We start from the raw sequence: 45,776 nt of genomic DNA, 5'->3' as shown, positions 1-45,776 counted from the left end.
ACCGGTGGATCGGCTCCACCATCTTATAAACAGTTGCGTAACGATTTTCAGCCGTTCGTTACTCTCGGCACACATATGAGAAGTAGCTAATTTTACATGCGGATTTTTCAGTTTATAATTGATCCTTATTTATGTTTATACTTTCGTTTATCACAGAAACTACTATTTTTTATATAAGTTGTTAGCCCTTGTTATTTTTTATGTGTACGGTGTCCCGATGACGTGAAAAACTAAATCAAAAGTAGTATGGGCAATAATAGCAACTAACAATCCTCGTTTCCAAAATATCCACCCAAATGTTGCACCAGTAATTAGATTTCCGATCATTGTTACACCGATTGTGAAAGGCGTTAACTCTACAAAATTTTTCGATAAAGGAAGGTGAATAAGTCCAAAAAATAGGGCAGAAATTAATATGCCTGTCCAGACTATTTTATTCGAGGGATTTTCCATCTTTTTCAAAAGTTGAATGATTGTGATTATTAACGACATTAAGCCTAACCGAAACATAATTTCTTCGCTAATTCCGGCAGAGAATGACACAAGAGCATAAAACGATTTGGATGGACGTGAAAGTTTATTTAAAACTGGATAAAATTCTTTTTGTAATTCAAATAATCCTAACAAGAATAAAGCTACTATTGTTGCTAAAAGAATACTTGATAAGATGGCCTTCCAACTTATTAATTTATTAGTCAACTTCTTAGAAAAAAATCTGGCAAGAAGTGGTGCTCCCAAATTAGCTCTTGAGGAAACCCATAAACCAATAAAAACTAATATAATTCCCAATATTAGACTACTAATGGCAATTGTAGTTAAGTCATCAAAAATTGACGCACTCAGATTGATATCTGTCTGACCCGCTTCAATATTCAATCTTTTGACTTCTCTGCTAAAAGGGATGTTTATTAAAGAACCAAATATGAAAAGAACAAGCACAGTTATTGCGACTTGCCAACGATATTTTTCTTTTTCTTCTTTGTTCTGAATTATTGATGATGCAAATAAGTTTTTCATTTTAGAATATGTTTTTTACTAATGACTAACGTGATTGTATAAAAATAGTGCACTTTTGTGTCCAAGGGATTTTGCTTCGCCAGTTCCCTTTTCCTTATCCGCAGGAAAATAAGAAGCTAGCAATACGCATTAACCTTTGATTAAGCATTAGTTTTTTGCAGTGTTGTAACCAGTGTATTTTTTTGAATTTTTTTGATCATTTCCATTGCATTCAAATTCTTTGGATTCAATTCTAGCGATTTTTTATAGTTGACTAATGCCAGGTCATGGCTTCCATTAAGATAATAAGCTTCGCCCATACTATCGTATGCATTGGCTAAGTTTGGGAATTCTGAAATATTTAATTTAAAGATTTTGATGGCATCCTCGATTTGATTTTTCTCAATTAACTTATAACCAAGTTGATTTAATTGATTCTCATCCGAAAAATTATATGTATTGAGGTCGTTCTTTTTTAAACTTTTATAAAGTGCAATACCTTCATTTATATTGTCATAACATTTTTGTCTTATGGTAAGATAAATGGATTTTTGAGGAATTGAAAAAGAACTTCCGTTTGAGATATTTTCAATTGACTCAGCAATATCACGTAGTTTATGGTTTTTATTATTTGTCATTAAAATGATTGATAAATCTTCATTTGCATTATAATGTATAAAAGATTCATAATTAAAAGAGGACCCATGATGCTCATGAAGCAGTAATTCTTTATTTTTAAAGATACCTTTTCCTAAACCAGACTCGCTGTTTTTAGAGAAAGAATCAAATAACAGCATTAACGATTCATTCGAAATTATCTTTCCTGAATGCAAACTGCTTATCCAATGATACATATCATTTACAGTAGGATATACCCAGCCCGAGAATTCAATATCCATAGGTCTATCATTAACCATGTCATTGTTAAATGCGGCTACTAATCGAGGGTTTTTTGGAGTTGCATCTAAAACAGTGTTTAACATTTTACTTGGGATAAGAATATGTTTTTGTATAAAATCATTAAAACGCATTCCAGATACTTTTTCAACGATTCTTCTTTGAAGAAATATATTATTATTGCTATAAAGATAATTTGATCCCGGTTCGAAATTCAAATCCTCAATATGTTTTAGATCTGAATATATATCTTCATCATTTTTAACATAACTCCAATTTACTTTTGGCAATCCACTAGTATACTTTAATAAATGCCTAATAGTAACTTTATTGGACCATTCTGGCAACTCCAAATCAAATTTTGAAATGGTATCATCTAGAGCTAGTAACCCTTTCTCTTTTAAAATCATTAAAGCAACGGCATTGAATTCCTTTCCTATGGACCCAATATTAAATATCATATTTTGATTTAGTGCTTTTGATTTTGAAGCATCAGAATATCCAAATTCATTTTGATATATTATGTTATTATTTTTAGCAACTAGGATATTGCCATTAAAAACACCACGGTTATAGCATGTTCTCATCAAAGAATCTATCAAAGCCTCCTTGATTAAATGATTTTCATGGTTTTTTATTAAATCACTTGTTTTTGTATTATAATTGTTTTTACAACTATTTAATAAAGTTGTTACTATGACTAATAGTAAAAATTTTGATTTCATTTATTTTGTGTTTAAAACTAGATATTATAGTGTTAAAGACGACATGATTTTTTGAATGTTGCAGTTTGTTAAAATATGCTACAATAGCAAATTGTTTGAGTAGTGGCTGTCCATAAAGCATTTAGGAGAGTGACACTTCTATGTCAAACCTCGTAAAGTTTGAGTGGGTTACAAACCTTGATACTTTCAACTTTCCCTGCCATTGCTTATACAAAATGTTGTAGCTAGTTTTTTCTTAATATTTTCAATAAACGACCATATTTAATATCCACTAAATTCCAGTTGTATAATTTAGGGTCAGTTGTATGAGTAAATTGAATAACCAGCGCATCAGTGTCTTTGTGGTATTTTGCAAGGTTTTACCTTTTACTCTTTATCAATCTCATCAGTAATAGATTTTATAAAATTAGCTGCAGCAAAATGGCGCTTGTTGCTATCGGCTTCTGGCCATGCACTATTGATTGCAATCACAAGTTTCCTTGAAGGATCGATATAAATCTTCTGTCCATAGATTCCCAATGCTTCAAAACTATAGCTATTAAAGATCCACCAACCATATCCATAGCCTCCACCAGGCCATAGTGGTACTTGTATTTGGGTTGCTGTCTTGAACCAGTCATCAGGCACAATAGATTTTCCGTTAATGTATCCGTCTTCAAGCACGAATTGTCCAAACCTTCCAAAATCACGGAGCCGCATTTGAAGGCAACAACCTGCCATTTCCTGACCAGTGCGATCCAATCTCCAGGTAGCCGTTTGTTCCATGCCATAAGGCATCCATATTTTGGAGGACAAGTAGTGCGACAAACTTTGCTGGGTAGCTGAGCTAATAAGAGCACCTAAAAGATGCGTTTCACCCGTGCTATAATTAAACTTCTTGCCGGGCTCTGCTTCGGCTGGCAAACGCCGCATATAGCTCACAATGGCTTTCATACCATCTACGGTCGTATCTCTATCAAATCCAGCGATGTCAGAATCTGGATCTGTATAGTTCTCATTCCATTTTACACCACTGGTCATGGTAAGGAGATGGCGGATTTTAACACGGTCAAAGGCGCTTCCTTTTAATTCGGGCAAGTAATCTGTTACATAATCATCCACACTTTTGATATAGCCATCTTTTATTGCCACACCCACAAGCGTGCTCGTTACAGATTTTGCAACAGATAGTGAAGACCATAGGTTAGTGTCGTTATGTTCAAGCGCATAGCGTTCCAGCCTTATCTTTCCATCTTGTAAAATAAGGAGTCCGGCTACTTTCTGTTCTCTTATAAAATCTTCCAATATGTTTTCTTTTGTTCCACCAGCACTAAATGCAGCTATAGGCGATCCCTCTGGAAGCTCGTGAATTTTATTTCCCATAGCTACTTCATGCTCTTTCTGATTCCATTGGGATGGTTTTTGTGAAATTGAATCCGTGTTAGAGGTGCGCTGTGCAAAGGAGCAAGGCCCTATAGCCATTATGGTGGCCAACCCAATAACGGGTAGGAATTGTGAATTAAGGAGACTTTGCATAATTTTATGCTGTTTTTTGTTTTTCATAATTTCAAATTTTTCAAGACCAAGGTTGTTAAATTACTTATTATTTATTGGTATTCAAATTATTAACCATTTCAAGAAATTTTCTTTTCCCAATTTTCCCCACTGCGTAATCAATTACGTTTCCTTGAGAATCAACAATAACTATTGTTGGTGTTGTACCAATCTTATACTGTTTTACAAGCCCTTTGGAGTGTTGGTTATCAATGTCAATCATTACTGGTATAACTTTAGAATTGACCACCTTCATGACCTCATTGTCTGCAAAAACCTCACGCTTCATAATTCTGCAAGGCACACACCACTTTCCTGTGAAAAAAAGAAGCGTATTCTTGTTGGAATTGTTGGTAAGCATTTCAGTAGAGGTAATGTGATTAGCCCATGCAATATCATTAGACGGAACATAAAACGAATACCACGCGTAAGCAAGAGAACCAACAAGAAAAGTGAGCCAAAACCATCGCCAAAATGGATGAGATTTGGTTTGAGCTAATTTTAGGGATGAATTATTTACTTTCTTCATTTAATTATTACTTGAGTTTTATTTTTCGATTCAAAATTCAGTGATAAAATTCACTTAGTTTAATTTTATTTACTCAATTGTTGTCTTTCAGGGATGAATTGTACGAATTGATTTAAAAAAATTTAAATCGGCCAAACCTTAATTAAAACCAAAGAAAAACTAAGGGATTTGCTTCTTTAACTAACATAACCAATTGTTTTGGTCATAAACATAATGCTTACTATAAGTATAAAAACAGAGCTGATAAGTGGTCAAAACAAGAGCAACATATTATTGAAATAGTTAAGAAAAGACGAAAGTCCCTGCCTAGAGAAGGTCCGCGTAGACTTATAAAATCATTAGATGATGAGTTTACTAAAGCAAATCATAAAGTCGGTATAGACACTTTATTTAATGTCCTTAGAAATCATCAAATGCTTACACATAGAAAGAAATATAGCTCACGCGAAAAAAGCTACAAAAAATGTAATTAATTTATACAACGAAATAAGATTACACTTATCTTTAGATTTCAAAATACCTAATATGGTATATAAATTAACAGCGTAAATCAATCTTTAACCTGTAACCATATTTCAGGACGAGATATTTGACCTTAAAGAAAGTATAATAAAAAGAGATTTAATTATTAAAACAATCAAACACCTTATATTATTAGTATCGTTAGTTCTTTTGATGGGTTGTCAAAACCAAAACAAAAAAAATGTACAAGAAAAGCTATCTGAAAGTACAAAACCTGTTCAGGAAAAAACATTTGTAGAATTAGGTGGGGAAAAACAATACGTTGAAATGACGGGAAGCTCTGACCAATTGCCTGTACTGCTGTTCTTGCATGGTGGTCCAGGTTGGCCACAGACACCGCATTTGAGATATTTTAATGCTGATTTGACTAAAGAAATGATTTTAGTTTCTTGGGATCAAGCAGGTTGCGGTCAATCTTATCTGCATAATCCCAATCCGAAAAACTTAAGTCCTGAAAGTTTGGTCAATGATGCACATGAGTTAACGCAATATTTAAAGAAGAAATTCAATAAAGAAAAAATATTTCTTGTAGGATTTTCTTATGGTAGTGTTATTGGTTTGAAACTGGCCGAGAAATACCCTGATGATTATTACGCCTACATAGGTGTTTCACAGGTTATTAGTCTGTCAGAAAGCTGGGATGTTTCTATGCAATGGTTGAAAGAGCAAGCCCAACAAAAGAATGATACAACAGCATTACGACAGTTGGGTTTAATTGAAAAAAAGGACAGCACTGTTTGCGCTACAATTTTGGATTGCTTTATGAGCAAGTACGAACTTGTTTTAAAATATGGAGGAACAGTTTACGATGCAGGTATTGCGAAAGAAATTGAGAAAGCGGAAACGATGTATGAAGATTACAAAGACTATAACTGGTTTGAAGCATTTAACTACACCTCGGCCCGAATGAACGGTGTTGCTTTCACAACGGATATTTCATATATCACAGAATTAAAGATACCTGTTTATTTTATTGGTGGTCGTCATGACTGGAATTTACCCAGTGTAGTGGCAGAAAACCATTTAAACAAAATGACAGCTCCTGAAAAGAAATTCATTTGGTTTGAAAAATCAGGACATGAAGTGCCGGATGAAGAGGCTGAAAGATTTAATCAAACCATCATTAAAATCGTGAAAGAAAAAAGCCGCCAACACAGGTAGTCGTTGCACAACCCCATAAAAAACATAAAAACAATATCAAAAGCTCCTTTATAAGGGGCTTTTGGTTTTTAATAATGCTTTGATAATTCAAAATTTGAAGGATACTAATGGTTTTATTGCATGTCTAATCATGGCTTTTAAAGCAGAAAACAAATGAGATTTCTGGCATCACTTTCAACGGTTTTACGGATGAATTTTAACTATTTCTTGAGATTATAGGCTATTGCTGGCATGTGTATAACCTTGTTGACTTGTTTGAGCCCAAGGGTATTGATTTTTCGTAGCCCCATATATTGCGTCAATGTTCCAAATACAGGTTCAACCGTTTTAAAGAAATTTCGATAGATATCTCTTCGTGGTATAATAGTTCTTTTGGGTACTCAACTTTAACTTGTCCTGCATATCATCATTGTGGTATTTAATGATATCATTGACTGAATCGTTTTGCTCATCTTCTACTAGATATCTTGCCTTCACAGCTTGGGAGGTGATGAGCTTATACTCCAATTTCAGATCTTGGTAGCATTTAAAAAGGCTCCTGTTTACTTCCTCTAAATAGTTGTTAAGAGTTCTTGTGGTTTGGTTAGTGCCTCGAGACCTTCCCTTATGGGCGTCCCAATCGGATATGGGTACTTTTCGCTTTAAACTGATGGTAGCACGCTTGCCATTGACAGTGATTCTTGCGTAAATAGAGGCTTGGTTGTCTTTTGCTCTGGAAAGGTCTGCCCAGAACAGAATGCTGAAAGTTGCTGTTGTTTTCATGATTTCGTCTTTTTGTTAATACGTTTTCTACCAGACGAAAGTCAAATCACTTTAAAGATACATTTATTCCAACAACTAATTGCTCAATTTTAACAATTCGGTCAACACTTTTTAAAAAATTAATTTGTTATCCGATTTGTTGACTTTTTTAACAGTATTTTTTGATTTCTTATGAAACCATTAAAAATGCAAAAACCTGTAAATCATACGATTAACAGGTTTTTGATATAGATTGATATACTATTTTGTCGGGGTGGCAGGATTCGAACCTGCGACCTCCGCGTCCCAAACGCGGCGCGATAACCGGGCTACGCTACACCCCGAATTGGTTATCATGTAACGGGTGGCAAATATATAATTTTCTTTTCTAACAAATTAAAAAAAAAGTCATTTTTTCATTTTTAAAATTTCATTATCAAATACAATATAAATTATCATTATCCTTAAAATTATTCCAAATAAATAATATTAAATTTGTAAAACACATAAAACTAATTTTAATGCTAATTATAGGAATTGCTGGCGGAACAGGATGCGGTAAAACAACCGTGGTAAACAAAATTATAAAAAAACTTCCGGAAGGTGAAGTTGGTGTTATTTCTCAAGATTCTTATTATAAAGATACTACACATTTAAGTTATGATGAGCGTATAAAAATAAATTTTGATCATCCAAGATCTATAGATTTTGATTTATTAGAGCAACACCTAAAAGAATTAAAAAATGGGCATGCTGTGCACCAACCTGTATATTCTTTCGTTAAACATAATAGAACGGGTGATACTATATTAACACACCCAAGGAAAGTCATGATTGTTGAAGGTATCTTAATCCTAACAAACCCAGAATTGAGAGATATGTTTGATATAAAAATATTTGTGCATGCTGATACCGACGAACGCTTAATTAGAAGGTTAAAACGTGATATTACCGAACGAGGTAGAGATATTGATGAAGTATTAATGCGCTATCAAACAACGCTAAAACCAATGCATGACCAGTTTATTGAACCTATGAAGGAATATGCCGATATTATTATACCAAACAATAAACATAATACGGTAGCCATTGATATTGTTAGATCTATCATAACACAAAAACTTTAAATGTCAATATTCAATAAAAAATTTAAAATTTTAAAACCATTCAAAAATGTGTTTGTACTCGTACTAGTAGTATTTACCGTTTGGATGTTATTTTTTGATGCTAATTCATGGCTTATTCATCATGAATTAAACTCTGATATTGATGATTTAAATGCTGAAAAAGACTACTACCAAAAAGAAATTGAAAAAGATAATAAAACAATTAAAAAGTTAAGTACCAAAGAAGGCTTAGAGAAATTTGCTCGTGAAGAATATTATATGAAACGTGAGAACGAAGAAATATTTATTATTGAATACGAAGACAGTTTAAAAACAGCTAATAATGAGTGATTTTTTATTTGATGAATTTGATTCAATATCTTCGAAACAATGGAAACAACAAATACAGTTTGATCTTAGAGGAGCTGATTATAATAACACCCTTATTTGGAAAACTAACGAAGATATTGATGTAAAACCTTTCTATCATCCCGATGAATTTAAGAAGTTAAATAAAACTATACAGACAGAAACCTCTAAATGGCATATATGTCAAACCATATTTGTTGCCGATGTTAAAAAATCAAATAAAAAGGCTCTAAAAGCTATTGAAAGAGGGGCCGAAAGTATCAAATTCATCATCCCTTCAGACACGGTTTCTATCAAGGATTTAATACATGATTTAAACCCTGCTTCTACTCCACTGTTTTTTGAATTGCAATTTCTTTCAGAAACATACATCAATTCGTTTTCAACTATTTTAAACAAAGAAAACAGCTATATCCAAACCGATATTATTGGAAATCTTGCCAGAAACGGCAATTGGTTTAGCTCCTTACAAGAAGATCACGAGAAGCTAGATGCTATTTTAAAACAAACAAACACGATAAGCATTGACGTCTCATTATATCAAAACGCCGGCTCAACAATAGTTCAACAATTAGCTTATGCTGCAGCTCACGTTAATGAATATCTCAACCACCTAAATAATAATGATAGCAAAACAAGAGAATCTTTACAGATAATCTTTAATGTAGCGATAGGGTCTAATTATTTTTTTGAGATAGCCAAACTAAGAGCTCTGAGACTACTTTGGAAAACGATAAGTTCTGAATATCAAATTAATTCTGATTGTCAAATTTTTGCAACGCCATCTAAACGTAATAAAACGTTGTATGATTACAACACCAATATGTTGCGAACTACTACAGAATGCATGAGTGCTATATTAGGAGGCGCCAATATAGTATGCAATTTGCCTTATGATGCTATTTATCATAAAACCAACGCATTTAGTGAGCGCATAGCGCGTAATCAATTATTAATTTTAAAATACGAAAGCTATTTCAACAAAATTAATAATCCTTCAGACGGCTCCTACTATATTGAAACCTTAACAAATCAATTAGCTGAAAAATCATTGGAGTTATTCAAAAACATTGAGGCTAATGGCGGTTTTCTTAAGCAACTTAAAGAAGGAACTATTCAACGAAAAATAAAAGAAAGTGCTGCAAAAGAACAAGAATTGTTTGATTCTGGTAAAGAGATTATATTAGGAAGCAATAAACATACAAACCCTAATGACCGTATGAAACATGAATTAGAATTATACCCTTTTGTAAAAACAAACCAAAGAAAAACACTTATAGAACCGATTATAGAAAAACGATTAACAGAAAAATTAGAACAAGAACGCTTAAAAAAAGAAGGTTAAAGGTGGACGAAGTTTTTCAATTAAAAACAATAAATATAAACACATGAAAACAAAAATTTACATCGCTACATTTTTATTTGTATGTACTTTAATAAGTTGTAAAAAAGAAACCTTTACAGATTATAAATTTGCAGACAAACCAATAGCATTGCCGTGTAATAATTTAGATTCAAAACTATACAATGAGGCTCTTTTAAGTTTTGAAAAAGATATTCTCAATTTTTTTGGAAAAGACAACAAAACAAATTTACGTATTAGCTATTCAAGATTTTTGAGGCTAGCTAGTTATAATAGAGTAGATTATAAAAAAATTGTTTCTGAGCACTCACTAAAAGTATTTGAAGCTATTAAAAATGATACAGACTTATGGGAAACAAACAATACAGCCACTCATTTAAATTATCACGGTAAATTAATGGATTGTATTTCTAAAAACGTAAAAAGCGCCGATTTAAAAACCACTTTAAATGCACTGTTAACAACTAATAGCATGAGTGCCAAATTATTCAGTGCTCCTATAGCTTCAAATTACAATGCAGTAATTAATGACAAAGCTTTAGCTTGTTATGTAGCTTTTGACTTATATTATGCTAAACTTTTTGATGTTGATTTTTCCAAACCAGAATCTACTACTAAGTAACACTAATTTTTAAAAACTCAAAAATTCAATTAAGGTATCTATTTTATTTACTACAAAGATGGATTTTATGTGACTACTGTAAAATATAAATTCTTTAATTTTTTTATTTAACCTTTCTAAAACTATTATTTGTAACAAAAAATTTAGACAAGTGTTAACAAATAGGGTTTTTATTAGTCATAAATAATTGTATTTTTACCGTTCATAAAACCAAATCATTAATGGGTAAAATCATTGCAATTGCTAATCAAAAAGGCGGTGTAGGAAAAACAACAACGTCTATAAATTTAGCTGCTTCATTAGGAGTTCTTGAAAAAAAAGTGTTACTTATAGATGCTGACCCTCAAGCAAATGCAACATCTGGATTAGGAATTAATGTTGAAACTGTTGAATTAGGAACCTACCAACTTTTAGAGCATTCTCATACAGCAAGAGAAGCTATTATAAAAACTGATACTCCAAATTTAGATATTATTCCGTCTCATATTGACTTAGTTGCTATTGAAATAGAGCTAGTTGATAAAGACAAACGCGAATACATGTTAAAAAAAGCCTTACAAGATATTAAAAACGACTATGATTTTATTTTAATAGATTGTGCGCCTTCTCTTGGATTATTAACTCTTAATGCATTAACAGCTGCTGATGCGGTTATTATCCCAATTCAATGTGAGTACTTTGCTTTAGAAGGTCTTGGAAAACTTTTAAACACCATAAAAAGTGTTCAAAAAATTCATAACCCCGAGCTAGATATTGAAGGCTTATTACTTACTATGTATGATGCAAGATTACGATTATCAAACCAAGTTGTCGAAGAAGTACAACACCACTTTAACAATATGGTTTTTCAAACTATCATACAGCGTAATGTTCGCTTAAGTGAAGCGCCTAGCTACGGTGAAAACATAATTAAATATGACGCCAGTAGTAAAGGTGCGGCAAATTACTTAAGTTTGGCAAAAGAAATTATCAATAAAAACGTTTAAATTATGGCTAAAGCAACAAAGAAACAGGCTTTAGGTAGAGGCTTATCAGCACTTTTAAAAGATCCTAGTAACGATATTCAATCGGTGCAAGATAAAAATGCCGATAAAGTTATTGGTAATATTGTTGAATTGGATATTGATTCTATTGAAGTAAATCCTTTTCAACCCAGAACTAATTTTAACGAAGAAACACTGCGTGAATTAGCATCATCTATTAGAGAATTAGGTGTTATACAACCTATAACCGTTAGAAAGTTAGGATTTAACAGCTACCAATTAGTTTCAGGTGAACGCCGTTATAGAGCCTCTAAACTTATAGGCTTAGAAGTTATTCCTGCGTATATTCGAATAGCTAACGACCAAGAATCATTAGAAATGGCCTTGGTTGAAAATATTCAACGTCAAGATTTAGATCCTATAGAAATTGCGTTATCCTATCAGCGTTTAATTGATGAAATCAACCTTACTCAAGAACAAATGAGTGAACGTGTTGGTAAAAAACGTTCTACCATTGCAAACTATTTAAGGTTATTAAAACTAGATCCAATTATTCAAACAGGTATGCGTGACGGGTTTATTTCAATGGGACACGGGCGCGCCATTATAACTATTGAAGACCAATCGGCTCAACTTGATATTTACGAAAAAATACTTTCAAACAAGTTATCTGTAAGAGACACGGAAGAGCTTGTAAGAAACTACAATAGCGCAGAAAACGAATCAAAGGTTCCTGCAAAAAAAGAATCTACTACTGAAACTCCAGAATACATAAAAACTGGTGTAAAAGAATTTTCTGAATACTTTGGGCATAAAATCGACGTTAAAGTTTCTAAAAACGGAAAAGGAAAAATAACAATTCCTTTTCATTCAGAAGAAGATTTTAACCGTCTAAAAAAATTAGTAGAACGTGCCAAGTAAATTCTTAATAGTAAATGCAGTTCTCTTTTTGTTTTGTTTTTCTATGATGTCTCAAAATGACGACACAAAAAATAACATACAAAACCCCTTAAAAGCTGCTGATACTATTGAAGTTAGAGATCCCATTGACCCCTTATCTCCAGCAAAGGCAGCATTTTATTCTGCTGTTCTGCCTGGTCTTGGTCAGGCTTACAATAAAAAATATTGGAAAATCCCCTTAGTTTATGGTGCTTTAGGTACGGGAATTTACTTTTATGTTACCAACAAAAAAGATTACGACAGATATAGAGATGCTTACAAAAGAAGACTTGCTGGCTTTAGTGATGACGAGTTTAATGGCAGAGTAACGCTAGATGGATTGCAGCGTGCACAAAAATTTTATAGGAAAAACAAAGAAGTGGCTCTTTTGGTCACTATTGGTATTTATGCGCTTAATATTATTGACGCTAATGTAGATGCACATTTACTTCAATATAATGTAGATGAAAATTTAACATTATCGCCTCATTTTAAGTATAATGAAATTGATAGAAAAAGTAACCTTGGATTAACTTTAAACTTTAAGTTTTAATTACAACCAAGCTTTAAAAATTAATAAAAACAACACATGAATATTGCATTATTGGGTTATGGAAAAATGGGTAAAACTATAGAGAAAATAGCCATAAAACGTGGGCACAACATTGTTCTTACCGTTGATAAAGACGATAACAACTACGATATTACCAAGGTAGATATAGCAATAGATTTTAGTATTCCTGCTGTAGCTTTCAAAAATATTTCAAATTGCATCAATAATAATGTTCCAGTAGTTTCAGGAACAACTGGCTGGCTACAAGATTATGACAACGCAGTTGCTCTTTGCAATGAAAAACAGGGTGGTTTTATATATGCGTCAAACTTTAGTTTAGGAGTTAATATCTTTTTTGAATTAAATAAAACTCTAGCCAAAATGATGAGTAACCTTAAACAATACCAAGTAAGTTTAGAAGAAATTCATCACACACAGAAATTAGATGCTCCAAGTGGAACTGCCATTACCTTAGCAAATGATATTATTACTGAACATTCAAGCTATACCAGTTGGAAACTAGACGAAAACAAAGAGAATACCATTCCAATTACTGCAAAGCGTATAGAAGATGTTCCTGGTACACATACTATTTCTTATGAAAGTGATGTAGACACGATTACTATTGAACATAAAGCTCATAATAGACAAGGTTTTGCTCTTGGCGCTGTGATTGCAGCAGAATGGCTTGTTGGAAAAACAGGTGTTTTTTCAATGAACGATGTGTTAAATATTGGTTAATACTATTAAATAGAGTAACATTAAAAAAGAATTAACCACTAACAAACAATAAAAAATTATAATTATGACACTAATGCAATGGTTTATATTTTTCTTGATTGTTCAAGGAATTCATGGTTTAGGAACCTGGAAATTATATATAAAAGCTAGCAGACAAGCATGGGAAGCCTTTGTTCCTGTTTACAATGCGGTTATTTTAATGAAAATAATTAACAGACCTTGGTGGTGGACTATTTTATTATTTCTTCCTATTGTTAACCTTATTATGTTTGCTGTGGTTTGGGTTGAAACTGCCAGAAGTTTCGGCAAAAATTCAAATGCAGACACCATTTTAGAAGTTGTTACTCTCGGTTTTTACAATTACTATTTAAATTATGCTGCAGACATCAAATATATTGAAGACAGAAGCCTACAACCACGCACTGGTTTAGGGGATTGGGTAAGTTCTATTTTATTTGCTATTGTAGCCGCTACAATCGTTCACACTTATTTTATTCAACCCTTTACCATTCCAACATCCTCATTAGAAAAAACATTATTGGTTGGAGATTTTCTTTTTGTTAGCAAAGTCAATTATGGAGCTAGAATTCCAATGACAACTATTGCGGCACCAATGGTTCACGACACGATTCCTATTCTTAAAAAGAAATCCTATTTAGCAAAGTATGAACTGCCATATATGAGAATTCCTGGATTTCAAAAAATAAAACATAATGACATTGTGGTTTTCAACTGGCCAGTAGATACCATGTTAGACATGAGGCATACCGATAAATTTTATTACAAGCCAATTGATAAAAAAACTAATTATGTAAAACGTTGTGTTGGACTTCCTGGAGACTCACTTGAGGTAAGAAATGGGTTTGTTTTTATCAACGGAAAACAAAATGTATTACCTAAGAGAGCAAAACTACAGTTTTCTTATATGGTTGAGACCAATAATGGTCCTTTTAATACTTATCAACTGGCAAACCGATATGATATTACCGATTTTCCACAGTACAATCAAGATCGATCTGTGTGCTATTTTCCTGCTATTTCAGATGAAGCTTTAGCGTTGTTTAAAAATCACCCAAATGTAAAAAGCATTACGCCCTTAAAGGATGAAAAAGGAAAAAGAGATGCTGGTATTTTTCCTAACAATCCTGATTACAATTGGAATAATGATTTCTTTGGGCCGCTTTATATCCCGCAGGCCGGAAAAACTATTGACATTAATTTAAATGTATTACCGCTTTACAAGCGTGTTATCACAGCTTATGAAGGCAATACCTTAAAAGTTCAGGGCAACCAAATTTTAATAAATGGTAAAGTCGCCACTACCTATACTTTTAAACAAGATTATTATTGGATGATGGGTGATAACCGTCACAACTCACAAGATGCTAGAGTTTGGGGTTTTGTACCATTTGATCATGTTGTAGGTAAACCCGTTTTTATTTGGATGAGCTGGGATAGCAATGCAAAAGGTTTTGATAAAATAAGATGGGACAGACTATTTACAACCGTTGGTGGCAGTGGGCAACCAGTCTCTTATTTTATTCCATTTTTAGTTGTTTTGTTTGGTTGGACGGGCTATAACAAATGGAGAAAACGCAAGAAAAACAGTTGATTTGTTATTCGGTAATTTGATATGTACACTTATAGCTTTGAAAAGTTAGATGTTTGGATTGAAGCAAAATCACTTTCAAAAAATATTTATATCGAATGCGTTAAGAAATTATCAAATAAACGCATCAACAAATGAACATTATATTACACCCAACATACTTTCCGAATATTGCTCATTTTGTAGCTATAGTAAATGCTGAAAGAGTTACGTTTGAAATGGATGATAACTTTTTAAAGCAAACGTATAGGAACCGAACCTATATTTATGCAGCCAATGGAAAACTGTTGCTTAATATTCCTGTAATTCACACGCAAAAAAAACGTCAGAAATACCGTGATGTGAAAATATCGCAAGCCACACCTTGGCAGGATTTACATTGGAAATCATTAATATCAGCATATAACACATCACCTTTTTTTGAATTTTATAAAGATGAATTGGAGCCATTATTCACCTCAAAAACCGATTATATTTTAGACTTCAATTTGAAATGTTTTGAAGTGATTTGTGATTGTTTGCAACTTGATATAAATATTTCAATGACTAAGAGTTACCAAAAAATTATTGAAGATAAAACAGATTTTAGATTTTTGGTGAATGCTAAAACTAAAGACCCTCAATTTGAGCCATACACGCAAGTATTTTCAAATAAACATGGTTTTATAAACAACTTAAGTATTTTAGACTTACTTTTTAATGAAGGACCAAACGCATTGAGTTATTTAGAATCTCAAACCTTAAAAGCAATCGAATGATTCAAACTATTGCTCATTATGGTTGTCACCTACTATTACCTCTTATCGTTGCATTATTAGCGTATAGAAAAATATGGGTTAAAGCTTTCTTTATTATGCTAGCTGGTATTTTAATAGACGTTGATCATCTACTAGCAAACCCAATTTTTGATCCTAACAGATGTAGCATCAATTTTCATCCGCTACATTCTTATATTGCTATTGGTATCTATGTGTTATTATTATTTCCTAAGAAAACCCGTCTGATAGGTTTAGGGTTGGTTATTCACATTATTTCGGATATTGTAGATTGTTCATTTATGTAAACTTCTACTCTACCGCTTTTAAACTAAGTGTGGTCATAATGGGGTAATGATCTGAAAAATGTTCATCAAAGGTTTTAAATTTCTTAACTGTAAAAGCTTCATCTGCAAAAATAAAATCGATTCTCACAGGAAAAAATTTAAAAGCATACGTCCTTCCAAATCCATTTCCAGCTTCTTTAAAGGTGTCATTTAAGTCCCCTTTAATTTTTCTATACACATAAGAAAACGCCGTATTATTAAAGTCCCCGCAAATAATCATTTTGTAATGACATTGCCGCTGATGTAATAAAAATAATTCCGTTTGAAATTGCTGCATTTTAAATGTATTGCCAGCAAGCTTGAACAAACGCTCAGATCCTTCTTCTTTAAGTTTTTCTACATCGGTATCAATCCGCAAAGATTCAAGGTGTATATTATAAACTCTTATCGTGTCTTTACCTTTTACAATATCAGAAAAGATGGCATTATTAGACGTATCAGGAAATTCAACTGAACCAGAATTAATAATAGGATATTGCGATAAAATTACTTGTCCGTGTTTCGTTCTAAGACCAGAGAGTTTTTCATATCTATATTTAAAAAAAGAAAAATCTATATTAGATTGCGGATGATACTCTTGAATACTTAATATATCTGGTGCTTGAGATTTTACAAAATCTACAATTTTAAGATCAATATCTTTTTCGTCAATCCAATGATACAAGTTAAACAACCGCACGTTGTAGTTCATAACTTTCAATTCATTTGGACTTGTCTCAGTATCATCAGATGAAGAAAACTTATATAAAGAGCCATAAAATATATACCCAATAATTAATACAAAAAGTGACAGTATAAGCTGTCTCTTTATTTTAAGTAGCCAATATATAAAAAACAAGACATTAACAATAATAAGAAACGGCACACCTAAACTCAGAACAGAAAGGGATGAAAAAGTTTTTGGAGGCAAAAAAGGCAAAATAAAAGACACTAAAAGAACAGCCGCCAGAATTGTGTTAATAACAAACACAACTTTATCAATAAGACTTAGCTTCTTCATATAGTTTATTTACCTGACCTAAATAGAAATTCTTTTTCTTCAGCAGTTAAGCTATCATAACCACTTTTGCTTATTTTATCTAGAATAACATCAATTTTCTTTTGGTGATTAAACTGATCAAAATCACTTTTAGTATAGCCTCCTACTTTCGATTTATTTTTATGAACTGTTTTTAAAGGTCCTTTTTTAGATCCTTTAAACAAGCTTACTATCCAATCCATAAAACGCTCAAAACCCTTACCAATATCAGTTCCTTTTTTTAACTGAATGGCATAAAAATAGCCCAATGTAGCGCCACCAATATGAGCTAAATTACCACCTGAATTTGTACCAAAAAGACCTAAAACATCTATAGCTACGATGGCAACACCAACATACCAAAGTTTTAAATTAAACATAAAAAAGCGAATGTCTTTATTGGGTAAATAGGCACATAAAAAAATTAGCAACGCTCTAACAGCTGCTGAAGCACCAACCAAACGAGTGCCATAACTAAACACTTGAGGAAACAAACTATAGCAAGCAACAAATAATAACCCACCACAAATAGCTCCTAAAAAGTAAATATTTAAAGCCATTTTCGGGCTGAATAAATTCAAAAATAGTTGCCCAATAACGTACAACCACAGCATATTAAAGAGAATATGCAAAAAATCATAATGAACAAAGGCGTAGGATATAATAGTCCAAGGTTCAACAATAAACGCAAAAAAATCACTTGGTAATTCTAACCAACTTAAACTAGATTGCTGGAATGTACCTTGAACTAATTGAAGCAATAGTCCTAAAAGGAAAATCGCGACGTTCACCACAATTATTTTTTCTAAAACATTGAGTCGAGATAATTTATATTTTACATCTTGAGAGAGAGACATTAATTCCAACGATTTTTATTAAACTGAGTTTTTTTCCAATACCACATAATAATGAAGCCTGTTAAAGCACCGCCAACGTGAGCCATATACGCTGTATTACTTGGACTAAAAAATGACTGACCTGTTACACCCGAAATTAAATCTAAAATAATAATACCTGGAATAAAATATTTTGCTTTTATAGGAATTGGTAAAAAAATCATCATTAATCGAGCTTCAGGGTTCATCATTCCAAATGCAACCAAAATACCCATAATACAACCAGAGGCACCAACCATACTAGCATTAAAAACAGGAAATATATTTTTTAAATCTGCCAACTGAGCTTGTGTTACGTTTCTTGTAACCTCATTATTTGATAGTATATGAAGTATTTCGCTTGGACTAATTCCTGTTCCTACCAAACTTTCATAAGATGGTAAAAATTGAAAATAATAAAAACCAACTTGCAATGCCACGGCTCCTAAACCTGCTGAAATGTAGATAAATAAAAATCGTTTCCATCCTAAATAATGCTCCACAGGCGACCCAAACATCCATAACGCAAACATATTGAATAAAATATGCATTACGCCCCCATGCATAAACATATGCGTAATAATTTGCCATGGCTCAAACGCAGGGTTTTTAGGAAAATGCATAGCAAATAAATCATAAAATAAAGTGCCGTTTCCAATAGTCATTGTTCCGATAAACATAATCACATTAATGATTATTAAATGCTTTACGGTTTCTGATATTCTCATCATATGTTCTAAATAAATTTTTTATCCAATTCATCAACACTCATAGTCACAAATGTTGTTCTATTAGTAGGTGATGTATTGGGTTCTTTACAGGCAAATAAACTATTTACCAAATGTTCTTGTTCGCTTTTTTTCAGGGGCTGCCCTGTTTTTATAGCCAAACTTTTAGCCAAAGACTTTGCTAACAAATCTGTAATACTAAAATTACTATCGGGAACTTCATTTTCCACATCACTTATTAACTGTTCTAAAATAATGGAGACCTCACTTTCTGGAATACTTACTGGTACTCCCGTAATTTCAACAAATTCTTTAGTGACGTTTGAAAATATAAATCCTGTATGTTCTAGGTCTTCTTTTAATTCAGTCAGAATTTCTAGCTCCTGTGTTGAAAAATGAAGCTGTAATGGAAATAATAATTGCTGGCTAGAAGCTCCTTTTACTGTTAAATTCTCTAAAAAATCTTCATACAAAACACGTTGGTGTGCACGATGCTGATCAATAACTAACATTCCTGACTTTATAGCACTTACTATATATTTGTTATGAAGTTGATATGTCGTTGCATTAGTGTCTAATTTACTATCTTCAAATAAAGACTCTGTATTGTTCTCACTTTCAAAATGTACTTCACTAAAATCGTGTTGTGTTTTTGTTCCTTTTGATTCTAAACCAACATACAAACTGTCCCAACTAGCGGTAACCTCTTTTTTATAAGAGATTGGTTTTCTATTTGAGCTTTTATCTTCTTGAAACGGATTAAAGCTTCTATCTACCTCAATCTTGGGTTCATTATTTGTACTTCTATTGTAATTGTAAGGCGTATCAAGATTAGGATCGTGATCAAAATCTAATACTGGTGCAATATTGAATTGTCCTAAACTATGTTTAACTGCAGAACGCAATAAGGCATATAATGTATGCTCATCATCAAACTTTATTTCTGTTTTTGTAGGATGTATATTAATATCGATAGTCTGAGGGTTAACTGTTAAATATAAAAAATAACTAGCATGAGTTCCGTTTTTAAGTAGCCCATCAAAAGCAGAAGAAACTGCATGATTTAAATACGCACTTTTAATAAAACGATTATTAACAAAAAAATACTGCTCACCTCGCGTTTTCTTTGCAAATTCAGGCTTTCCTACAAAACCAGAAATTTCAAGAACTTCAGTTTCTTCATTAACAGGAACTAACTTTTCATTGGTTTTATTTCCAAAAATATTTACAATTCGTTGTCTGTAATTGCTAACAGGCAAATTAAATGTTTCGCTTCCGTTATTGTAAAGAGCGAATGAAATATTGGGGTGTGCTAAAGCTACTCTATGAAACTCATCAATAACATGACGTAATTCTACTGTATTCGACTTCAAAAAATTTCGTCTTGCTGGAATATTATAGAATAAATTTTTAACAGATAAAGAGGTTCCTTTTGGCGTTACTACAACCTCTTGAGAAACAATATTACTACCTTCAATAACAATACTACTTCCTATTTCCTCTTCTGCTTGCTTAGTTTTTAACTCAACATGTGCGATGGCTGCAATACTTGCCAAAGCTTCACCACGAAATCCTTTGGTATGTAAATCAAACAAGTCGTCAGCCGTTTTAATTTTAGAAGTAGCGTGACGTTCAAAACTTAAGCGAGCATCGGTAGCACTCATTCCTTTGCCGTTATCAATGACTTGAACAAGCGTTTTTCCAGCGTCTTTAATGATAAGTTTTATCACTGTTGCATCTGCATCAATCGCATTTTCAAGCAATTCTTTAACAACCGAAGAAGGTCGTTGTACAACCTCTCCAGCCGCAATTTGATTTGCTACATGATCTGGTAATAGTTGTATAATGTCTGCCATTTATTTTTTTGGAAAGAAAATTGACAAATCAAAATCAATAATAAATAGAAACGCCAAAATAAGAATACAAATTATAATTATGATTCGCTTGTTAGCCGCGTTGTCCTGATTGTTTTTAAGATCGTCTAAAGCGTTATTAATTTTAGTTTTAAGTCCTTTATTATCACCTACTGTTTTTCTGTAATCATCAAATTTATGTTTAATCTCAAACGGATTTCCTTCTCCCTTGTCATCAAAATGACGCGGTGTATAGCTAAATTTTTTGTTTTTACGTAATTTTAAAAATCCCATAATTTTCTAAGGTTTTAAGTTACATGAATTTAGAATCCAATATATACATGCAAATCAATAATAATACCAAAACTATAATAAGCATCCGTATTGACATGCCCCCTTTTAACTTTCGCTTATTCAAGTGACTATCTTGCTTCCATTTAGAACTAAATTCTTTTAATTCGGAAGCATCATTGCCCAGATTTGTTTCGGTTTTTTTTTCGTTTGAAAATCTAGGTTTATAGTTGAATGATTTATTCTTACGTTGATTAAACAAAATAATTTTAATGCTTAGAGCTCAAAAATACTTAAAAATAGATAGAAACAGGGAAAGGAATTGCCAAAAATTGTTAACAAAACACATGCATGCCTTGTACTGAAAATACCACTTTAATTACTAAATATACTAACTATTATTACGTAACTCAGCCATTTTTATGGCAGCTATAGCAGCTTCCGTTCCTTTATTGCCGTGTTTGCCACCAGAACGATCAATAGCTTGTTGCATAGTATTATCAGTAAGCAGGCAGAAAATTACGGGTGTTTCGTCAACAACATTAAGGTCTTTTATTCCTTGTGATACGGCTTCGCATACAAAATCAAAGTGTTTAGTTTCACCTTGAATAACACTTCCAATAGCAATAACAGCATTAACCATTTGCTCTTGCATTTTTTTGCAACCATAAATAAGTTCAAAACTACCAGGAACATTCCAACGAATAATATTATTTGGCAATACGCCGTTTTCAATTAACGTTTCGTAAGCGCCTTTATACAATCCTTCAGTTATAGATGGATTCCATTCTGAAACAACAATCCCAAACCGAAATTTATTCGCGTTTGGGATTGTTGTTTTATCATAGGATGATAAATTATGATTTGCCGTAGCCATATTAATATTTATTTGCCAACACTTTTGCTTTTCCTATTAGCACATCAACCATAGCCGTTTCTGAAGCATTTGGATATTTTTCTTTAATTTTTTCAAAATACCCTAAAGCTTTATCTGCTTTACCCAAATCTAAAGCTATAGTACCTGCTTTGTATAAATACATAGGTGTTGTATATTCATTATCACGCATATTAGCTGCTTGGTCGTAATAATCTAAGGCATCATCCAATTGATTTAATTGTACAAATGCATCGCCTATATTACCTTTTGCTAATGGAGCCAAAACTTCATCATCGCTTGAAAACTTACTTAAATAGTCGATAGCATTTTTATAATCTTTCAATCTTAAATAAGCAGTTCCTGCATAATAATTAGCTAGATTAGCAGCTGGTGTGCCACCGTATTCTGAAATGATATCTAACATACCAAATTTTCCTTCACCTCCGTTTAAAGCCAAATTGTATAAAGAATCTTTTTTCACAGCAGTTGTTGCTTCATCAAAATATTTTTGAGCTTGAAACATATCGTTCATTGCCTGAGTTTGCTTAGGCTTGCCTATAAACTCATTATATCCTAAATATCCCAAAACAACAGCAGCAACGATACCAATAACTACAAAAATGTATTTTTGATTTTTTTCTACAAAAGCTTCTGTTTTTGATGCAGTTGAATCTAGCGTATTAAAAACTTCAGCAGTTGTTGAACCTGTTTCAATATTATGCTCTTTCTCTCCTTTATTCTTTCCTTTGTATCCTCTTTTATTATAAGTGGCCATATGTCTTAAATTAATGCGGTGCAAAAATATAATTTTTCTTCATAAATTAAAGGTTATTTATTTGTTATTTTTGAATAATTTGCACGGTCTTTTAACGCAATGTCATTAAATAGACTATAAGTTACCTTTATATGATTTTAAAATCCCTTTCATTACTCAATTATAAAAATTTTGATAGCAAATCGTTTTCGTTTAATGAAAAAATAAATTGCATTGTTGGAAATAATGGTATTGGAAAAACTAATGTACTAGATGCTATTTATCATTTATCATTTGGAAAAAGTTATTTTAACCCCGTTGCAACGCAGAATATTAAACATGATGAAGATTTTTTTGTTGTAAATGGAGACTATATTAAGCATGATAACAATGAAAAAATTGTTGTAAGCTTAAAACGCGGACAAAAAAAAATAATTAAGCGTAACGGAAAACCTTATGAAAAATTCAGTGAACATATTGGTTTTTTACCGCTAGTAATTATATCTCCTGCCGATAGAGATTTAATTATTGAAGGTAGCGAAACAAGGCGTAAATTTATTGATAGTGTAATTTCTCAAAGCGATAAAACATATTTAGCTGATTTGATTAATTATAACAAAATAGTTTCTCAACGAAACGCACTATTAAAATATTTTGCTTTAAATCATACCTTTAATGCAGACACTTTAGATGTTTACAATAATCAGCTATCGGACTTTGGTTCTAAAATTTTTAAAAAACGAGAAGCGTTCCTTAAAGAGTTTATTCCTATCTTTAAATTACGCTACCAAGCCATTAGCAATGGTAATGAAATTGTTGACTTGGTATACCAAAGCGATTTATTTGAAACCGATTTAAATACTCTTTTAAAAAACTGCATAAACAAAGATAAAGCGTTGCAATACACAAGTGTTGGAGTTCATAAAGATGATTTACACTTTAATATAGAAGAACACCCAATTAAAAAATTTGGTAGTCAAGGTCAGCAAAAATCGTTTTTAATTGCTTTAAAGTTGGCACAATTTGATTTTATTAAGAAACAAAGTGGCGATAACCCTATTCTATTATTAGATGATATTTTTGATAAATTAGATGAACAGCGCGTTTCTCAAATTATAAAATTAGTTGATGATGAACATTTTGGACAAATATTTATAAGTGATACACATGCAGATCGGACAGAAAAAGCTATTAAACAGGTACATCAACAATATGAAATTTTTAAACTTTAAAATAAAATGAAACGTTTACTTATTTTACTCTTATCACTTATAACGTATAGTTGTAAAGAACCTGTAGAAAACTTTATACCCCACCTAAACGGTTACTGGGAAATTGAAAAGGTTATATTAGCTTCAGGGGACGTTCATGACTATAAATACAATCCACTAGTTGATTATTTTAAACTTACAGATAGCTTAAAAGGTTATAGAAAAAAATTAAAACCTTTATTGGATGGCACTTTTGCAGATTCTAAAGACACCGAACAATTTAATATAAAAATAGAACATGATAGTTTAAATATTTACTACAACACAAAATTTTCAAGTTGGAAAGAAACTATTTTATCTGCTTCAGACAACCAATTAAAAATAATTAACGCCAATAAAAATATTTATATATACAAACCTTACAAACCCCTAAATATAAACTAATGGCTAAACGAAACAACGAACATATTAGCATTGCAGACGCCTTAAAAGAGTTTGTTGAAACTAATAAATTAGAAACAGGCTTAGACAAAGTAAATGTCGCTGATGCTTGGGCAAATCTTATGGGGAATGGTGTTAATAATTATACAACATCTGTTAAATTAGAACGAAACACGTTATATGTACAATTAAGTTCTAGTGTATTACGAGAAGAATTAAGTTATGGCAAAGAAAAAATAATGACAATGCTAAACGAGGAGTTAGGAAAAGATTTAATTAAAAAACTGATTTTACGATAATTATAAATAAAAATAAAACTCAAATAATTTATTTATATTAATAATTATTATATCTTTGTTCCTTAATTTTTATAATATTTAAATACAATGAGTAAAGGTACAGTAAAATTCTTCAATGATTCTAAAGGTTTTGGATTTATCACTGAAGATGGAAACAACAAAGAACATTTTGTACACATTTCTGGATTAATCGATGAAATTCGTGAAGGTGATGCAGTAGAATTCGATTTACAAGAAGGTAAAAAAGGACTGAACGCAGTAAACGTAAAAGTAATCTAATATATACTTTAACATTTTACAAGTTAGAGCCTATCAAATTTTGATAGGCTTTTTTTGTGAAAATTTTATAAAAAGAAAACCCTGCAAGATATCTTGCAGGGTTTTCTTTTACTTAATATTATTTATATTTTAAAACATCTCTCTTCCTGAGAAATGAAAAGCACTTTCTATAGCTGCATTATCATCACTATCACTGCCGTGAACTGCATTTTCACTTATTGAATTTGCAAATAATTTACGAATAGTTCCTTCAGCAGCATCTGCTGGATTTGTTGCTCCTATTAACGTTCTAAAGTCATCAACTGCATTATCCTTTTCTAAAATTGCTGCTACTATAGGGCCACGGGTCATATATTCAACCAACTCGCCAAAAAAAGGACGCTCCTTATGAATTGCATAAAACGTTTCAGCATCATGCTTGGTCATTTGTGTTAATTTCATCGCTACAATTCTAAATCCTGAGGCCGAAATTTTATCTAATATTGCACCAATGTGTCCTTTCTCAACAGCATCTGGCTTTAGCATTGTAAATGTTCTGTTTGTTGCCATTTTTTCTTTTTAAATTATTCAATCTATAATTATTTGATAAATAAATTCTCAAAAAATCATAAACTCATTTTGTAATTTTCGGTGCAAAAGTAACGTATTTCTTATTAAAAACAAGTCAATCCAATTTTAAAAAAATTGTATCTTCGCTTACTATGAATAAACAAGATATCAAAAATATTAAGCAATTATTGGCTACTCCTAAGAAAATCATAATTGTTCCACATAAAAATCCAGATGGAGATGCTATAGGCTCAACATTAGGATTATATCATTACCTATTAAAATATAAGCATCAAGCGAAAGTTATTACACCAAATGATTATCCTAATTTTTTAAAATGGATTCCAGGTGAAACCAGTATTTTAAAATATGACTCGCAAACAAAAGAATGTGATGATTTAATTGATAATGCAGACATCATTTTTACGCTTGATTTTAATGCGCTTCACAGAACGGGACATATGGAAACCATTTTAGAAAAAAATGACGCCATTAAAATTTTAATCGATCATCATCAAGAACCTCATGATTATGCACAGTATGTATTTTCTGATGTTAGCATGAGCTCTACCTGCCAAATGGTATATCATTTTATTGATATGTTAGGAGATTTAAGTTTGATAGATGAAACTATTGCTACGTGCTTATACGTTGGTATTATGACGGATACTGGGTCTTTTAGGTTTTCTTCAACATCTAGTACAACGCATAGAATTATTGCTGATCTTATTGAAAAAGGAGCTAACAATGCCGATATTCATAATCATATATATGATACCAATAGTTACCAACGATTACAACTTTTAGGTTGTGCTCTAAACAATTTAAAAGTGATACCCGAATATAGAACTGCTTACATTTCATTATCTCAAGACGAACTCAATAAATACAACTTTAAAAAAGGAGATACCGAAGGTGTTGTAAATTATGGACTTTCATTAGACAATGTTGTATTAGCTGCTATTTTTATTGAAGATAAACAAGAAGGTATTATAAAAATTTCATTGCGCTCCAAAGGAAATTTCTCTGTCAATGCTATGTCTAGAGCTCATTTTGATGGTGGAGGACACATTAATGCAGCTGGTGGAAGAAGTGAATTATCATTAGATGACACAATAAAAAAATTTATTAGTATATTACCTAGCTATTCAAATGCCCTAAATTATGAATAAACTATGCACCTTTATAATTGTAATTCTAGCTCTTGTTAGCTGTAAATCACCAGAAGCAAGAAAACCTGTTTCTGTAAAAACTGGCTCTTTTATTGATGCTTCTGTTGAACGAAACAAAAAATTAAATGCTAAAGAACATGCTAGCATTGAAAAACTACTTAAAAATAAAAATATAGATTACATCGCATCGCAAAGTGGTTTTTGGTACTATTATAATAACAAAATTGACATAGATTCATTAAAAACTCCCAACTTTGGTGATGTTGTAAATTTTAATTATGATGTAAAAACCATTAACGGGAACTTAATTTATTCCGAAGAAGACCTGAAAACACAAAATTACGCCATGGACAGGCAGGAAATATTTACCGGATTAAGAGAAGGCTTAAAGCTTATGAAACCCGGGGAGACTGTCACCTTTCTTTTCCCATCACAAAAAGCATACGGTTACTACGGTGACCAAAAAAAAATTGGAACTAACATGCCCTTGATGTGTAAAGTAACTGTAAATTCTATAACTGAAAAATAGATTAAAATAGTACATGAGTTCCTTAAAGCATATCATAAAGATTTCAGTTTTAGGCTTATTAATGTTGTTAATATCCTGTAAAGATAAATACCCAGATCTTAAAGATGGTATTTATGCCGAGTTTACAACAACAAAAGGAACTATGGTTGCCAAATTATTCTACAATAATGCGCCTTATACAGTTGCTAATTTTATCTCGTTAGCTGAAGGAACCAATACACTTGTTGATAGTACTTATAGAAACAAGAAGTTTTATGATGGCACCATTTTTTATCGTGTTATTGATAGTTTTATGATTCAAGGAGGAGACCCTACAGGAACAGGCTCTGGAAATCCAGGATATCGATTTGATGACGAATTCAGTCCTAAATTAAAACACAGCAGACCAGGTATTTTAGGAATGGCTAATTCGGGTCCCAACACAAACGGGAGTCAGTTTTATATTACCGAAATACCCAAACCTAATTTAGATAACACCCACAGTGTTTTTGGCCAGGTAATATTAGGATTAGACGTTTTAGACTCTATTTCTAATGTGAAAACTGAAAAAGATACAGACAGACCTATAGAAGATGTCGTTATAAAAAAGCTTCGTATTATCAGAAAAGGCATCAAAGCAAATGAATTTAATGCCCCTAAAGTTTTTATTAATCATTTTGCAGAATTAGAACGTCTTGAAAAAATAAAAGAAAAAAAATTAAAAGCAATAAGAGATAAATTTAAAAAACAACAAGAACAAGCGGTTACACTACCTTCGGGATTGCAGTATCTCATTACTAAAAAAGGAACAGGTGAAAAACTAACAGAAACTTCTAAAGTATTAACCGATTATGCTTTATACTCTGAAAAGGGTGAGTTAATTGAAACTAGCAAATTAGAAACAGCCAAAGCTAATGATGCTGTTAACGATAAACGTGAAGCAGCCAACAAATATCAACCTATAGTAGCCAATTTGAGTCCAGATGCAGGAATGATCACGGGGTTTAAAGAAGGTTTACAACAATTACATGTTGGTGACAAAGCAACGCTTTTTATTCCTTACCACCTAGCTTATGGCGATTCAGGCAATAGTGCTATCCCTCCAAAATCTAATTTAATATTTGTAGTTGATATTTTAGAAATTGTAAAATGATTAACGCTTAATTAACTAAATATATTCTAAAAGTTATAGCAATCTATTATCTTTGACATTGAAAAATAAAAACCTATGTATTTCTTAAAGTTTGATTGGAATCCGTTAACTGGAATTGATATTGTTGGAAATTTTAAGCTGCATTTTTACAGTGTTATGTGGATTGTTGCTTTTATGATTGGTTGGTATATTATGAAACGTATTTTTACTAAAGAAAAAGTGTCTTTAGAATATTTAGATCCGTTATTTATTTACACCGTTTTGGCAACTATGATTGGGGCTCGTTTAGGACATGTCCTATTTTACCAATCTGAATTAATAACACAAGATTTTTGGAGTATTTTTCTCCCCATTAGAACCAATCCAACATTTGAGTTTACTGGTTTTCAAGGATTAGCTAGTCATGGTGCTGCAATTGGTATTATAATAGGCATGTATTTGTACAGACGAAAATACACCTATAAATCTATGCTATGGATTTTAGATCGTGTTGTTATTTCTGTTGCCGCAGGCGCTGTGTTTATTAGAATAGGTAACTTTATTAATTCTGAAATTATTGGAAAAGTAACCGACTCAAATTTTGGAGTTCGCTTTATTCAAGACTTTTATTATAAAAGCCAAATTGTTAAGCTTACCGGTATTAAAGATGTTCAAAAAGCTTATTATGCAGTGACCGATAATCCTCAATTTCAAAATCTTTTAGATGCCGTTCCTTACAGGCATCCAGCACAATTATATGAATCGTTTTGTTACATCTTTGTATTTTTAATTCTTTGGTTCGTGTATTCTAAAACTAATTTAAAAGACCGAACTGGCTTCCTTTTTGGATTGTTCTTAATTTTACTTTGGACTGTCAGATTTTTTGTGGAATTTGTGAAAGAACCACAAGGTGATGAATATATTAACTGGTTTGGACTTAACACAGGGCAATGGTTAAGTATCCCTTTCATTATTATTGGTCTTTATTTTATGTTTATTTACAAACCAAAAAAGGCTACTAAATAAATGCTATTTAAAAACATACGTTTACTCACTTTGATTACACTAGGCATTGTTTCATTAAACACAATATCTTGTAAAAAAGAGAACAAAACTGTAAAACAGATTGATATAACTTTTAAAAAGGAAGGAGAACTTAATCTTTATAATTCTTCTAATGATTCTATAAAAAAAAGATTAGATATTGAAATTGCCGATAATGAGTATGAAACCCAAACAGGGTTGATGTATAGAAATTCCATGAAACCAAATCAAGGTATGTTGTTTATATTTGATGATGTTCAGGAACGATACTTCTACATGAAAAATACGCATATTCCCTTGGACATCATTTACATTAACCAAGACAAAAAAATAGTTAGCTTTCAAAAAAATGCTAAACCCCTTGATGAAACACCCTTACCTTCCAATGCACCAGTAAAATATGTCTTAGAAGTTAATGCTGGAAAGGCAGATACATGGTCACTTTCTGTTGGTGATAGTATTTCGTTTTCTGAAATTAAAAAGTAAGAACACTTTATTTAATTCTAATAATACCACATTATTATTCTTTAACAAACTAATTTCTTCAACATATAGTAACAGTCATTCTATTATAAAAGATTGCCTAGGTCTCGACTGCGCTCGACCTGACATGAATGTGACTATTTTTACAATCAGATTTCAAACTACATTTATTATTCGCAATAGTATAAAAAAAAGCCTATCAAAATTTGATAGGCTTTCTAACAAAAAGAAAAAAGTTTGAGTTAGTTTTTCTTTCTTTTTTTATCTTCTCTAGTTAAAGTATCATACATTAATGGTGTTGCAATAAATAACGATGAATACGTTCCTACTACAATCCCTACTATTAAAGCAAACATAAATCCTCTAATAGAATCTCCACCAAATATAAAGATTGCTAACAAAACAACCAAAGTTGTAGACGATGTATTTAATGTTCTACCCAAAGTACTACTTAGAGATATGTTGACTGTTTTCTCAAAATCCCAGCTGGTATGCTCAGCTAAGTATTCACGAACCCTATCAAAAACAATTACCGTATCGTTCAATGAGTATCCAATTACCGTTAATATCGCTGCGATAAAGGCTTGGTCAATTTCCATACTAAAAGGTAAAAACTTGTAGGTTAATGAGAATACCCCTAACACAATAAATACATCATGGAATACCGCCAATACAGCTCCCAATGAAAACTGCCATTTTTTAAATCGTAATAATATATATAAGAATACAACAACTAATGATCCTAAAATAGCCCAGAAAGAAGCTTGTTTAATATCATCTGCAATTGTTGGACTTACTTTATAAGACTTCATCAAACCAACAGTTTTTGTATCTGCATCACTTATAAATTCATCATAAGTCAATCCGTCTAAATAAGGTTGTAATGCTTTATATAAATCTACTCGTATTTCTTCATCGACTTCTGAGCTAGTTTCATTAACTTTATATTTCGTTGTGATTTTTAATTGATTAGCGTCACCAAACGTTTTGGCATCTGCACTTCCAAAAACATCTCTTAATACCGAGGTAATTTCTGTAGCATTTACATCCTGATCAAAACGCACTTGGTAAGTTCTACCTCCAACAAAATCAACACCTTGATCTAATCCTTCTGTAAATAAAGATCCTAAACTAATTACTAAAAATGCTCCTGAAACGATATAAGCAACTTTACGTTTCTTTAAAAATTCAATATTAAGGTTTCTGAAAAGGTTTTTAGTAAGAGCTGTTGAAAACTCTAACTTACCTCCTTTATCAACATACCAATCTATTAGTAATCTTGTAATAAAAATTGCAGTAAATAAAGATGTACCAATACCAATTAATAAGGTAGTAGCAAATCCTTTAATAGGTCCTGTTCCGAAAATAAATAAGATTAAGGCTGTTAAACCAGTTGTAATATTAGCATCTAAAATAGATGACAAGGCATTACTAAAACCATCTTTAATAGCTTCTTTTAAAGCTTTACCTTTGGCAATTTCTTCCCTAATACGCTCGTAGATAATTACGTTGGCATCAACGGACATACCTATTGTTAGCACGATACCAGCAATACCAGGTAATGTTAGAACAGCTCCTAATCCCGACAAAATACCAAAAATCAATAAGATGTTTAACATCATAGCTATATCAGCAAAACCACCCGCTTTACCATAGTACACAATCATCCAAATCAATACTAAAGCTAAGGCAATCATAAATGATACTTTACCACTGTGAATGGCTTCTTGACCTAATGATGGCCCAACAACTTCACTAGATATAATATCTGCACGAGCAGGCAATTTACCAGCACGCAATACATTCGCTAAATCGACAGCTTCATTTAAAGTGAAATTTCCTGAAATTGATGAACTACCTCCAGCAATAGGTCCAGTAGTTACACCGGGAGCCGAATACACAACATTATCAAGAACAATGGCTATTTGAGTCCCTTGATTAAAAGCTCTCCCTGTCATTTCCTCCCATATTTTGGCTCCTTTACTGTTCATTTGCATAGACACTTCTGGTTTACCACTTGGTCCAAAAGCATTTCTGGCATCGGTAACTACAGATCCACTTAATTCAGGAATACCATCTCTATTGCCTTTTAACGCATATAAATCAACTAACTCGCCATCTTTTTCTGGTTTTCCAAACGCGAATTTAACATAACGTTCTTCTGCTGGAAGTAATTCTCTTACTTGTGGAGAGTTTAAATAATCAAGAACTTTTTGTTTGTCTTTAACATCAAACTTCGCAATAACTGGACCTCCTTGGTAACCTTGACCTTTAATTAAATCGAATAAAGGATTTACTTCAACAGCTGTTGAATCAGTAGTTGTATCTCCTAAAAGTTCATCAATTTTTGAATCTGTTGCATCTTCTTGATCATTAGATTTTACTTCTTGATTTTCGGTAGATTTCTTTACTGTCTTTTTTAAAACTTCATTAGCTTGAGCTAAAAACGAAAAGAATTGTTCTCCTTTATAAGCATCCCAAAATTCTAATTGAGCTGTACTTTGTAATAATTTTGTAGCACGCTCCACATCTTTAACCCCAGGTAATTCAACAAGAATTCTTCCTGATGTTCCTAAACGTTGAATATTTGGTGAGGTTACACCAAACTCATCAATACGTTTACGTAATACTTCAAAAGCAGAAACGATAGATTCGTCTATTTTCTTTTGAATAACTTGTTTAACCTCATCATCAGTCATACTTCCATCAATCTCACCGTCTAACGCTTTGGTGTAAAAAATATCTGGAGAGGCTAACCGTGTATCACCTTTAATCTTATCAAAAGCTGTGAAAAAGTCTTCTAAATAAGTGTTTTGACTGTTTTTTTGCATTTGAGAAGCATCATCCAACGCTTTATTAAAAACTGGATTTTTACTTTCATTGGCTAATCCTTTTAAAATATCTTTTACTGATACTTGAAGAATTACATTTATTCCTCCTTTAAGGTCTAGCCCAAGATTCATAGCTTTTTCCTTCACTTCATTATAAGTGAATTTTGCTATACCAATATTAAACACGGTATCGTTAGCAATAGACTCTAAATAATCAGACTCTTCTGCGCTTCTTAGTGCTCGGTAATCTGGAACTGTATCTGAGATTTTATTGATGGCCATCTCATTGGCATTTCTTTCTATTTGATTTGCTTTAAATGTAAAAGAGAGTTGATAAATACTCACTAAACCAAATAAAATTGCAAATAATTTTACTAATCCTTTATTTTGCATTTTCTGTTGTTTTTATATCAAACTTGTTAAATAACTGTATAGGTTATCTTAATCGTTTAGAGTTTGTTTTGTGGTTAAATTAATTTGATTTTTAAGATAAAAAATGAATTTTAATAGGAATCGTTATTGGCTATAGTTTTTTAGTTAAAGAAATAAACTTCTGATAAAACTTCAATTAAACTATACAATCCCTTTTTCATTGGGTCCTGCCCTGACTTCTGGAATACTCCGTGAAGTATTATCAATCGCAAGAGAGACATATTTACGTACTTTAAATGCTAAACATACATTAATATGAGTATCATTAGTACCTAAATCATTCCTGTAGAGGTATATTTTTGGATTATGAAATCTATCGTAATCTTGTTTAAAGTTTAAAACACACTTTCCATCTAAACCTGAGGTTGTATTATGAGTTTTATTAATTTCAAAGACATCAAGTTTGTAATTTTTTATCCTTTTATTTGAAGGAAAGCTTGAAGTATTATTCTCACTATGGGATGCATCTCCAATTTGAATCGAACTGTCTTCTGAAAGCATTTTTTTTATGCTCTCAACATCTTCATCACTATAGTAGGTTATTTTAAGTTGACCTGCCTTTAGCTCTTGAACTTGAACAGCATCAACACCTAAGGCTTGTAATTGCTTTTTAACAATTAGAATAGCATTTTGAGCTTCTTCAGACGTTATATCAACATCCGAAAATTTCAATACAATTTCCTGATTAGGTTCAGAAATTTGATTCTGATAAAACCCTAATAAGGTAAAGAGAATTAAAAAAGCACCAAAGTACCATGTTTTTTTCATGCGCCAAATATAAAAAATAAAGACTGTATTTCTACAGTCTTTATTTAAATATATATTTTAAATTATTGAATCTTACAACTCTAATAACTCATTTACTTTTTTAACGGCTTCTGCGCTAGAAATCATATTGTCTTTTTCAGCTTGGTTAAGCTCGATATTCACGATTTTTTCAATACCATTTTTACCTAAAATTACTGGTACTCCAAGACTAATATCATTTAAACCATATTCACCTTCTAACATTACTGAGCATGGGAACATTTTCTTTTGATCGCAAGCAATAGCCTGAACTAAAGCAGACACTGCAGCTCCCGGCGCATACCATGCAGAGGTTCCTAATAATTTTGTAAGTGTTGCGCCTCCAACTTTAGTATCTTCTTTTACAGCATCTAATCTATCTTCAGATAAAAATTCTGAAACTGGCACTCCATTTCTTGTTGCTAAACGTGTTAATGGAATCATTCCTGTATCACTATGTCCACCTAAAACCATTCCATCTACATCACTTATTGGACTTTCTAAAGCCTCAGCTAATCTGTATTTAAAACGAGCAGAATCTAATGCTCCACCCATCCCTATAATTTTATGTTTTGGTAAACTTGTTGATTTGTGAACTAAGTATGCCATAGTATCCATTGGATTACTCACCACAATCATAATGGTATTTGGAGAATGTTCTATTAAATTAGACGATACTGTTTTTACAATACCTGCATTAATACCTATTAACTCTTCGCGAGTCATTCCTGGTTTACGAGGAATTCCAGAGGTAATAACACAAACATCGCTGTTTGCAGTTTTACTATAGTCATTAGTGACTCCTGTTATTTTTGTATCGAACCCGTTTAAAGATGCTGTTTGCATTAAATCCATAGCTTTACCTTCTGCATAGCCTTCTTTAATGTCCAATAAAACTACTTCTGAAGCGAAATCTTTAATTGCAATATATTCTGCACAACTTGCGCCAACTGCTCCTGCACCTACTACTGTTACTTTCATGTCTTAATTTTTAATAATTTTTATTATATAATTTGTTTTAATATTTTTTCGTTCCAAAATTTAAATCATGCAAATTTTATAATTTAAAAAGGTTTATTTACATGATTAAAATCATGTAAAATTACAAATTTAAAAACTCTTAATAAAAAAAGTGCAAGATTAAATCTTGCACTTTTCACGACTAATTCAAATAATAAAATTTAACTAAAACTAAACAAACATATCTTTTTAAAAGTTTTCACTTTTACAATATTTTTTTATCTAAAACTAAACGCTATACCTGCAGAAACAGTATTATATTTTTGCAATGTATAGTCTCCAAAAATTTTGAAAATACCTAAGTTTAATCTTGCACCCAACGTGGTTCTTACTCCATTGGCATCAAAATTAAGGTTTACAGGGTCTGTAACAGATTCGTTGGCAGTACCTACTGTATTTCCATTACTGTCTTCAACATCATAAGTAATATCATAATCTCCCTTTATCTTCAAAGAAGATTTTCCATGGTTATATCCAACACCTGCATATAATGTTATTATTGGAAAATCTAACGAACCCAATGCTTGAAGCGTCCATGTATTCATTTTAAAAGCACCTTTACCATTGGTAATTGTAATTTCATCATTGGGATTATCGTCATTAATGTTATAAGTCACATCCATAGTAGTAAATGCTGCCAGAACTGAAACGTTTAAAGGTAATTTATCAAGCGGTCCAAAATAGTGCATTAAATCGTGCTGTAATCCAACGCCTATTAAGTTTGCTTCTACATCATTATTAAAATTTAATGTAGGCACATATCTTACTTTAATATCAGTATGAAAAGGCAATCCAAAACCTAACTGCACCATGGGGGCTGGAACAATATTTCCTGGTAAATCGCCACCAACACCACCTGGCATGTTAAAACTTGCAACTTTATAGGTGTTTCCATTATATGGAACACGAACATCAATGGTAGTTTCTGTTTCATCACTGCTTATAACAGTTGGCAATGAGGTCTCTCCATTAGGAAGCGTTGAATATGTGTAATCACTTTGAATAAATTGAAATACTTCATCTGCTTTAGGAACAAATGAGCCATTCGCCTCAATGGTTAAATCGAAACCAAATTTCTTATGTGTTTTTGCAGTTGTGTACCATCCACCATTCATACTATACATTAAGCCATTCATAACTGGTCGTATATAATTTTCAGTGAGTTTGCTGGCATCATCTGCAGCGAGTATAATGTCTCCTAAATCTTGAGCTCTTGATACCTGCGTTACTATGAAAATAAACAAAAGTAGGGTTATCTTTTTCATTTTTGATAAATTTGGAATAACAAATGTATGAAAATATTTTAATATATCACATTTTATCGATAAAAAAATGCATTTAAACTGATATTTGTTTTTGAAGCATAAAAAAACACCCTTGATTTTAAAACAAAATCAAGGGTGTTTAGTACTAACTTTATTTTCTATCTACGCATCAATATTTGCATAAACCGCATTTTTCTCTATAAATTCTCTACGTGGCGGAACGTCATCACCCATAAGCATTGAGAAAATTCTATCGGCTTCAGACCCGTTATCTATCTGAACTTGTCTTAAAATTCTAAACTCAGGATTCATAGTTGTATCCCAGAGTTGTTCTGCATTCATTTCCCCAAGACCTTTGTAACGTTGAATACCAGCTGTTCCTCCCATACTTTCAACAACTTCATCACGCTCTTTTTCTGACCATGCATATTGTTTTTTAGCTCCTTTTTTAACTAAATATAATGGAGGTGTTGCAATATAGATGTGTCCACCTTCAATAAGCTCTCTCATATATCTAAAGAAAAATGTTAAAATAAGTGTCGCAATATGACTACCATCAATATCAGCATCACACATAATCACCACTTTATGATAACGTAATTTTGATAGGTTTAATGCTTTACTATCGTCTTCAGTTCCAATTGTTACACCAAGTGCTGTAAAAATATTTTTAATCTCCTCATTCTCAAAAACCTTGTGTACCATTGCTTTTTCAACATTAAGAATTTTACCTCTTAATGGCAGAATAGCTTGAAACGCTCTATCTCTTCCTTGTTTTGCTGTTCCACCCGCAGAATCTCCCTCAACAAGAAAGACTTCACATTTTGTTGGGTCTTGCTCTGAGCAATCACTTAGTTTACCAGGTAAACCACCAATACTCATTACAGTTTTACGCTGAACCATCTCACGTGCTTTTTGAGCGGCATGTCTTGCTTGGGCAGCTAGAATTACTTTTTGAACAATAATTTTGGCGTCATCTGGATGTTCTTCAAGATAATCTGATAACATTTCTGAAACAGCCTGACTAACTGATGCTGATACTTCTCTGTTTCCAAGCTTTGTTTTAGTTTGACCTTCAAATTGAGGCTCTTGAACTTTTACCGAAATAATAGCCGTTAACCCTTCACGAAAATCATCTCCTGCAATGTCAAACTTTAACTTATCTGTTAAGCCAGAACTATCTGCATATTTTTTCAACGTCATGGTTAAACCACGTCTAAAACCAGATAGGTGTGTTCCTCCTTCGTGTGTATTAATGTTATTGACATACGAATGCAAATTTTCAGCATACGATGTATTATAAATCATAGCGACTTCTACAGGTACGCCATTTTTTTCTCCTTCAAAAGAAATAACTTCTCTCATTAAAGGTTCACGATTACCATCTAAAAACCTAATAAATTCTGGCAACCCTTCATCTGAATGAAATGTTTCACCTTCAAATTCTCCATTTTCCTTTTTATAACGTCTATCAGTTAATTTAATGGTGATTCCTTTGTTTAGAAAAGATAATTCTCTCATTCTACTAGCTAACGTATCATAACTATACTCAACAGTTTGTGTGAAAATAGTCTGATCTGGAGTAAATGTAACTACCGTTCCTCTTTTATCTGTATCTCCAACAGCTTTAACTGGATACATGGCTTTACCACGCTCATATTCCTGCTCCCAAATTTTTCCGTCTCTATAAACGGTTGCTTTTAAATGTTGTGATAACGCATTTACACAACTTACACCAACACCGTGTAATCCACCAGATACCTTATAAGAATCTTTATCGAATTTTCCTCCTGCTCCAATTTTGGTCATTACAACTTCTAACGCTGATATGCCTTCTTTTTTATGCATATCAACAGGAATACCACGACCATTATCTTCAGTAGTGATAGAATTATCTTCATTTATAATTACTCCAATTGTATCACAATGTCCAGCCAGCGCCTCATCAATAGAGTTATCAACCACCTCATAGACTAAATGATGCAACCCTCTTACTCCAACATCACCAATATACATAGATGGACGCATACGTACATGTTCCATTCCTTCTAAAGCCTGAATATTGTCTGCTGAATAATCTTGTTTTTTAATTTCGTCGCTCATATTTAAAATACTTTTATTTTGATTTCATTCCATAAAAAAATGATGCGATTGGCACCATTTTAGGATACTTACAAATATACTCAAATATCACTTTTTCTAAAAGCATTTTATCGATTATAACAATAAATTATCAACATTTGTTAATTACTCAAAAGTGTCTTAAATCGCCTAAAAAATGCCTTAAAATCAATTTCGGAATTTTTTTTTCAGCTCTAAATTAAGCAAAAACGCATATTGCCTTAAAACCGATATATACGGTTTTTAATATTTCTGATTTTTGAATTAATTAAGGTGTATTTCAAAATAAAATAATGTTATAAAAAAAAGACAGTGAAAAAAATAACGCAAACTCGACTATTAGATTAAAAACTATCAAATAAACTTTAATTTTTTATCAATTCGATAATATAGAATAGGATGTTGAAAAAAATAGTGTGTAATACTTTAATTCTACATATATTTGACACTCAAAATAGAAAAATGACAAATAATAACAATAATAATTTCAATAATCCTAATTTTTAGGACAGGAAGGTTATTGTTTAAAAAATATATGAAGCCTTCCGAAATCGGGAGGCTTTTTTTAATTTAAAAATGTAAGTGATGAGTAAAATTATGACAGTCGACATATTGTCGAGTATTAAAGGAGCAGAACCCAGCGAGGCTGTGAACAAATTATTTGATGTGATTAAAAATGCGAATGCAACAAATAATAATTCTTTAAATAACAATCATAATAATTGCGTGTCATTAGATAATTTGAGAGACGATGTGGTCATTGAAAGTTCTGCTATTGAAAAACAAATTATCGTTGAAAACTTTCCAAAAGAGAAAAATGGCTATTTGGTAGTCTCTAAAGTAATTGAAGCGTAGATTATGGATTCTCAAATACATAAAATTCATCAGCAACTGGTGAATAAAGAATTTTCGTGTACAAACTTAGTGCAGGAAAAATTAAATTTATTAAAACAGAATACACATAATACCGTTAATAACCTGCTCGATAACTTAGCTCTGAATTTAGCTGCGAAGGTTGATGCGAAGATTGCCAACAACGAACCTATTGGGTTGTTAGAAGGCATTCCTTTTGGTATTAAAGATGTGTATATGGTTCAAGGTACATTTACGACTGCGAGCTCGAATTTATTAAAAAACTACAAAGCTGCATATACGGCTACAGCTATTCAAAAATTATTGGATGCTGGGGCAATTCCTATTGTAAAAGAAAACTGCGATAGTTTTGGTCACGGCTCGTCTAGCGAAAACACCATTTTTGGCGCTGTAAAAAATGCTATAAATCCAGATTTAGTTGGTGGTGGCTCCAGTGGTGGTTCTGCGGTTAATGTTGCGAAAGACTATACCGTATTTTCTATTGGTGGAGATACGGGAGGTTCTGTTAGACAGCCTGCTGGCTATAATCACGTTTACGGATTAAAACCTACCTACGGACGTATTTCACGTTACGGATTAATGGCTTACGCCTCGTCTACAGACTGTGTGGGGCCTATAGCAAAATCGGTTGGAGATATTCTCATTGTATTAAATGTGATGAGTGGAAAAGATGCCAAAGACCAAACATCTTATGTTTCAGAAGCTATTTCAGAAGAAAGCATTTTAAATTCAACTGATATTAAATCTGTTGGATATTTTAAAAGTTTTATTGAAAGTGAAGCGATAGATTCTAAAATTAAAGCTGATTTTTTAGCGACTATTGAAAAGATTAAAGCCAAAAACATCGAAGTTAAAGAACTTGATTTCTTTAAGTCTAATATTTTGGTTTCTACATATTATACATTGGCCATGGCAGAAACAGCCTCTAACCTATCGCGTTTAGACGGCTCGAACTACGGTAACCGAATTGATAATAAAAACCTAAAAGAATCCTACGCCATCACACGTTCAGAAAATTTTTCAGAAGAAACAAAACGTCGGATTGTTGGTGGAAACCAAGTGTTATCTCAAGGTTTTTCAGATGAAATCTATTTAAAAGGTCTAGCACTTCGAGATGCGATTTCAGACAATTTTGAAAAAGATTTTAAAGAAGTCGATATTATTGTATCGCCCGTAACACCAAACACACCTCCAAAAATTGGTAACAGTTTAAAAGATCCGCACGCGATGTATTTAAGTGATGCTTATACCGTTGGTTTTAGTTTAGGGCAATTACCAACCTTAACCATACCACAAGGCACAGAAACGGGCTTACAAATTACCGCCGCTAAAAATAATGACGAACTCGTTTTGAAGTTTGCTAACTTCTTAAAAGATACGATATAATGGAACTTGAACAATTAGACGCCGCTTTAAAAGCAAACGATTTAGAACTGGTTATCGGACTAGAAACACACGTTCGACTAAACACAAAAACGAAACTCTTTTGTTCTTGTCCAAACCAAGAAATAGATACGCCAAACCATAGTATTTGTTCAGTATGTACAGGACAAATGGGTGTGTTGCCTGCGATAAATAAAGAAGCTATCACTAAGGCTATTTATTTTGGAAAGGCTGTAAAATCATCGTTTGAAAACGAAGTAATTTCGTGGGATAGAAAACACTACGAATACCCAGACAACCCGAAAAACATACAAATTACGCAGTTTCATAATCCGGTTATTCCCGACGGACAAGTCTCATGTTTCAGAAATGATGGAAGTCAGTTTACCGTAAATTTAACTCAGGTTCACATAGAAGAGGATGCTGCAAAATTAGTGCACGAAAAAAACATTTCGTTAATAGATTTTAATAAAGCTGGTGTTCCTCTTATTGAAATTGTAACCGAACCATGTATTCGCCATATTGAAGACGCATCAACTTACGCACAATATATTCAACGTATTGTTCAGAATTTAAAAATAAGTGAAGCGAATCTTGAAAAGGGCGAGTTTAAATCGGATGTTTCTGTGTCTTTACGCAAAAAACATAGCTACAATTTAAATCCGCGTACCGAAATTAAAAACTTGAACTCTTTCAAGTTTATGGTAGACGCTTTAAAAGAGGAAGTAGAAAAACAATTAAATTACTACATAGAACATAAAGAGTTTAGACCAGAACAAACTACCGTACTTTGGGATGCCGATTTAAAGCAAACCAAAACAATGCGTAAAAAGGAGTTTGAAGCCGATTACCGTTTTATATCGGAGCCAGATTTACCTTTCGTGTCTATTAAAGAGGTTGTAGATTCTATTCATGTCGATATTAGCTCACTACCTTTTGCTGTTGAGTCTATCTTAATAAAAGGTGGTGTATTGCCTCAAGATGCTAAATTCTTTACGGCCGATTCATTACGTTCTAGCACGTTTATCGCTATAAACAACGTATTAAAAGACCCATCTTTTGTCGCTAAAACATTGGTGAATAATATTGGTGCCGATGAATATGCTGATATTCATAGAATTGATCACCTCATTGAAATTTTTCAACTCTTTAAAGATGAAAAGATAACATCGGTTTTAGTCCAAAACGCGATTACATCGTATCTAAAAGACAGAACCTTCGATTATAATAGCTATTTTAAAGAAAACACAATTTCAGAAGAAACTATTTTTGATGCGATAGCAAAAGTAATTTCAGAAAATGAAGCGATTGCGAACGATATTAAAGGTGGCAACCAAGGAAAAGCAGGTGTTTTAGTTGGAAAAGTGATAGCTATAATTGGTAAAGGCGCTTCTGGAAAGGTTATTCGTGAAGGTATTTTAAATCAGTTGCAAAGTACAAAGGGGAAAGTTCAAAGTTCTTCACAAACGTCGAATAACCAGCAACCAATAACCAATAACCAACAACCAACGACCAAACAAAAGGAAGAAGTGTTACCACAAATTCCTATCATCATCAAAGAGGAATATAGAACGCATTTAATTACAGATATTTCAGAAGTTAATATTTCAGAAAAAGTAACATTTGCAGGTTGGGTAGCGAGCGTAAGAGACCACGGAGAATTAATATTTATTGATTTACGTGATTCGAGTGCCGAAGTATTCCAAGTACGTTTAAGTAGAGAATCGTTCCCTAATTTAGATGAATTGGTAAAATTAAAACCAGAATCTGTTATCACGGTTAGCGGAACCATTGTACAAAGAAAAGAAGACGATTATAATCCAGCTTTACGCACCGGAAAAATAGAATTAGAGGCTTACGAATTAGATATTCTAAACCTATCGAGAACCTTACCTTTTGAAATTAAACGCGCTACAAAAACAAACGAAAACACCCGTTTTCAGTATAAATATTTAGATCATAGAAATGATGATGTGCGTCGTGTTATTGTAAACCGTCATAAAGTTATTAAGTTACTTCGTGATATTTTAGATAAACAAAATTTCTTGGAAATTGAAACCCCTATTTTAAGTGCTGGAACCGATGAAGGAGCAAGAGAATTTATTGTACCTTCAAGAAAACAGGCAGGCGCTTTTTACACCTTACCACAAGCACCTCAGCAATTTAAACAAATATTGATGGTAAGTGGTTACGAAAAGTATTTCCAGATTGCACGTTGCTTTAGAGACGAAGATTCTCGAGGTGATCGCCAACCAGAATTTACGCAATTAGATATAGAAATGGCTTATGCCAGCATGCAGCAAATAATGGATTTGAACACAAACATGTTCAATAAAATTGTTGAAAAAATATATGGTAACAAATGGATTTTACGTCCGTTTGAAGTCATTACCTATAAAGAGGCGATGGATAGCTATGGCTGCGACAGACCCGATTTACGATTTGGTTTAAAACTTCAAGACATTACAGATATTGTAAAAGACACCACATTCCAAGTGTTTAGTAAACCTATTGAAGAAGGTGGTATCGTAAAATGCATTAAAGTTTCTGCAAAAGAACAAGGAAACAAACGGTTATCCAAAGGGCAAATTGAGAAACTAACCGGAATTGCTCAACAACACGGTTTAGGTGGTTTGGCTTACATTATAGTAAACGAAACTGATTTACAATCGCCTATTATTAAATTTTTAGGAGAAGATATTGCTGCTGGTATTATTAAAACTACCAATGCGCAAGTTGGAGATATTGTGTTCTTCTCAGCTGCCGATTATGCTACCGCTAACAAAGCATTAGATGCTGTTAGACAAGAGTTAGGAAGCATGTTACGACTCATAAATCCTAAGGAATTAAGACCAGCTTGGGTGGTAGATTTCCCAATGTTTGAAAAAACAGATGAAGGCAGATGGACGTTTACTCACAACCCCTTTTCAATGCCTGCTGTTTATGATATCGAAAAACACATGAACGGTAAAGAAGACGAAATTGGTAGTATTATCGCGCAACAATACGATTTAATTTTGAATGGCTACGAAATTGGTGGCGGTTCTGTGCGTGCGCACAAACCTGAAATTTTAGAAGCTACCTACAGAAACATGGGCTACAACAAAGAAGAAATGCTTAAAAGCGTTGGGACCATGCATAAGGCCTTTCATTATGGAGCGCCACCTCATGGTGGAATCGCTTGGGGTGTTGATAGATTAATGATGATTTTAGAGAAAAAAGCATCGATACGTGAAGTCATGGCATTCCCTAAAACAGGTACGAGTGACGATTTATTATTTGGAGCGCCATCATTACTTTCAGACAAAAAAGTAGAAGAAATGAATGTGAGAATTATTAAAAAATAGATTATTTCAACAAATAGAATTATAAAAATGTTTCAGTATAACTGAAGCATTTTCTATTTTATCATTTAACTAGTTATAAAATTTAACATTTATCTAAAACTTTTATAAAAACTTTAAGAGTCTTTCAGCTTAACTTTAAAAAATTTAAAACTTAAAAACAAAAATCTTATGAAAAAGTTTACTCGTTATTCAACACTAGTCTTTGTATTTCTTATGCTTTTGTCCTTAAATGCCAAAGCACAAGAATTCAAAGGATTAGACAAAAGCCCCATGGATGCAAGTGCATATCCAAGTAGCAGCAAAGTGTCCGATAAATCAATAAAAGTGGTTTACAGCCGACCACAACTTAAAGGAAGAGATTTGTCAACATTGGCGCCAAACGGTAAAGTATGGAGAACAGGTGCTAACGAAGCAGCCGATATCGTGCTTTATAAAGACATGAAGTTTGCTGGAAAAGAGCTTAAAGCAGGGGAATATTCATTATTTACAATTCCTGGAGAGAAAGAATGGACGATTATTTTTAGTAAAGATATTAATGTTTGGGGTGCTTATTCTTATAATGAAGCCAATGATGTGCTTAGAGTAAAGGCTCCAGTTACATCAAGTAAGGAATCACTTGAAGCATTTTCCATCACTTTTGATGACAACGCTATGTATTTGGGTTGGGGAACGACCAGAGTTGCCGTACCTATCAGTAAGTAAAAAAAATTATGATATAGAAAAGCCCTGATTTTCAAGGCTTTTCTATTACGGAATATTTAAATATTTATGCGTTTGAAGCGATACTTTCCATTTAGGATTTCTCATCACGTAATCCACAATCTCTGGAATCACTTTATCGCGTTTACTCCATTCTGGTTGCATGTACAAAATGCAATTTTTATTCACCTTGTCGGCTTGTTCTTCCGCAAAGCGAAAATCATCTTTATTGTAAATAATTACCTTTAATTCATGTGCTTTTTCATAAACTTCAGGAGTCGGTAATTTTAATTTTTTAGGCGACAAACAAATCCAATCCCAGGTTCCTGTTAATTTATAAGCTCCAGATGTTTCTATATGAACTTGTAAACCTTCAGCTTTTAACTTCGAGGTTAAAAATGTCATATCCCAAGTTAATGGTTCACCTCCGGTAATTACGATCGTATCACTATATTTTTTAGCATTTTCAACAATTTTAACAGCACTTGTTGGCGGATGCAAATTGGCATTCCAGCTTTCTTTAACATCACACCAATGGCAACCCACATCGCAGCCACCAACTCTAATAAAATAAGCAGCTGTTCCTTTGTGAAATCCCTCTCCTTGAATGGTATAAAACTCCTCCATTAAAGGCAGCATCTCGCCTTTATCAACTAAATTTTGAATCTCTTTTTGCATAAGTGTGCAAAGATACTATTTTGCTTACTAAATGTTGATAGTTTTATTTACGTTGTTTGTATGAATTCAATAGGAATAGTTATTTTTATGCAAAATTATCAAGAATGAGTAATAAAGAAGCGTTTTTAAAATATATAAACGATGGCAATACCACCAAAGGTGATTTTATTCCTGTTGGTGCAGCCATGTTAGACGGTGAAACCATTACGGGAGCTCATGTAAAAATCCCTTTAAAAACTTTAAATCGTCACGGTTTAATTGCCGGTGCTACGGGTACAGGTAAAACGAAATCATTACAAGTATTAGCAGAAAATTTAAGTGACAAAGGAATTCCTG

General features: G+C 32.4%; 44 protein-coding genes, 1 tRNA gene and 3 pseudogenes (1 of these 48 only partly in view). 27 read left to right on the top strand and 21 right to left on the bottom strand.

Translation table 11 applies throughout. The features are described from left to right. Positions 1-198 precede the first annotated feature (198 nt). From G5V56_RS18670 to G5V56_RS18655, 4 genes are all read right to left on the bottom strand, one after another. The gene (locus tag G5V56_RS18670) at positions 199-1,017 is read right to left on the bottom strand and encodes a CPBP family intramembrane glutamic endopeptidase (RefSeq protein WP_166968015.1); all 819 of its coding nucleotides are present in this window, start codon (positions 1,015-1,017) and stop codon (positions 199-201) included. A gap of 140 nt (positions 1,018-1,157) precedes the next feature. Continuing rightward, on the bottom strand, positions 1,158-2,618 hold the full coding sequence (locus tag G5V56_RS18665; RefSeq protein ID WP_166968013.1) for a serine hydrolase: 1,461 nt from the start codon (positions 2,616-2,618) through the stop codon (positions 1,158-1,160). A gap of 366 nt (positions 2,619-2,984) precedes the next feature. Then, the gene (locus tag G5V56_RS18660; protein ID WP_206285923.1) at positions 2,985-4,160 is read right to left on the bottom strand and encodes a serine hydrolase domain-containing protein; all 1,176 of its coding nucleotides are present in this window, start codon (positions 4,158-4,160) and stop codon (positions 2,985-2,987) included. Positions 4,161-4,200: 40 nt separating this feature from the next. Then, entirely contained in the window at positions 4,201-4,680 is a 480-nt protein-coding gene (locus tag G5V56_RS18655) for a thioredoxin family protein (protein WP_166968011.1), read from the bottom strand. A gap of 675 nt (positions 4,681-5,355) precedes the next feature. Here G5V56_RS18655 and G5V56_RS18650 point away from each other — a divergent pair. Then, the gene (locus G5V56_RS18650) at positions 5,356-6,363 is read left to right on the top strand and encodes an alpha/beta fold hydrolase (protein ID WP_166968009.1); all 1,008 of its coding nucleotides are present in this window, start codon (positions 5,356-5,358) and stop codon (positions 6,361-6,363) included. 203 nt (positions 6,364-6,566) lie between these two features. Here G5V56_RS18650 and G5V56_RS18645 read toward each other — a convergent pair. From G5V56_RS18645 to G5V56_RS18635, 3 genes and pseudogenes are all read right to left on the bottom strand, one after another. Then, a pseudogene (locus G5V56_RS18645) lies at positions 6,567-6,689 on the bottom strand (transposase); the annotation flags it as partial. Between the two features lies 1 nt (position 6,690). Then, entirely contained in the window at positions 6,691-7,125 is a 435-nt protein-coding gene (locus G5V56_RS18640; protein WP_166968007.1) for an Arm DNA-binding domain-containing protein, read from the bottom strand. A gap of 248 nt (positions 7,126-7,373) precedes the next feature. Then, positions 7,374-7,448, bottom strand: a tRNA-Pro gene (locus G5V56_RS18635). A 177-nt stretch (positions 7,449-7,625) separates the two neighbouring features. On the opposite strand from G5V56_RS18635, the gene udk reads away from it, so the two are divergent. From udk to G5V56_RS18580, 11 genes are all read left to right on the top strand, one after another. Next, entirely contained in the window at positions 7,626-8,231 is a 606-nt protein-coding gene (udk, locus tag G5V56_RS18630; protein ID WP_166968005.1) for a uridine kinase, read from the top strand. Further along, complete coding sequence (locus G5V56_RS18625) at positions 8,232-8,561, top strand: FtsB family cell division protein (RefSeq protein WP_166968003.1); 330 nt, start codon at positions 8,232-8,234, stop codon at positions 8,559-8,561. Further along, a complete protein-coding gene (locus tag G5V56_RS18620; RefSeq protein WP_166968001.1) occupies positions 8,554-9,924 on the top strand; it encodes a methylmalonyl-CoA mutase subunit beta in 1,371 nt (456 codons plus the stop codon). Before G5V56_RS18625 ends, G5V56_RS18620 begins: the two co-directional genes overlap by 8 nt. A 43-nt stretch (positions 9,925-9,967) precedes the next feature. Beyond that, positions 9,968-10,564 (top strand): hypothetical protein, encoded by a 597-nt coding sequence (locus G5V56_RS18615; RefSeq protein WP_166968000.1) that lies wholly within the window; start codon positions 9,968-9,970, stop codon positions 10,562-10,564. Positions 10,565-10,785: 221 nt separating this feature from the next. Beyond that, positions 10,786-11,550, top strand: a complete 765-nt coding sequence (locus G5V56_RS18610) for a ParA family protein (RefSeq protein WP_166967998.1) — start codon at positions 10,786-10,788, stop codon at positions 11,548-11,550. Positions 11,551-11,553: 3 nt separating this feature from the next. After that, the gene (locus G5V56_RS18605) at positions 11,554-12,468 is read left to right on the top strand and encodes a ParB/RepB/Spo0J family partition protein (RefSeq protein WP_166967996.1); all 915 of its coding nucleotides are present in this window, start codon (positions 11,554-11,556) and stop codon (positions 12,466-12,468) included. Continuing rightward, positions 12,458-13,039, top strand: coding sequence for a DUF5683 domain-containing protein (locus tag G5V56_RS18600; protein WP_166967994.1), 582 nt, complete (start codon positions 12,458-12,460; stop codon positions 13,037-13,039). Before G5V56_RS18605 ends, G5V56_RS18600 begins: the two co-directional genes overlap by 11 nt. 36 nt (positions 13,040-13,075) lie before the next feature. After that, positions 13,076-13,780 carry a 4-hydroxy-tetrahydrodipicolinate reductase gene (dapB, locus tag G5V56_RS18595; RefSeq protein WP_166967992.1) on the top strand — a complete coding sequence of 235 codons (705 nt, stop codon included), beginning with the start codon at positions 13,076-13,078 and terminating at the stop codon, positions 13,778-13,780. A gap of 64 nt (positions 13,781-13,844) precedes the next feature. Then, positions 13,845-15,392: a signal peptidase I gene (lepB, locus tag G5V56_RS18590; RefSeq protein WP_166967990.1), complete on the top strand. Its 1,548-nt coding sequence runs from the start codon at positions 13,845-13,847 to the stop codon at positions 15,390-15,392. Between the two features lie 131 nt (positions 15,393-15,523). Further along, complete coding sequence (locus G5V56_RS18585) at positions 15,524-16,147, top strand: WbqC family protein (protein WP_166967988.1); 624 nt, start codon at positions 15,524-15,526, stop codon at positions 16,145-16,147. Then, a complete protein-coding gene (locus G5V56_RS18580) occupies positions 16,144-16,452 on the top strand; it encodes a DUF6122 family protein (protein ID WP_166967986.1) in 309 nt (102 codons plus the stop codon). The genes G5V56_RS18585 and G5V56_RS18580 overlap by 4 nt, the downstream gene beginning before the upstream one ends. A gap of 4 nt (positions 16,453-16,456) precedes the next feature. Here the strand turns inward: G5V56_RS18580 and G5V56_RS18575 are convergent, their stop codons facing one another. The 7 genes from G5V56_RS18575 to G5V56_RS18545 form a co-directional block, all read right to left on the bottom strand. Further along, positions 16,457-17,491: an endonuclease/exonuclease/phosphatase family protein gene (locus G5V56_RS18575; RefSeq protein WP_166967984.1), complete on the bottom strand. Its 1,035-nt coding sequence runs from the start codon at positions 17,489-17,491 to the stop codon at positions 16,457-16,459. Positions 17,492-17,496: 5 nt separating this feature from the next. After that, complete coding sequence (locus G5V56_RS18570) at positions 17,497-18,366, bottom strand: rhomboid family protein (RefSeq protein WP_166967982.1); 870 nt, start codon at positions 18,364-18,366, stop codon at positions 17,497-17,499. After that, positions 18,366-19,115: a rhomboid family intramembrane serine protease gene (locus tag G5V56_RS18565; RefSeq protein WP_166967980.1), complete on the bottom strand. Its 750-nt coding sequence runs from the start codon at positions 19,113-19,115 to the stop codon at positions 18,366-18,368. The genes G5V56_RS18570 and G5V56_RS18565 overlap by 1 nt, the downstream gene beginning before the upstream one ends. 5 nt (positions 19,116-19,120) lie before the next feature. Then, a complete protein-coding gene (gene mutL / locus G5V56_RS18560; RefSeq protein WP_166967978.1) occupies positions 19,121-20,968 on the bottom strand; it encodes a DNA mismatch repair endonuclease MutL in 1,848 nt (615 codons plus the stop codon). Beyond that, on the bottom strand, positions 20,969-21,259 hold the full coding sequence (locus tag G5V56_RS18555; RefSeq protein ID WP_166967976.1) for a riboflavin synthase subunit beta: 291 nt from the start codon (positions 21,257-21,259) through the stop codon (positions 20,969-20,971). 388 nt (positions 21,260-21,647) lie between these two features. After that, on the bottom strand, positions 21,648-22,133 hold the full coding sequence (gene ribH / locus G5V56_RS18550; RefSeq protein ID WP_166967974.1) for a 6,7-dimethyl-8-ribityllumazine synthase: 486 nt from the start codon (positions 22,131-22,133) through the stop codon (positions 21,648-21,650). Between the two features lies 1 nt (position 22,134). After that, a complete protein-coding gene (locus G5V56_RS18545) occupies positions 22,135-22,908 on the bottom strand; it encodes a tetratricopeptide repeat protein (RefSeq protein WP_166967972.1) in 774 nt (257 codons plus the stop codon). 131 nt (positions 22,909-23,039) lie between these two features. Here G5V56_RS18545 and recF point away from each other — a divergent pair, with 131 nt between their 5' ends. The 4 genes from recF (at position 23,040) to G5V56_RS18525 (ending at position 25,117) form a co-directional block, all read left to right on the top strand. Continuing rightward, a complete protein-coding gene (recF, locus tag G5V56_RS18540) occupies positions 23,040-24,119 on the top strand; it encodes a DNA replication/repair protein RecF (RefSeq protein ID WP_166967970.1) in 1,080 nt (359 codons plus the stop codon). A 6-nt stretch (positions 24,120-24,125) separates the two neighbouring features. Then, the gene (locus tag G5V56_RS18535; protein WP_166967968.1) at positions 24,126-24,542 is read left to right on the top strand and encodes a lipocalin family protein; all 417 of its coding nucleotides are present in this window, start codon (positions 24,126-24,128) and stop codon (positions 24,540-24,542) included. Next, positions 24,542-24,838 carry a DUF721 domain-containing protein gene (locus G5V56_RS18530; RefSeq protein ID WP_166967966.1) on the top strand — a complete coding sequence of 99 codons (297 nt, stop codon included), beginning with the start codon at positions 24,542-24,544 and terminating at the stop codon, positions 24,836-24,838. Before G5V56_RS18535 ends, G5V56_RS18530 begins: the two co-directional genes overlap by 1 nt. Before the next feature lie 87 nt (positions 24,839-24,925). Beyond that, positions 24,926-25,117, top strand: a complete 192-nt coding sequence (locus G5V56_RS18525) for a cold-shock protein (RefSeq protein ID WP_166967964.1) — start codon at positions 24,926-24,928, stop codon at positions 25,115-25,117. Positions 25,118-25,246: 129 nt separating this feature from the next. Here G5V56_RS18525 and G5V56_RS18520 read toward each other — a convergent pair whose 3' ends face one another. Beyond that, the gene (locus tag G5V56_RS18520) at positions 25,247-25,666 is read right to left on the bottom strand and encodes a nucleoside-diphosphate kinase (RefSeq protein ID WP_166967962.1); all 420 of its coding nucleotides are present in this window, start codon (positions 25,664-25,666) and stop codon (positions 25,247-25,249) included. A gap of 152 nt (positions 25,667-25,818) precedes the next feature. Here G5V56_RS18520 and G5V56_RS18515 point away from each other — a divergent pair, with 152 nt between their 5' ends. From G5V56_RS18515 to G5V56_RS18495, 5 genes are all read left to right on the top strand, one after another. Beyond that, the gene (locus G5V56_RS18515) at positions 25,819-26,838 is read left to right on the top strand and encodes a DHH family phosphoesterase (protein ID WP_166967960.1); all 1,020 of its coding nucleotides are present in this window, start codon (positions 25,819-25,821) and stop codon (positions 26,836-26,838) included. Beyond that, on the top strand, positions 26,831-27,367 hold the full coding sequence (gene gldI / locus G5V56_RS18510) for a gliding motility-associated peptidyl-prolyl isomerase GldI (RefSeq protein ID WP_166967958.1): 537 nt from the start codon (positions 26,831-26,833) through the stop codon (positions 27,365-27,367). The genes G5V56_RS18515 and gldI overlap by 8 nt, the downstream gene beginning before the upstream one ends. A gap of 13 nt (positions 27,368-27,380) precedes the next feature. Further along, positions 27,381-28,499, top strand: a complete 1,119-nt coding sequence (locus G5V56_RS18505) for a peptidylprolyl isomerase (RefSeq protein ID WP_166967956.1) — start codon at positions 27,381-27,383, stop codon at positions 28,497-28,499. A 75-nt stretch (positions 28,500-28,574) separates the two neighbouring features. Continuing rightward, positions 28,575-29,504 (top strand): prolipoprotein diacylglyceryl transferase, encoded by a 930-nt coding sequence (lgt, locus tag G5V56_RS18500; protein ID WP_166967954.1) that lies wholly within the window; start codon positions 28,575-28,577, stop codon positions 29,502-29,504. After that, a complete protein-coding gene (locus G5V56_RS18495) occupies positions 29,505-30,008 on the top strand; it encodes a DUF192 domain-containing protein (RefSeq protein WP_166967952.1) in 504 nt (167 codons plus the stop codon). Positions 30,009-30,247: 239 nt separating this feature from the next. Here the strand turns inward: G5V56_RS18495 and secDF are convergent, their stop codons facing one another. The 5 genes from secDF to gyrB all read right to left on the bottom strand — a co-directional run bounded on the left by secDF (position 30,248) and on the right by gyrB (position 38,442). Next, positions 30,248-33,229, bottom strand: coding sequence for a protein translocase subunit SecDF (gene secDF, locus G5V56_RS18490; protein WP_166967950.1), 2,982 nt, complete (start codon positions 33,227-33,229; stop codon positions 30,248-30,250). Between the two features lie 180 nt (positions 33,230-33,409). Further along, positions 33,410-34,036: a hypothetical protein gene (locus G5V56_RS18485; RefSeq protein WP_166967948.1), complete on the bottom strand. Its 627-nt coding sequence runs from the start codon at positions 34,034-34,036 to the stop codon at positions 33,410-33,412. 72 nt (positions 34,037-34,108) lie between these two features. Beyond that, positions 34,109-35,035: a malate dehydrogenase gene (mdh, locus tag G5V56_RS18480; RefSeq protein ID WP_166967946.1), complete on the bottom strand. Its 927-nt coding sequence runs from the start codon at positions 35,033-35,035 to the stop codon at positions 34,109-34,111. Between the two features lie 257 nt (positions 35,036-35,292). Then, the gene (locus G5V56_RS18475; protein WP_166967945.1) at positions 35,293-36,339 is read right to left on the bottom strand and encodes a DUF6588 family protein; all 1,047 of its coding nucleotides are present in this window, start codon (positions 36,337-36,339) and stop codon (positions 35,293-35,295) included. 162 nt (positions 36,340-36,501) lie between these two features. Continuing rightward, on the bottom strand, positions 36,502-38,442 hold the full coding sequence (gene gyrB / locus G5V56_RS18470; protein ID WP_166967943.1) for a DNA topoisomerase (ATP-hydrolyzing) subunit B: 1,941 nt from the start codon (positions 38,440-38,442) through the stop codon (positions 36,502-36,504). Between the two features lie 603 nt (positions 38,443-39,045). On the opposite strand from gyrB, the gene G5V56_RS18465 reads away from it, so the two are divergent. The 5 genes and pseudogenes from G5V56_RS18465 to G5V56_RS18450 all read left to right on the top strand — a co-directional run bounded on the left by G5V56_RS18465 (position 39,046) and on the right by G5V56_RS18450 (position 44,765). Beyond that, complete coding sequence (locus G5V56_RS18465; RefSeq protein ID WP_206285922.1) at positions 39,046-39,315, top strand: Asp-tRNA(Asn)/Glu-tRNA(Gln) amidotransferase subunit GatC; 270 nt, start codon at positions 39,046-39,048, stop codon at positions 39,313-39,315. Positions 39,316-39,318: 3 nt separating this feature from the next. Continuing rightward, positions 39,319-40,719 (top strand): amidase family protein, encoded by a 1,401-nt coding sequence (locus G5V56_RS18460; RefSeq protein ID WP_166967939.1) that lies wholly within the window; start codon positions 39,319-39,321, stop codon positions 40,717-40,719. After that, a pseudogene (gene gatB / locus G5V56_RS19240) lies at positions 40,719-42,144 on the top strand (Asp-tRNA(Asn)/Glu-tRNA(Gln) amidotransferase subunit GatB); the annotation flags it as partial. The gene G5V56_RS18460 and the pseudogene gatB, both read left to right, overlap by 1 nt. A gap of 95 nt (positions 42,145-42,239) precedes the next feature. After that, positions 42,240-44,063 (top strand): annotated as a pseudogene (gene aspS, locus G5V56_RS19235) (aspartate--tRNA ligase); the annotation flags it as partial. 168 nt (positions 44,064-44,231) lie between these two features. Further along, positions 44,232-44,765, top strand: coding sequence for a DUF2911 domain-containing protein (locus G5V56_RS18450; RefSeq protein ID WP_166967935.1), 534 nt, complete (start codon positions 44,232-44,234; stop codon positions 44,763-44,765). Between the two features lie 45 nt (positions 44,766-44,810). On the opposite strand, the gene G5V56_RS18445 is transcribed toward G5V56_RS18450, so the two are convergent. Beyond that, positions 44,811-45,440 (bottom strand): 7-carboxy-7-deazaguanine synthase QueE, encoded by a 630-nt coding sequence (locus tag G5V56_RS18445; RefSeq protein WP_166967933.1) that lies wholly within the window; start codon positions 45,438-45,440, stop codon positions 44,811-44,813. A gap of 104 nt (positions 45,441-45,544) precedes the next feature. Between G5V56_RS18445 and G5V56_RS18440 the strand changes: the two genes are divergently transcribed. After that, on the top strand, positions 45,545-45,776 hold the 5' end (the start) of the coding sequence (locus tag G5V56_RS18440; protein ID WP_166967931.1) for a helicase HerA-like domain-containing protein. Its footprint extends 1,313 nt past the window's final position; the window shows 232 of its 1,545 coding nt (coding positions 1-232); it begins with the start codon at positions 45,545-45,547; its stop codon lies off the right edge, out of view.

Source organism: Yeosuana marina (genome assembly GCF_011762485.1).
Classification (GTDB): domain Bacteria; phylum Bacteroidota; class Bacteroidia; order Flavobacteriales; family Flavobacteriaceae; genus Yeosuana; species Yeosuana marina.
The sequence above is the reverse complement of the archived record's forward strand: the minus strand, read 5'-3'. Positions and strand labels throughout refer to the sequence as shown.

Coding starts and splice junctions, on each gene's coding strand:
- G5V56_RS18650 (WP_166968009.1), top strand. CDS start 5,356: ATGGGTTGTCAAAACCAAAACAAAAAAAATGTACAAGAAAAGCTATCT.
- G5V56_RS18580 (WP_166967986.1), top strand. CDS start 16,144: ATGATTCAAACTATTGCTCATTATGGTTGTCACCTACTATTACCTCTT.
- G5V56_RS18450 (WP_166967935.1), top strand. CDS start 44,232: ATGAAAAAGTTTACTCGTTATTCAACACTAGTCTTTGTATTTCTTATG.
- dapB (WP_166967992.1), top strand. CDS start 13,076: ATGAATATTGCATTATTGGGTTATGGAAAAATGGGTAAAACTATAGAG.
- G5V56_RS18575 (WP_166967984.1), bottom strand. CDS start 17,491: ATGAAGAAGCTAAGTCTTATTGATAAAGTTGTGTTTGTTATTAACACA.
- G5V56_RS18625 (WP_166968003.1), top strand. CDS start 8,232: ATGTCAATATTCAATAAAAAATTTAAAATTTTAAAACCATTCAAAAAT.
- G5V56_RS18670 (WP_166968015.1), bottom strand. CDS start 1,017: ATGAAAAACTTATTTGCATCATCAATAATTCAGAACAAAGAAGAAAAA.
- G5V56_RS18530 (WP_166967966.1), top strand. CDS start 24,542: ATGGCTAAACGAAACAACGAACATATTAGCATTGCAGACGCCTTAAAA.
- G5V56_RS18465 (WP_206285922.1), top strand. CDS start 39,046: ATGAGTAAAATTATGACAGTCGACATATTGTCGAGTATTAAAGGAGCA.
- G5V56_RS18520 (WP_166967962.1), bottom strand. CDS start 25,666: ATGGCAACAAACAGAACATTTACAATGCTAAAGCCAGATGCTGTTGAG.
- udk (WP_166968005.1), top strand. CDS start 7,626: ATGCTAATTATAGGAATTGCTGGCGGAACAGGATGCGGTAAAACAACC.
- G5V56_RS18585 (WP_166967988.1), top strand. CDS start 15,524: ATGAACATTATATTACACCCAACATACTTTCCGAATATTGCTCATTTT.
- G5V56_RS18535 (WP_166967968.1), top strand. CDS start 24,126: ATGAAACGTTTACTTATTTTACTCTTATCACTTATAACGTATAGTTGT.
- gldI (WP_166967958.1), top strand. CDS start 26,831: ATGAATAAACTATGCACCTTTATAATTGTAATTCTAGCTCTTGTTAGC.
- lepB (WP_166967990.1), top strand. CDS start 13,845: ATGACACTAATGCAATGGTTTATATTTTTCTTGATTGTTCAAGGAATT.
- ribH (WP_166967974.1), bottom strand. CDS start 22,133: ATGGCTACGGCAAATCATAATTTATCATCCTATGATAAAACAACAATC.
- G5V56_RS18485 (WP_166967948.1), bottom strand. CDS start 34,036: ATGAAAAAAACATGGTACTTTGGTGCTTTTTTAATTCTCTTTACCTTA.
- G5V56_RS18525 (WP_166967964.1), top strand. CDS start 24,926: ATGAGTAAAGGTACAGTAAAATTCTTCAATGATTCTAAAGGTTTTGGA.
- G5V56_RS18620 (WP_166968001.1), top strand. CDS start 8,554: ATGAGTGATTTTTTATTTGATGAATTTGATTCAATATCTTCGAAACAA.
- mdh (WP_166967946.1), bottom strand. CDS start 35,035: ATGAAAGTAACAGTAGTAGGTGCAGGAGCAGTTGGCGCAAGTTGTGCA.
- mutL (WP_166967978.1), bottom strand. CDS start 20,968: ATGGCAGACATTATACAACTATTACCAGATCATGTAGCAAATCAAATT.
- recF (WP_166967970.1), top strand. CDS start 23,040: ATGATTTTAAAATCCCTTTCATTACTCAATTATAAAAATTTTGATAGC.
- G5V56_RS18660 (WP_206285923.1), bottom strand. CDS start 4,160: ATGAAAAACAAAAAACAGCATAAAATTATGCAAAGTCTCCTTAATTCA.
- gyrB (WP_166967943.1), bottom strand. CDS start 38,442: ATGAGCGACGAAATTAAAAAACAAGATTATTCAGCAGACAATATTCAG.
- G5V56_RS18555 (WP_166967976.1), bottom strand. CDS start 21,259: ATGGGATTTTTAAAATTACGTAAAAACAAAAAATTTAGCTATACACCG.
- G5V56_RS18495 (WP_166967952.1), top strand. CDS start 29,505: ATGCTATTTAAAAACATACGTTTACTCACTTTGATTACACTAGGCATT.
- G5V56_RS18545 (WP_166967972.1), bottom strand. CDS start 22,908: ATGGCCACTTATAATAAAAGAGGATACAAAGGAAAGAATAAAGGAGAG.
- G5V56_RS18610 (WP_166967998.1), top strand. CDS start 10,786: ATGGGTAAAATCATTGCAATTGCTAATCAAAAAGGCGGTGTAGGAAAA.
- G5V56_RS18505 (WP_166967956.1), top strand. CDS start 27,381: ATGAGTTCCTTAAAGCATATCATAAAGATTTCAGTTTTAGGCTTATTA.
- lgt (WP_166967954.1), top strand. CDS start 28,575: ATGTATTTCTTAAAGTTTGATTGGAATCCGTTAACTGGAATTGATATT.
- G5V56_RS18460 (WP_166967939.1), top strand. CDS start 39,319: ATGGATTCTCAAATACATAAAATTCATCAGCAACTGGTGAATAAAGAA.
- G5V56_RS18615 (WP_166968000.1), top strand. CDS start 9,968: ATGAAAACAAAAATTTACATCGCTACATTTTTATTTGTATGTACTTTA.
- G5V56_RS18655 (WP_166968011.1), bottom strand. CDS start 4,680: ATGAAGAAAGTAAATAATTCATCCCTAAAATTAGCTCAAACCAAATCT.
- G5V56_RS18570 (WP_166967982.1), bottom strand. CDS start 18,366: ATGTCTCTCTCTCAAGATGTAAAATATAAATTATCTCGACTCAATGTT.
- G5V56_RS18565 (WP_166967980.1), bottom strand. CDS start 19,115: ATGATGAGAATATCAGAAACCGTAAAGCATTTAATAATCATTAATGTG.
- G5V56_RS18665 (WP_166968013.1), bottom strand. CDS start 2,618: ATGAAATCAAAATTTTTACTATTAGTCATAGTAACAACTTTATTAAAT.
- G5V56_RS18475 (WP_166967945.1), bottom strand. CDS start 36,339: ATGAAAAAGATAACCCTACTTTTGTTTATTTTCATAGTAACGCAGGTA.
- G5V56_RS18640 (WP_166968007.1), bottom strand. CDS start 7,125: ATGAAAACAACAGCAACTTTCAGCATTCTGTTCTGGGCAGACCTTTCC.
- G5V56_RS18515 (WP_166967960.1), top strand. CDS start 25,819: ATGAATAAACAAGATATCAAAAATATTAAGCAATTATTGGCTACTCCT.
- G5V56_RS18605 (WP_166967996.1), top strand. CDS start 11,554: ATGGCTAAAGCAACAAAGAAACAGGCTTTAGGTAGAGGCTTATCAGCA.
- secDF (WP_166967950.1), bottom strand. CDS start 33,229: ATGCAAAATAAAGGATTAGTAAAATTATTTGCAATTTTATTTGGTTTA.
- G5V56_RS18445 (WP_166967933.1), bottom strand. CDS start 45,440: ATGCAAAAAGAGATTCAAAATTTAGTTGATAAAGGCGAGATGCTGCCT.